The sequence below is a fragment of the Rahnella sp. BCC 1045 genome (assembly GCF_019049615.1).
Lineage (GTDB): Bacteria > Pseudomonadota > Gammaproteobacteria > Enterobacterales > Enterobacteriaceae > Rahnella > Rahnella contaminans.
Map to the genome: position 1 here is coordinate 57,672 of NZ_JAFMOZ010000133.1, position 57,671 is coordinate 115,342.

Sequence of the window (57,671 nt, forward strand, 5' to 3'; positions counted from 1 at the left end):
CGATCAGGCTGTGCTGGAGTTTGTGCTTCCGCTGGCGCACCCGCAACCGCTGGCGGGTAAACCGATGCAGTTCTCGACCTTCGATCCCTCCTATTTTGTGGATATGACGTATAAAGACAATACCGCGCTGCATCTGCCGCCTGAGCTGGAAAAACGCTGCACGCTGGCGTTGTTTACGCCAAAACCCAATGCCTCGCTGCAAAACTATGCGCTGTCTCTGGATAAGGCTGATGCGCCGCCGGAAGATATGGATCTTGGTCAGCAATTTGCTCAGAAGGTCACACTCGAATGTCATTAATTTCAGCGCCATCGAAAACTTTTTCCTGGCGGGATTTATGGCCGCTGGCGGTATTTCTGATCCTGCTGACGGGCGGGGCGTTTGCTCTGTTTCATTACTGGCCGCGAATTCTGCTCAGCAGCATTATCTGGCAGCGCGAACTGCATCAGGAACTGGCCGGGCTTTTGCGGCAGGTGAAAGAAAATCCGTTACAGGCAGGCATGACGCTCGCAGGTTTCAGTCTGATTTATGGCGTGATCCACGCCATCGGGCCGGGGCACGGAAAAATCGTTATCACGACCTATCTGGCGACGCATCCGTCACGCCTGAAAAACAGCCTGAAACTGACGTTTGCCTCGGCGATCGTTCAGGGACTGGTGGCGATTTTGCTGGTCAGTGTGGTGCTTGGTGTTTTACAGCTTTCTTCGCGTCAGCTGCATCAGAGCAGCTTCTGGATGGAGCGGGGCAGTTTCATTCTGGTGATTCTTCTCGGATTATTGCTGTGCTGGCGGGCGCTTAAAAGGGTCTGGCAGACGATAAAAAGTTTGCAGCCAGCACCGGCCATGCGTATCCACAGCCTTTCTCTGCTGGACACTCAGCCGCACGTTCATGACGAGCACTGTGGCTGCGGGCATCAGCATGTCCCGAGCGATCAGCAGCTTCAGGCGGGCGGCGATTTACGTACGCAAATCGCGATTGTGCTGGCGATGGGGCTGCGTCCGTGCTCCGGCGCGATCATGGTTCTGCTGTTCTCCAAAGTGATCGGCGTTTACAGCTGGGGCGTGATTTCTGCCATCACGATGGCTATCGGCACGTCGCTGACCGTGTCGCTCGTCGGCGTACTGGTATTTTACAGCCGTTCGCTGGCGGTGAAGCTGAGCGCAACGCGCACCCCTGCGGCCTGGCAGCGGATCACCTGGTCGCTGCTGGCGCTCACCGGCGGGATTGTGTTGCTGGTGGCAGGGATTTTACTCTTCAGCACCGGCGGCGGAGACGTTTCGCCGATCACCGGCGGTCCCTTCAGGGGATAACTTTCGCCGCAGAAATCGCAGGCATAAAAAAACGGACGCCCGATGGACGTCCGTTTTTTTTGGATCTTACGATCCGAAACCGGCGAAATTAACGCTTCAGCGCTTCGCTCAGTTCATCACGCATGGTCATCAGAATACCTTTAACGACGCGTGGGTTACCGGCAACGATGTTACCGGAAGAGAAATGGTTATGGCCGCCAACGAAGTCAGTCACAACGCCGCCTGATTCACGAACCAGCAGCTCGCCACCGGCGAAATCCCAAGGTTTCAGGGCGATTTCGAAGAAACCGTCAACGCGGCCAGCAGCTACGTAAGCCAGATCCAACGCAGCAGAACCGGTGCGACGGAAATCAGCACATTCGGTGAACAGTTTGCCCACGACGTTCATGTAGCTTTTTGCGTGTTGTTTGGCTTTGAACGGGAAACCGGTCGCCAGAATGGTGCCGTCGAGATCTTTCGCGTTAGTGCCGCGCAGACGGTAACCGTTCAGCTGTGCGCCCTGACCGCGGGTCGCGGTGAACAGTTCGTTACGCATTGGATCGTAAACTACCGCGACTTCAGTGCGGCCTTTGATGCGCACGGCGATAGAAACAGCGAAATGTGGGAAGCGTTTAACGAAGTTGGTGGTGCCATCCAGCGGGTCGATAATCCATTGTACGTCTTTGTCTTCGCCTTCCAGTTCGCCACACTCTTCACTGATGATGGTGTGTTTTGGATAGGATTTGCGAATGACATCGATAATCATGTGCTCTGCATCGCGGTCTACATTGGTAACAAAATCGTTGGTACCTTTTTGGGTAGATTCTACAGAGTCTGGCGTTTCGTAATGTTTGGCAATCAGGTTACCGGCCTTGCGCGCAGCGCGCACGGCGATGGTGAGCATCGGATGCATGGATATCTTCCAACTAGGATGTTAAAGAACGGGAATACGGGAAACGGCGCGCAGTATAGCAGGGGTTCTGAAAATTAACTACCGTTGTGTTAGGCTGTTGTGATTTTCCGTCTGGTAAGAGTTCCTATGCTGCCCAATATCCGCATTGTATTAGTAGAAACGTCCCACACTGGCAATATGGGCTCTACTGCCCGCGCCATGAAAACCATGGGTTTATCAAGTCTTTACCTGGTTAATCCGCTGGTAAAACCTGACTCTCAGGCTATCTCTTTGTCTGCCGGTGCCAGCGATGTGATCGGCAACGCCACCATCGTTGATACCCTGGACGAAGCTCTTTCCGGTTGTAGTCTGGTTATCGGTACCAGTGCGCGTTCCCGCACACTGCCGTGGCCGATGCTTGAGCCGCGTGAATGTGGTGAGCACAGTGCCAAAGCGGCACAAACCGCGCCGGTTGCGCTGGTCTTCGGGCGCGAACGCGTCGGGCTGACTAATGAAGAGCTGCAAAAATGTAACTACCACGTCTGTATTCCGGCGAATCCTGAATACAGCTCGCTGAATCTGGCGATGGCCGTGCAGATTATTGCGTATGAAGTGCGCGTGGCTCATCTGGCGTTACTCGAAGCCGCAAAACCGCAGGTAGAATACGAAGAATCGCCGTATCCGCTGGTCGACGATCTGGAGCGTTTTTATCAGCATCTGGAACAGACACTTCTGGAAACCGGCTTCATTCGCCAGGCTCATCCAGGGCAGGTGATGAGCAAATTACGCCGTTTATTCACCCGTGCGCGACCTGAATCTCAGGAGTTAAACATCCTGCGCGGCATTCTGACGTCGATTGAAAAGACTCATAACAACAAAGAATAAGCCTGTTTTTGGGGTTATTAAGGCGACTTTTTGTTATGTGAATCATTGTGTTGCGGTGCCATTACTTTTGGAGGCAAAAACGCCTGTTTTTCCTCAGTGTAATACTTGAGTAAATTACTCGGTTAAATAGTTGACTGATTTACTCGGGAATGTCAGACTCATTTGCATCAACCGCATTCGTGCGTTTTTAAAAGACATTTAAAACAGGTAACCATGCTATGAGACTGACATCCAAAGGCCGTTATGCCGTGACCGCTATGCTCGACGTTGCACTGCATTCACAGGAAGGACCAGTACCCCTGGCTGATATTTCTGAGCGTCAGGGTATTTCTCTTTCTTATCTGGAGCAGTTGTTCTCGCGTTTACGTAAAAATGGTTTGGTTGCCAGTGTTCGTGGTCCGGGCGGTGGTTATCTGCTGGGTAAAGATTCCGGTGATATCGCCGTTGGCGCGGTGATTACTGCCGTTGACGAATCTGTCGATGCGACCCGTTGTCAGGGTAAAGAAGGATGCCAGAACGGCGAACGTTGCCTGACGCACACATTGTGGCGTGATCTGAGCGAGCGCATCAGCGGTTTCCTCAACAACATCACACTGGCAGAGCTGGTCAACAACCAGGAAATCCTGGAAGTGGCCGACCGTCAGAACGGTGAAATCCGTCGTCAGCCAAATGGCCGTCAGATGGAGACGATCAACGTAAATCTCAGAGCGTAATCTCTTCATTTACATTTGATCGATAGTTATAAAAGCCCGTGGGAATTCACATTTCCGCGGGCTTTTGCATTTTCAGACGCCAATACTTACCGTTTAGTGCCCGCAAAACGTCATTTCCCTTTTAAGAATTCGTGAAGCCGTTTTAAACTGGGTGTCGTTTTTTTAATTCTTTCGTTCGCAACAGAACGCGCAGTCCGGAGCTTGCCTGCCATGAAATTACCTATTTATCTCGATTACTCTGCCACTACGCCGGTTGATCCGCGCGTCGCTGAGAAAATGATGCAGTGTCTGACACTGGACGGTACTTTCGGTAATCCGGCTTCCCGTTCTCACCGTTTTGGCTGGCAGGCAGAAGAGGCGGTGGATGTGGCGCGCAACCAGATTGCCGAGCTGATCAATGCCGATCCGCGTGAAATCGTATTCACTTCTGGTGCGACAGAATCCGATAATCTGGCGATCAAAGGTGCCGCGCACGCGCAACGCGAAAAAGGCAAACACATTATTACCAGCCAGACTGAGCATAAAGCGGTGCTTGATACCTGCTATCAGCTGGAAACTGAAGGTTTTGACGTTACGTATCTGGCACCCCAGGCTGACGGTTTTATCGCGCCGGTGGCGATCGAAGCCGCGATGCGTCCGGATACGATCCTGGTATCTATCATGCAGGTGAATAACGAAATCGGCGTGGTGCAGGATATCGCGACCATTGGCGAACTGTGCCGCAGCCGTGGCGTGTTGTTCCACGTGGATGCGACCCAGAGTGTGGGGAAAATTAATATAGATCTCAGCGAGTTGCCGGTCGATTTGATGTCGTTTTCCGCGCACAAGATTTATGGCCCGAAAGGCATCGGCGCGTTGTATGTGCGTCGCAAACCGAAAGTCCGCATCGAAGCACAAATCCACGGCGGCGGTCATGAGCGCGGTATGCGTTCAGGTACATTGCCGGTACATCAGATTGTCGGAATGGGCGAAGCGTATCGTATCGCAAAAGAAGAAATGGCCGCTGAAGTGGTGCGTCTGACCGCACTGCGCGATCGCCTGTGGAAAGGTATTCAGCAGCTTGATCAGGTGTTTCTCAATGGCGCACCGGAACATGCTGCGCCAAATATTCTCAACGTCAGTTTTGCCGATGTTGAAGGTGAATCCCTGATTATGGCGCTTAAGGATCTGGCGGTGTCGTCTGGCTCAGCCTGTACGTCCGCCAGCCTTGAACCCTCTTACGTGCTGCGCGCGCTGGGACTAAGCGAAGAGCTGGCACACGGCTCAATCCGTTTTTCTCTCGGGCGCTGGACGACGGAAGAAGAAATTGATTATGCGGTTGCGCTGGTGGTGAAATCAGTCCGCCGCCTGCGTGAATTGCCCCCTGTTTATACGAAATGAAGTGCCACCCGCTGAAAGGGTGATTTGCCTGTCATTGATAAAGAATATTCATTGAAGATAAAAACAATCAGGAGTCCTGTTATGAGTTCCGAAGTAACGACCAATGAAGCGATGTCCGTTTTCCTTTCGTCTGAGCCCGCTGATGCACGCTGGGGCGAAAAGGCAATCCTGAGCACGGATTCCGCCGGTATGACCATTCATCTGAAAGACGGTGACGCGCTGACCGCAATTTCACGTGCTGCACGCCGCATCGACGGTCAGGGCGTGAAAAACGTCAGACTGGCGGGTGAGGGCTGGGATCTGGAAAACAGCTGGGCATTCTGGCAGGGCTTTCGTGGTCCGAAAGGCACCCGCAATGTTGAATGGGCCGAATTGTCTGAAGATGACGCGAACACGCTGAAACAACGCCTCAAAATCATCGACTGGGTACGTAATACGATTAATACCCCGGCGGAAGATTTATCTCCTGAACAACTGGCCACCCGCGCCGTAGATTTAATGTGTGAGTTTGGCAACGAGAAAGTCAGCTACCGCATCACCAAAGGCGACGATCTGCGCCAGCAAAGTTATATGGGTATCCACACTGTGGGCCGTGGCTCTGACCGTCCGCCGGTCCTGCTGGCACTGGATTACAACCCGAGCGGTGACGCGGATGCCCCGGTGTATGCCTGTCTGGTCGGCAAAGGGATTACCTTCGACACCGGTGGTTACAGCCTGAAACCGAGCGCTTCCATGGATTCCATGAAAGCCGATATGGGCGGTGCCGCCACCCTGACTGGCGCACTGGCACTGGCGGCGGCAAATGGCCTGAACAAACGTGTAAAACTGTATCTTTGCTGTGCGGATAATATGGTCAGCGGTAACGCACTGAAACTTGGCGATATTATCCGTTACCGTAATGGCAAAACTGTTGAAGTCATGAACACTGATGCCGAAGGCCGTCTGGTGCTGGCCGATGGCCTGATCGACGCGTCTGCGCAAAACCCGGAACTGATTATTGATGCGGCAACGCTGACCGGCGCGGCTAAAACGGCGCTGGGTAACGATTACCATGCGCTGTTCAGCTTTGACGATGCACTGGCAGGCGAACTGCTGGAAAGCGCGAAAGCTGAACACGAACCGTTCTGGCGTCTGCCGCTGGAAGAGTTCCACCGTTCACATCTGCCGTCTAACTTTGCCGAGCTGAACAACATTGCCGGCCCTGCGCACACTGCGGGCGCGAGCACGGCGGCAGCCTTCCTGTCTCATTTCGTGACTGAATATAAGAAAGGCTGGCTGCACATCGACTGTTCTGCCACTTACCGTAAAAGCGCGGCGGATCTGTGGTCTGCCGGTGCAACCGGTCTGGGTGTGCGTACCGTAGCGAACTTATTGTTAGCCAAAGCGAAGTAAGTTTCAGAAAGTAATGAATGCATGATGCACAACGGGGCGCTTAACGGCGCCCCGTTTTATACGATTAGCGGAGTTAAGAATCATGAGTGTCCCACACGATCATCTTCCTGCTGGCGCAGCGGCGACTGACGGTGAAAACGAGCTGGAGCGCCTGCTTCGTCTGTCGGTGACCGCACCGGCCTGGCGTCCGGCGTTTTACCAAACCTTGCTGGAATCTACCGTTTTTGTGCTGGGCGATGCAGGGCAGGATGAGGCTGAAAAGCAGGGCAGTGTGGCGATCACCGCTGGCAGTGAACTGAATATTTTGCACTGGGAGAAGCAGGACGGCAGTTCGATCATTCCTTTCTTCTCGTCAGTTGATGTGCTTGAAAAAGCCAGCGCGGGCGAAAGCCCCGACGAGCAGGCGTTTGTTGCGTTGCCTGCCCGTGTGTTATTTGAAATGACGCAGGGCGATGAGCTATTTCTGAATCCTAAATCCGAATACGGAAAGGAATTCACGCCAAACGAAGTCACGCTGCTGCTGAGCAACGGCGGATTGCATGCGCCGTCAGAGCTGGTGCTGGACAAAGAGAGTCAGTTACTGATTGGTCAGCCGGAAGAATATCCTTCAGCAATGATTGATGCGCTAACGACGCTGTTTACCCAGAAAAAACCGGTGCGCCGTGCATTTATGGCGCTCATCCACGATAAAGCGGTGGACGACCAGCCGAACCTGCTGATTGGTTTGGAAGCGGATGGTGACGAGCAGGAAATCGATGCGCTGATCCGTGAGGCGGGCAATGTGGCGAGTGAAACCTCTCCCGACGATCGTCCGGTGGATTTCTGCATAGTTTCTGAAAAGGAACGCGGTATCAGCCATTATCTGATCAGCCACACCCAGCCTTTTTATCAGCGCAAGTGGGGAAGCTGGTTACGGAACATTATTCCGTCGTCGGGCCAGGCATAAATTTGCGGATAAAGCAGGGCAGAGCACCGTTTTGCCCCCGTTTTGTTTAAGGGAAATGGGCGGTTTGGGTGCGATAGTGAATCAATGACACATTTTTTTAATTAAATGTTGTGATTCGGGTAGGCAATCTTAACTTCGCTCCCTATAATCACCGCCATTTTACGGCAGGTATAACATTAAATTAACCGGCCCTACCTATAAAAGTCAGACAGAGGTTTTTTCATGACTATCGAACGTACTTTCTCCATCATCAAGCCAAACTCCGTAGCTAACAACGACATCGGCGCTATCTACGCACGTTTCGAACGCGCGGGTTTCACCATCATCGCGTCTAAAATGCTGAAACTGACTAAAGAACAAGCTGAAGGCTTCTACGCAGAACACAAAGGGCGTCCTTTCTTCGACGGTCTGGTTGAGTTCATGACCTCTGGCCCGATCATGGTTCAGGTTCTGGAAGGCGAAAACGCTGTTCAGCGTAACCGTGACATCATGGGCGCAACGAACCCGGATAACGCTCTGGCAGGTACCCTGCGTGCAGACTTCGCTGACAGCTTCACAGCTAATGCGGTTCACGGTTCTGACGCTGTAGAATCTGCACAACGCGAAATCGCTTACTTCTTCACCGAAAGCGAAATCTGCCCGCGTTAAGATTTTTGGGCAAGCTTCGCTGGAAGATGTGCCGCAAATTCGCAAGAATTTTGTAACAGTCACTTTCCAAACATGGCAACTTTGCCCTAAAATTTGTACAATGTTGCGCCCCGAATGAGCCAGCCTCTTCGGGGCGCAATTTATTTGCAGGCCGCCAGTTTCCGAAAAAGTGCCGGCTCTGCACTTCCAATACGCCATAACGTGTAACAACGAGGCCATTTTTCATCATGTTAGAATCAAACACGCCCGAGCATATCTTGTCTGAGAACACTCCCTTATCCGCAGAAGCCGTGAACACTGTTGTGCCGCCTGCTGCCGCAAAAATTAACCTTCTGGATCTGAACCGCAAACAAATGCGTGAGTTTTTTATCAACATGGGCGAAAAACCGTTCCGTGCTGATCAGGTCATGAAGTGGATGTACCATTATTGCAGCGATGATTTCGAGCAAATGACCGATATCAATAAGCCACTGCGTGAAAAACTGGCCCGCGTTGCAGAAATTCGTGCGCCTGAAGTGGCGTCCGAACAACGTTCCACTGACGGCACCATCAAGTGGGCCATTCAGGTAGGCGGGCAGTTGGTCGAAACCGTGTATATCCCGGACGGCGACCGTGCGACGCTTTGCGTTTCTTCTCAGGTAGGTTGTGCGCTGGAATGTACTTTCTGCTCAACCGCCCAGCAGGGCTTTAACCGTAACCTGCGCGTGTCCGAGATTATCGGCCAGGTATGGCGTGCGGCAAAAATTATCGGTGCCGCAAAAGTGGCCGGTACGCGACCTATCACCAACGTGGTGATGATGGGCATGGGCGAGCCTTTGCTGAACCTGAACAACGTGGTTCCGGCAATGGAAATCATGCTCGACGATTTCGGGTTTGGTCTGTCAAAACGTCGCGTTACGCTCTCCACCTCAGGTGTTGTGCCTGCGCTGGATAAACTCGGCGATATGATTGACGTGGCTCTGGCCATTTCTCTGCACGCGCCAAATGACGCCATCCGCGACGAAATCGTCCCGATTAACCGCAAATACAATATCGATACTTTCCTTGCCGCTGTTGAGCGTTATATCGGTAAATCCAACGCCAATCAGGGCCGCGTGACCATCGAATACGTCATGCTCGACCATATCAACGATGGTACTGAACATGCGCATGAGCTGGCAGAACGTCTGAAAAATACGCCTTGCAAGATTAACCTCATCCCATGGAACCCCTTCCCGGGCGCACCCTATGGCCGCAGCTCCAACAGCCGTATTGACCGTTTCTCGAAAGTGCTGATGGATTACGGTTTCACGGTGATAGTACGTAAAACCCGTGGCGACGACATTGATGCCGCGTGCGGGCAGCTGGCGGGTGACGTAATCGACCGTACTAAACGTACGTTGAAGAAAAAAATGGCAGGCGAGCAGCAGATTTCCGTAAAAGCCGTGTAGTCGCCATAAGCCGTAAGGTGTACGAGGGGGCACTGTGCAGTGCGGGTAAGCCCCCCGTTTTGTTGTCGATGGCAAGATAAAGGGAATTAAGCATGACAATGAATGGCAGTGTGAAGTTGCTGATTGTAGCGGGAATTTCTGTTGCGCTGCTGGCGGGTTGTTCCGGTACGCCGAAAGAAACGCAACAGGCCACGGGCGCAGCGCAAACGCGTCTGGAGCTGGGGATGGAATATCTTTCTCAGGGCAATATGGACGCGGCGAAGCAAAATTTACAGAAAGCCGTGGATGGCGCGCCGGATGATTATCGCACTCAGCTCGGAATGGCGCTTTACGAGCAAAAAAACGGCGATCAGAATGCTGCGCAAAGCCGCTACCAGCAAGCGCTGAAGCTGGCACCGCAAAATGGCACTGTGATGAATAATTACGGTGCGTTTTTGTGTAGTTTAGGGCAGTATGTACCCGCACAACAGCAGTTTAGCGCCGCAGCTAATGCACCTGATTACGGTCAGGTAGCTGACAGCCTGGAAAATGCAGGCTACTGTTTTCTGAAGGCCAATCAGAATGAGGAAGCGCGAGTGTTACTAAGCCGGGCATTAAAAGTTGATCCCGATAAAGGCGCACCCTTGCTGACTGAGGCAACCAAAGAATTTGGGGAAGGGAACCGCGCTCAGGCGAAACTATTACTGGATGTATATCAACATGTTCTGCCAGCCACTGCTGAAAGTATCATGTTACAAATTCGATTCGCTGCGTTAGCGGGCAATCCGGATAGCGTTCAACGCTACGGTAAGCAGCTTGCGCGTAGTTATCCACAATCTAAACAGTACCAGCAGTTCTTAGCTAATGAATACTGAAGCCTCCCAAGAAAATAATGCAAAACTGACCACAGGCGAACGTCTGCGTCAGGCTCGTGAACAGTTAGGTCTCAGTCATCAGGCCGTTGCAGAACGCCTGTGTCTGAAAGTCTCAACTATTCGCCAAATCGAAGAAGAAACGACGCCGGCCGATCTTGCGCCGACTTTCCTGCGTGGTTATCTGCGCTCTTACGCCAAGCTGGTGCACGTTCCTGAAGAGGAACTGTTAGGTCTGATTGGTAAACAAGCTCCCATTAAAGTGCCGAAAGTTGCTTCAATGCAGGGTTTTTCCCTGGGTAAGTCCCGCAAAAAACGCGATGGCTGGCTGATGGGCTTTACCTGGCTTGTAGTGTTTGTGGTGATCGGCCTGACCGGTGCGTGGTGGTGGCAAAATCATCAGGCGCAGCAGCAAGAAATCGCCACCATGGCTGACCAGTCTTCTGCGCAACTGAATCAGGATAATGGTCAGGGTCAAGCGGTTCCTCTGGGTGATAACGCGAACTCTGCGCCGACCACAGAAGATACGTCTTCTGCGCAGGCGACCGAGCCGCAGCCACAAAACAGTATTCCGCTGAATACCACACCGGCTCCTGCTACCGCCGCAGGCACTACACCGGCTGTAACGGGTTCACAGGAACCGGCAGCGGTTTCTACCAGCCAGCCAGCAACAACGGCTGAGAATGGTCTGCCTACGGGTGACGCACAAACTGCTGCGGCAGCAGGTGCAGATCCACAAGCGGTTGCTTTGACTTTTAAGGCTGACTGCTGGTTACAAATCGATGACGCATCAGGTAAAACCCTGTTCAGCGGCATTAAAAAAGGCGGCGAGTCACTCAGCGTTAAGGGCACTGCGCCGTATAAGCTGAAAATCGGTGCTCCGGGTGCGGTGGATATCCAATTCCAGGGCAAACCGGTTGATTTAAGTCGTTTTGTAAAATCAAGCCGTGTTGCACGCCTGACCTTAGCTGCCGAGTAATCGGCAGTTTGTCAGACGCTTGTAACGATGGAGAGTGAAGTAATGCATAACCAAGCACCCATTACCCGTCGCAAATCAACCCGGATTTATGTCGGCAAGGTGCCTGTAGGTGACGGCGCGCCGATTGCAGTGCAATCGATGACCAACACCCGCACCACAGACGTAGCGGCGACAGTCGCACAAATCAAATCACTGGAACGCGTGGGTGTCGATATTGTCCGCGTTTCTGTGCCTACAATGGATGCCGCTGAGGCGTTCAAACTTATCAAGCAGCAGGTTAATGTCCCGCTGGTCGCTGATATCCATTTTGATTACCGCATCGCGCTGCAAGTAGCAGAATACGGCGTGGATTGCCTGCGTATTAACCCGGGCAATATCGGTAACGAATCCCGCATCCGCTCCGTAGTGGATTGCGCCCGCGACAAAAATATTCCTATCCGTATCGGTGTGAACGGCGGCTCTCTGGAAAAAGATATCCAGGAAAAGTACGGCGAACCTACTCCGCAAGCGCTGCTGGAATCTGCGATGCGTCACGTCGATATTCTCGATCGCCTCAACTTTGATCAGTTTAAAGTCAGCGTGAAAGCGTCCGACGTTTTTCTGGCCGTTGAGTCTTACCGCCTGCTGGCCAAACAAATTGTTCAGCCATTGCACCTTGGGATTACGGAGGCGGGCGGTCTACGCGCCGGTTCTGTCAAGTCGGCTATCGGGCTGGGTTTACTGCTGTCAGAAGGTATCGGCGACACGCTGCGTATCTCACTGGCGGCCGATCCTGTCGAAGAAGTGAAAGTCGGTTTTGATATCCTGAAGTCATTGCGTATCCGTTCCCGTGGGATCAACTTCATTGCCTGCCCGACCTGTTCACGTCAGGAATTTGATGTCATCGGTACGGTGAATGCGCTGGAACAGCGTCTGGAAGATCTCATTACGCCAATGGATGTTTCGATCATCGGTTGCGTGGTGAATGGCCCGGGAGAAGCGCTGGTCTCCACAATCGGTGTTACGGGTGGTCATAATAAAAGCGGTTTCTACGAAGATGGTGTTCGTCAGAGAGAGCGTTTTGACAACACAGATATGATCGACCAGTTAGAAGCAAAAATTCGCGCCAAAGCGGCGATTATGGATGAGAGTAAACGTATCGTTATCAATCATCTTGAAAAGTAACATCGGTTGCGGGCGTCTGCGGACGCCTGCATTATATTGAACCCGGTAGGGGATAGTGTCTGCGCGTTGAACCGCAGGGCACAAAACCCCTATAATCGGGTTCATTTTTTATAAAACGATAGAGAACTGACGTGGCAAAGAATATCCAGGCCATTCGCGGCATGAACGACTATCTGCCTGAAGACACGGCATTATGGCAGCGTATCGAAGGTACGTTGAAACAAGTGCTCGGCGGTTACGGCTACAGTGAGATCCGTATGCCGATTGTAGAGCAGACCCCATTGTTTAAGCGCGCTATCGGTGAAGTGACCGATGTCGTGGAAAAAGAAATGTATACCTTTGAAGACCGCAACGGTGAAAGCCTGACGCTGCGTCCTGAAGGTACGGCTGGCTGCGTCCGTGCCGGCATCGAACATGGTCTGCTGTACAATCAGGAACAACGTCTGTGGTACATCGGCCCGATGTTCCGCTACGAGCGCCCGCAAAAAGGCCGCTATCGTCAGTTTAATCAGCTCGGTGTGGAAGTCTTTGGCCTGCAAGGCCCGGATGTTGATGCCGAACTGATCCTCCTGAGTGCCCGCTGGTGGCGTGCGCTGGGTATCGCTGAACACGTTACGCTTGAGCTGAACTCTATCGGCTCTCTGGAAGCCCGCGCCAATTATCGTGATGCGCTGGTGGCTTTCCTTGAGCAGCATAAAGACAAGCTGGATGAAGACTGTAAACGCCGCATGTACAGCAATCCGCTGCGCGTTCTGGACTCTAAAAATCCGGATATTCAGGCGTTATTAAATGATGCGCCGAAGCTCGGTGATTATCTTGATGATGAATCAAGAGAACACTTTGCAGGTCTGTGTGAACTTTTAGAGCAGTCTGGTATCCCATATACGGTTAATCAGCGACTTGTGCGCGGTCTGGATTATTACAACCGCACCGTGTTCGAGTGGGTAACCAGCAGCCTGGGGGCGCAGGGCACCGTGTGTGCTGGTGGCCGTTATGACGGGCTGGTAGAACAATTGGGTGGTCGTGCAACACCTGCCGTCGGTTTTGCTATGGGACTGGAGCGCCTGGTCTTACTGGTTCAGGCTGTAAATCCAGATTTCAAAGCACCTGCGACGGTAGATGCTTATGTGATTTCTTCTGGTGCGGGTACGCAAAGTGCGGCGATGCAACTGGCTGAAACGCTGCGTGATGCACTGCCTGAACTGAAAGTGATGACTAACTACGGTGGCGGTAACTTCAAAAAGCAATTTGCCCGTGCTGACAAATGGGGTGCTCGCATTGCCCTGGTGCTGGGTGAAGATGAAGTCGCAAACCTGCAGGTTGTTGTAAAAGATCTGCAAAGTGGAACGCAAGAAACGCTGGCGCAAAGCGAACTCGCCGCGCGTCTGGCTTCGATGTTGGGTTAAGGAGAAGGACACTGTGGAAGTCTATACCACTGAGAATGAACAGGTTGATGCTGTACGTCGCTTCTTTGCCGAGAACGGTAAAGCGCTGGCCATCGGCGTGGTTCTGGGGATTGCAGCCCTGAGTGGCTGGCGTTTCTGGCAGAGCCATCAGGACTCAGCCTTGACGGAAGCCTCTGCCTCTTTCCAGAAAGCTAATCAGTCGCTGACCGCGAATAGCGCTCAGGGTGTTGCTGACCTCGAAAAATTTGCGCAGAGCAATGACAACAATTACGGGGTGTTTGCTGCCCTGCAACTGGCCGATCATTTCGTGGAAGCGAAAGATTTCGCGAATGCTGAAAAGCAGCTGGCGCAGGCACAAGGCTTTGCAAAAGAAGATAATTTACATTCGCTGGTGAATTTACGTCTGGCTCGTGTCCAGATGCAGCAAGGCAAATTTGATGATGCACTCAAAACGTTAGACGGCGTGAAGGGTCAAGGCTGGGTGGCAATGCAGCAAGGCATCCGCGGTGATGTTCTGCTGGCAAAAGGCGATGCAAAAGGCGCTCGCGAAGCCTACAGCAAAGGAATTGATTCTAAACCCTCTCAAACGCTGCAAACCATGCTGCGTATGAAATTGAACAACTTAGCCAGCTAAGGGGAACCCCGATGCAATTGCGTAAAACACTCTTGGTAGGATGGGTTTCTGTTGCCCTGCTGAGTGGCTGTTCATTGTTTAACAGCGAAGAAGACGTTGTGAAAATGTCTCCGCTGCCAAAAGTTGAAAACCAGTTCACTCCGACGAAAGTCTGGAGCAAGTCTGTCGGCAATGGCGTAGGCGAATACTATTCCAACCTGCATCCTGCCTGGCAGGACAGCACCATCTATGCCGCCGACCGCTTTGGTGTGGTGAAAGCGCTGGATGCGGACAGCGGGAAGGAAAAATGGAGTGTTAACCTGTCTGAAAAAACCGGTTTCTTCTCCAGCAATATCTCGGCTCAGCTTTCCGGTGGCCTGACAGTTTCCGGTGATCATGTTTACGTCGGCAGCGAAAAAGCTGTGGTTTACGCATTGAACACGGCAGATGGTACCGTGGCATGGCAGACTAAAGTGGCGGGTGAAGCGTTATCCCGCCCGGTAGTCAGCGATGGTCTGGTTCTGGTTCACACTGGCAACGGTATGTTGCAGGGTCTGAGTGAGTCCGATGGTACAATCCAGTGGACCGCTAACCTTGATATGCCAACGCTCTCTCTGCGTGGTGAATCTGCGCCTGCGGTTGCGTTTGGTGCGGCTATCGTCGGCGGTGATAACGGTCGCGTAAGCGCCGTGCTGATGAAAGAAGGCCAGTTGATCTGGCAGCAACGTATTTCTCAGACTACCGGAACGACTGAAATCGATCGTCTTAGCGATGTGGATACTACGCCGGTTATCGTTGATGGCGTTGTGTATACGCTGGCTTATAACGGCAATCTGGTGGCGATGGATCTGCGTTCTGGTCAGATTGCGTGGAAACGTGATGTGGGTTCCGTGAATGACATCATCGTTGATGCTGGCCGTATTTATCTGGTCGATCAGGATGACCGCGTTATGGCCCTCGACACCCAGGGCGGCGTGAGCCTGTGGCGTCAAAGTGAATTGCTGCACCGTAACCTGACGGCACCTGTGCTGTATAATGGTTACCTTGTGGTCGGTGATTCCGAAGGTTATCTGCACTGGATCAACACCACGGATGGCCGTTTTGTTGCTCAGCAGAAAGTTGACAGCGATGGCTTCCTGAGTGCGCCGATTGTGGCAAGCGACAAGCTGGTTGTGCAGGCGAAAGGCGGCGAAGTTTACTCCTTTACACGCTGATATCGCGACCCGCGTCTGGCTTTGAGATCGCTTGATCCCGGCCTTTAAAACGGCTCCTGAATTGCTCAGGGGCCGTTTCGTATTCTGAAAATAGCGTAATGACTCATTGAGAATTACGGCGTAAGAAATTGAATTATAGCGGTTTGCCTGAATTTACAGGCGTGCCGTCTATTTGCGTTTAGCTCTATATATAAAAACTGAGGCTTCAAAATGATACCTGTCGTTGCGCTTGTTGGGCGCCCGAATGTGGGTAAATCCACTTTATTTAACCGTTTAACCAAGACGCGTGATGCGCTGGTTGCGGATTTCCCGGGGCTTACGCGTGACCGCAAGTATGGTCGTGCAGAAATTGAGGGTAATGAATTCATCATCGTTGATACCGGCGGTATCGACGGTACCGAAGATGGCGTTGAAACCCGTATGGCCGGGCAGTCACTGCTGGCAATCGAAGAAGCCGACATCGTCTTGTTCATGGTGGATGCGCGCGCGGGCCTGATGCCTGCCGATCAGGGCATTGCCCAGCATCTGCGCAGCCGTGAAAAAGCGACGTTCCTGGTCGCCAACAAAACTGACGGTTTAGACCCTGATAGCGCCACCGGCGATTTCTATTCCCTCGGTCTGGGCGAAGTATACGCGATTGCCGCTTCCCACGGCCGTGGTGTAGCACAACTGATTGAACACGTTCTGGTGCCGTTTGTTGGTGAAAAACCTGTAGAAGTTGAGCTGAGTGAAGAAGAAGCCAACGCCGCTTACTGGGCTGAACAGGAAGCAACCGGTGATGAAATCCCGGAAGACGAAGAAGATAATTTCGACCCGACAACATTGCCTATCAAACTGGCTATCGTCGGGCGTCCGAACGTAGGTAAGTCCACACTGACTAACCGCATTCTGGGTGAAGAGCGCGTCGTGGTTTACGACATGCCGGGCACCACGCGCGACAGTATTTATATTCCGATGGTGCGCGACGAACGCGAATACGTTCTTATCGACACCGCCGGTGTGCGCAAACGCGGTAAAGTTACTGAAACGGTTGAGAAATTCTCCGTTATCAAAACGCTGAAGGCGATTGAAGACGCGAACGTCGTGATGCTGGTTATTGATGCCCGTGACGGTATCTCCGATCAGGATTTGTCACTGCTGGGCTTCATCCTCAACAGCGGGCGTTCACTGCTGATTGTGGTGAACAAGTGGGATGGAATGAGCGAAGAAGCGCGTGCGCAGGTGAAAGACCAGTTGGATCTGCGCCTCGGTTTCGTTGACTTCGCGCGTATCCACTTCATCTCAGCCCTGCACGGCAGCGGCGTGGGTAACCTGTTCGAATCCGTGATTGAAGCGTACACCTGCGCAACTACGCGTGTGAGCACTTCCTTACTGACACGTATCATGCAAATGGCGGCAGACGATCACCAGCCACCGCTGGTCAATGGCCGTCGCGTTAAGCTGAAATATGCGCACGCGGGGGGGTATAACCCGCCAATCGTGGTAATTCACGGTAACCAGGTGAAAGATCTGGCTGATTCCTATAAACGCTATCTGATGAACTACTTCCGTCGCTCACTGAAAGTGATGGGTACGCCAATACGTATTCAGTTCAAAGAGGGTGAGAACCCGTTTGAAGGCAAGCGTAATACCCTGACGCCTAACCAGATGCGTAAGCGTAAGCGTCTGATGTCTCACCTGAAAAAAAGCAAATAATGATTTACGGGGTGCATGAAAATGCGCCCCATTTTTTTTATCTCTTTTTACCCTGCAAGGAGCTGGCTGGATGTTCTGGCAGACCTGGAGTTTTGCGTTTGGCGTTACTGTTCCGAATTTACTGATCTTACTGCTGGGCGTGATGCTGCGCCGCACAGGCCTGATGGACGACAATTTCAACGAGAAAGCCAGCCGGTTAGTGTTTAACATTGCGCTGCCTTGCCTGCTCTTTTTCAGCGTTGCGCAGGGGCACGACTCCTCCGGCTCAAACCTGCCGCTGGCGCTTTACGGCGGGATCGCCACCGTCGTTTCATTTTTACTGCTGGAGCTGGTCGCCCTTAAGCTGGTGAAAGATCCCCGCGAACGCGGCATCTTTGTGCAGGGAGGATTCCGCGCCAATACCGGTATCGCCGGTCTTGCGTACGCCTCGCTGGCATTTGGTAATGAAGGCATTGCCTTGGGATCGATGTATCTGGCGGTGACGGTGATTCTGTTCAACGTGCTGTCCGTTATTACGCTGACCCGCAGCCTGAAAGGCGGGCAGGGGAAACGGATCGGGATGAAGCCGATTTTGCATGGGATAGTGACTAACCCGCTGATTATTGGTCTGGTTCTTGGCCTGGCATTCCAGCACAGCCATTTGCCGATGCCGGCAACGATCGCCAGCACAGGTGATTTTATTTCCGGCATGGCGCTGCCGCTGGCGATGCTGTGCGCCGGTGCAAGCCTGGACTGGCGCGCGATGTTCCGCAGTTCTAACGTGGCGGCCTGGTCTTCGGCGTCGCGTGTTATTTTTGTCCCTGCGCTGATGACGTTCGGCGCATGGCTGTTCGGTTTTCGTGGTGCCGCGCTGGGCGTGATTTTTCTCTTTTCATGTACACCGACGGCGGCTGGTAGCTATGTGATGACGCGCGCGATGGGCGGTAACGCCACGCTGGCGGCCAATATTATCGCCCTCACAACGCTGGGATCATTTTTCACGACGGCGCTGGGGCTGTATTTACTGCGCACACTTGGCGTCATTTAGAGGAGATATACGATGGATGCGCTCTGTCCGGTCTGCGGTCAGCCGATGAGCTGGATAAGTGGTCACTTTCACTGTGACACCTGCCAGACAAGTTACACACAAACGGCGTTATGCCCGGATTGTCAGCAACCGTTGCAGGAACTGAAAGCCTGCGGCGCAGTCGATTACTTCTGCCAAAACGGGCATGGGATGATTTCTAAAAAACGGGTGATTTTTACCTGTTCACTTTATTCAGAAGAGTGATCGTCGGGCTGAGCCTGTTTCCATAAATCGACCAGTTCTTCAGGTGTCTCAGTTTCGGGAATAATGACCACCAGACTGGCGGAGTGCTCTGCTGACGTGTAATAAATTTCGAGACGGAAATAACGCTGGTCACCCCGACCAGCGTTTTCTTTTTCCTGAGCATAAGGCAGGGCTTTATTGATGAGCTGGCAAATTTCCCGCCGTTTGTCATCACTCATGCCTGAAAGCTCAACCCGTCGCGGTCCGCTGAGTTTGGGGATAAACGCGACCCCGCCCTCACGGTAGATTTCAATTACCGTATTACTTTCCAGCGAATCTAAAGGTTTCATTTACATCACTCCAACCTGCTCCCAGGCTTCACGAACCGCTTGCGCAACCGAATCGTCAAAGCGTTTGCCCGCATTTTTGACCGTCAGCTGTGCGAAGGCGACAAAGTCAGCATCTTTCGCCAGAGATTTATCGCAGACCGTGTCGTACCAGACATACCCCGCGCGCTCCCAGGCATTGCCTCCCAGTTTAGTGGCTGCCAGATAAAATGCGCGGTTAGGGATCCCTGAATTGATATGTACGCCGCCATTATCGTCGCGGGTATTCACATACCCTTTCATGTCGGCTGGCTGCGGGTCTTTACCGAGCAGCGGGTCATCGTAGGCCGTTCCCGGGTGTGACATTGAACGTAAGCCGGTGCCGTGAATGCCTTTTGCCAGCAGGCCTTCGCCGATAATCCAGTCGGCTTTATCTGCCGTCTGCTTCAGATGAAACTGCTTCACCAGCGAACCGAACACATCCGACAGGGATTCATTCAGCGCACCCGATTGCCCGTTATAATCCAGACCCGCCTCGCTTTCGGTCACGCCGTGGGAAAGTTCGTGACCCACAACGTCAATCGCAATGGTGAACCTGTTAAAAATCTCACCGTCGCCGTCGCCAAACACCATCTGCTGACCGTTCCAGAAAGCGTTCTGATAGCCTTTGTCGTAGTGAACGGTGCCCAGCAACGCCAGCCCTTTATTGTCCAGGGAATTACGCTGATACGCCTGCCAGAAGAAATCATAGGTTACACCGAGATAATCATAGGCTTCATCAACAGCCACATCGCCGTTACTGGCCTCACCTTCTTTACGTACCGATTCACCCGGCAGTTTTGTGGTGTTCTTAGCGTCATAAATATCACGCTCAACCTGACCCGCTTTGGCGGTCACAATCTTTTGGGGTTTCGCATAAGGCTGCGCCATTAACGTATTGACGTGGACGAGCGTTTGTTTCGCGCACCGGCGCTGAGGTTCTGAGCCGTGCTCGATAATACGGTTAAGCATATACGGAGGGATAACGCTGTTGTAACGCTTCGCTGAACTGTGATTCATCGTGAATCTCCTTATCAAGTGCCACCCGTGGGTGAAAGAAAGGCGTTCTGACTGCCTGATACTGAAAGGAGGCTAATGATTAGCCGTCTCCTGTCAGTATAGGACTGCGCTGCGTGATGTCCGTGAAAGATGAGATTTATCTGTCCGGCAGAGGGTCATACAAAAGATGCGGGCGTGGAGTCACGGCACGGCCGGTGGCTTTGCGCACCGAATTGCGCACCACCAGTTTTCCCTGCAAAAGCTGAGTGGTGTGAGGCGCATCCGGACGCAACATTCTGCGTTGCAGCAGGGCGATGGCTTCCGCGCCCAGTTCGTCACGCGGAACGTGAACGGCGGTCAGCGGGACATCGTGAATTTCGGCCAGATTAAATCCGTCGGTGCTGATGACGCTGATATCGCCGGGCACTGATAACCCTCTTTTCGCCAGCGCGGCTACCACGCCTGACGCCATAAAGTCGCCACCGGCCAAAATAGCGGTTGGCAACGGCTGTTCCGGTGGCAGTGAATCGAAGTATTCCAGCAGCGCCTGTTCACTTTCCTGTGCGCCAAATCCTGACGTATTCAGCAAATGCTGGCTGTCGCTGAACGTCTGATGATGGCGGGCGAACGCCTGTTTAATGCCGGTCAGGCGCAGCTCCATGGTATGACGGCGCAGACATTGCACTGTCACGATATGGGTATGACCCTGCGCGAACAGATAGTCGCAGGCGAAATCGCCCATCGTCTGGTGATCGGGGCTGACGCTGTCGTGACGCATATGCCGGTCATGGCAATTGACCAGCACACAGGGTTTTGCCATTTCTGCCGCCAGCTGATGAATATGCGGGTCGTCGATGCCGACCAGTAAAACGGCTTCAGTCAGCGGATCGGTCATTTTGGCGATGAAAAGTGCGGCGTCGGCGTTTTCTTCTTCCATCGGACAATAGCGGACACGCACTTCGTGACTGGCCGTAGACGCCAGAATGCCCTGGATCACTTTGTAGTAAAAAATATCACTGCGTACATCAAAGGCGCGGGCCGGGGCGAAAATGATGAGATTGTTGAGCATCAGCCTGCCGGTGGACAGTTCGTCAAAAACGCCCTGCGATTTGGCACATTTAAGCACAAGGTCACGGGCTTTGGTGCTGGTGTTATTTTTTCCTGCCAGAACACGCGAAACCGTGCTGATCGACAGCCCCGTCTGGTCGGCAATTTGCTGGATATTTAACTTTCCTTTCAAACTGTGATCTCCTTCAAAATCGCTCCTGCAAAATTTTTCACCCAGGAAGATGGCTACCCCATAAGCTTTTGCCAGCTCCCGTTTCGCCACGAAGTTATAGCGTGAAAGCTTTTGCAAAAAATCACGTTTCGCTCACAAATCCGTCTGCCTACTCTGCGGAAGTCCCTCAAATAACACATCATCTGCGGCAACGGCCGACGGATGGGAGAACAGGCATGACAATTCAAATCAACACCGAGACGGCCGCCGTGACAGGGCGTCGTAAAATAAAAGCGTTACGCTGGTGGATGCTGGCGCTGTTCCTCCTCGGCGTGACGGTTAACTACGTCACCCGAAATTCCCTGGGTTTACTGGCTGCTGAACTTAAAACCAGCCTGAACATGACGACCGAACAATATTCCTACATCGTGGCGGCGTTTCAGGCGGCCTATACGATATTCCAGCCGTTGTGCGGCTGGCTGATTGACGTCATCGGGCTGAAACTCGGCTTTCTGATTTGTGCGTCAATCTGGGCCGTAGTCTGTATGTTGCACGCGGGGGCGGGCAGCTGGATCCAGCTTGCTGTTTTGCGTTTCTTCATGGGGAGCGCCGAAGCGGCGGCCACACCAGCCAATGCGAAAGCGATTTCTGACTGGTTCCCGCGTAAGGAACGTCCAGTTGCGGCGGGCTGGGCGGGAGTCGGTTTCTCCATCGGGGCGATGCTGGCACCGCCAATTATTCTGGTGGCGCACATATCATTTGGCTGGCGTGGCGCCTTCTTGTTTTGCGGCGTGCTGTCGATGCTGTGGGTTCTGCTGTGGTGGAAATTCTACCATTCTCCGGAGACGCATCCGAACCTGAGTAAGGACGAACTGGCACTGATCCGTCAGGACAACGAACCCCAACAGGAACGCCTGCCTTTCATTAAATCCCTGAAAATTGTTTGTAAGAACAAGAAATTCTACGGTATCGCCATCCCGGCATTTCTGGCCGAACCGGCCTGGGCCGTCTTCAGTTTCTGGGTTCCGCTGTATCTGGCCAACGAACGCGGCATGGATTTAAAACACATCGTGATGTTTGCCTGGCTGCCGTTCCTGGCCGCCGATCTGGGCAGTATTGCCAGCGGTTATCTCACCACGCTGTACCGTAAAGTGTTTGGTTGCACCCGCATTAACTCGATTGTCGCAAGCTCTGTCACCGGCGCATTCATGATGCTTTCTCTGGCGCTGGTCGCAGTCACACAAAGTCCGTACGCCGCGATTGCGCTGATCTCCATCGGTGGTTTTGGTCATCAGGTCATTTCCTGCATGCTCAGTGCGGTTGTCGTTGAAACATTTGATAAAAGCCAGGTTGCGACCGTCAACGGAATGCGCGGTTCTTCCGCATGGATCGCCAGCTTCCTGTTCTCACTGCTGATTGGCGCAGTGGCTGATTCGATAGGTTTTAATCCGCTGTTTATCGCTATGGGATTCTTTGATTTGATTGGCGCAGTCTTCCTGATTGCCCTGATCGCAGAACGCCGCAATCCGGCAAAAAGGGAGAGTGTATGAAAACGTTGAAACACTGGGAGCTTGCCGGGCAGGATAACGCAGGCGTGGATCTGCGGGTCGAAGGTAAGCATCTGTTTTGTCTGCGGGTGCTTGAAGAGGGGCTGATTCGCGTCTTTATTCAGCGCAACGGCGAACTGGCGCTGGACAGAACCTGGAGCATCGCGCCACAAAACGATGTGCCGTGGGAAGGGCGTGACCGCCTGAGCAACGAAGGTTTTTCGCAGCCGGGCTACCAGCTGTCGCAAGATGAAGACTCGCTGACTTTAACCACTGAGGTGCTGCGCGTCACGGTTCATCAGCCGCTGTGGCTGGAGTGGGAATACAAAAATGACACTGGCGCGTGGCTGCCGCTGGTGAAAGACCGTAAAACCGGCGCATATATGCTCGGTGTTAAAAACGAAGCGTCGGCGCATTATCAGCTACGCGAAGCGCAGGATGGCGTTTACGGGCTGGGCGAAAAAGCCGGTGATCTCAACCGCAGCGGCCGCCGTTTTGAAATGCGCAATCTGGATGCGATGGGCTACAACGCCGCCAGCACTGATCCGCTGTACAAACATATTCCATTTACGATGACCCGCCGGAATGACGTCAGTTTTGGTCTGTTCTACGACAATCTCAGCAATGTCTGGCTGGATCTGGGAAATGAGCTGGATAACTACCATTTGCCATATCGCCGTTTCAGCGCGGAAGCGGGCGATCTGGACTACTACCTGTTTATCGGGCCGACGTCGCTGGACGTCACCAAGAAACTGGTGAAGCTGACCGGTAAAACCACGTTTGGCCCGAAATGGAGCCTCGGTTACAGCGGCTCGACGATGTATTACACCGACGCACCGGATGCCCAGCAACAGCTGATGAAATTCATCACGCTGTGCCAGCAGCATGAAATACCGTGCGATTCCTTCCAGCTTTCATCGGGTTACACGTCGATTGGCAACAAACGTTACGTGTTCAACTGGAACTACGACAAAGTGCCTGAGCCGGAAGTGATGTCGAAAGCGTTTCTCGACGCGGGTATTCGTCTGGCCGCCAACATCAAACCTTGCTTATTGCAGGATCACCCGCAGTACGGGCAGGTGGCGGAGCAGGGCTTGTTCATTCGCGATAGCGAAAGCAACGTGCCTGAGCGCTCGGTTTTCTGGGATGACGAAGGATCGCATCTCGATTTTACACATCCGTCCGCCGTGCGCTGGTGGCAAAAAGGCGTGACGCAGCAGTTACTGGAAAAAGGCATCGGCTCGACCTGGAACGACAACAACGAATACGAAGTCTGGGACAGCGACGCGCGCTGCCACGGTTTCGGCAAATCGATCGCCATCAAACACATCCGCCCGGTTATGCCATTGCTGATGATGCGTGCGTCATTTGAAGCGCAGCAAAACTTTGCGCCGGAAACCCGTCCGTACCTTATTTCGCGTTCCGGCTGTGCGGGCATGCAGCGTTATGTGCAGACGTGGAGCGGCGATAACCGCACTAACTGGCAGACGCTGCGCTACAACACACGGATGGGCATCGGGATGAGTTTGTCCGGTTTGTACAATGTCGGGCACGACGTCGGCGGGTTCTCCGGCGATAAACCGCAAGCCGAGCTGTTTGTCCGCTGGGTACAAAACGGCGTGATGCATCCGCGCTTCACTATTCACTCATGGAATGACGATAACACCGTGAATGAGCCGTGGATGTATCCGCAGGTGACGCCACTGATCCGCGATGCAATCCGCCTGCGTTACCGTCTGTTGCCGTATTTCTACACGTTGCTGTGGCAGGCGCATGCGGAAGACGAACCGATGCTGCGTCCGACGTTCCTCGATCACGAGCATGATAAAAATACATTCGCTGAAACCGATGATTTCCTGATGGGGCGCGACTTGCTGGTCGCCAGCGTTGTCGAAGAAGGCCAGCGCGAACGCCGCGTTTATTTGCCGGATAACGGTATCGGCTGGTGTGATTTCTATACTGGCGAATGGTTTGCCGGTGGTCAGACAATCACGCGCGATGCGCCGCTGGATCGCCTGCCGCTGCTGGTGCGCGCCGGTGCTGCGCTGCCGCAATCTTCCCGTCTGGCGCACGTTGACGCCAGCCGCGATATGTTGCGTGAATTGCATGTTTATCCGGCCGCAGGCCAGGCGAAATCGAGCGGTTTGTTGTTTGAGGATGATGGCGAAAGCCATCGCTGGGAGCAAAATCATGCGCTGTGGGTGAACTGGGAAATTACCAGTAACGCGCAACGTATTGATCTCACGCTGACTCAGCGTGGCGATTTCAAACCCGCCTGGAAAACCCTGAGTATCGTGCTGCCGGAAAGCGAAGTGCGTGAGCTTTGGGTAAATGGCGTGAAGACAAATAGCTATAATCTGTAAGCTTTTCAAACGCCTCCCCTTGCGTTAAGGGGGAGGTTTCAAATCTGATACTTATTTAACCGCACGTTTCCGCGCTTTCTTCTCCAGCACAATCGATTTCACTTCACTTTCAATCCAGCCATCGGCCAGACGTGTTTTCAGCGTATCGCCCGGAGCGGTCTGCGTAGTTTTCTTCAGAAGCGCACCCTGTGGCGTAGTGGTTACGCTATAGCCGCGGGCAAGGGTCGCCAGCGGACTGACGCTTTCAAGTTGCGTGCAGGCGGTGCCAAAACGCTGACGACTTTCCGCCAGCTGCGATGACATCGCCTGTTGCAGCCGGTATTGCAGCTGCTGAACCCGTTGCTGGGCGCGGTGAATTCGGGGCTGGGGTTGTTGCTGATTCAGACGCTGTTGCAGCCTGTCAGTACGGCGCAGCATCTGGCGCAGCTGGTTTTGCATCGCTTCATCCAGACGGCGGCGCAGTTTGAACAGCGCGGTTTGCTGTCGCGCGAGACGTAAATGCGGATGCTGCTGTTGGAGGCGGTGATTCAGGCGCGAAAAACGCTGCGCCAGTTGTGCGAGATAATAATCCATCGCCATTTCAAGACGCTGCTGTTGTGACTGAATCTGGCGCAGCAACTCCAGCTGATTGCGGCTGATCAACTCTGCGGCGGCCGACGGCGTCGGGGCGCGTAAATCTGCCACAAAATCGGCAATTGTTACGTCAGTTTCATGGCCGACGGCGCTGACGATGGGAATGCGGCTGGCGAAAATCGCCCGCGCCACGCGCTCATCGTTAAAGCTCCACAAATCTTCCAGCGAACCGCCACCACGCCCGACAATCAGTACATCGACTTCTTCGCGGGCATTGGCGAGCGCAATGGCGCGGACAATTTGTCCCGGCGCATCTGCACCCTGAACGGAGGTCGGATAGATAATGACGGGCAGGGAAGGATCACGGCGTTTGAGCACGTTCAGCACATCGTGCAGCGCGGCACCGCTGGCCGAAGTAATGACCCCGACACATTTCGCAGGCGAGGGCAGCGGCTGTTTGAACTGCGCATCGAACAACCCTTCGGCGGCCAGCTGCTGTTTCAGTAAATCGAATTTCTGCTGCAATAAACCGTCACCTGCTTCCTGCATACTCTCGGCAATCAGCTGATAATCGCCGCGTGGTTCATACAACGTAATGGTCGCGCGGACCAGAACCTGCTGACCGTTTTGCGGACGAAACGTGGTGCGTCGATTGGAATTGCGGAACATCGCGCATTTGACCTGAGCACGGTCATCTTTGAGCGTAAAATACCAGTGGCCGGAGGATGGCTGGGAGAAGTTTGAAATCTCACCGGAGAGCCATACCTGACCCATTTCGTTTTCCAGCAACTGTCGGACCGTCTGATTCAGGCGGCTTACGGTAAAAATAGGAGGCGAAGAAGGTAGTGGCATGTGATCCAGATCAAATTCAAAAACAGAGACTTAATCGACTGATACTACATACCCTAAAAAGGTAATCAAGAAGTTTTTTCAAATAGTGCTGGTCGGGATGCGCACTCACCTGTATACTCCCGCTGCAATATTTTATCTTTTCCGCATCCACCTTGGTGAGATATTGCCCATGCTACGTATCGCAAAAGAAGCACTAACGTTCGACGACGTTCTCCTTGTTCCAGCTCACTCCACAGTTCTGCCCAATACTGCCGACCTCGGTACTCAACTGACCGCTAAAATCCGTCTGAATATCCCTATGCTGTCCGCAGCAATGGATACCGTGACTGAAGCGAATCTGGCGATTGCTCTGGCGCAGGAAGGCGGCCTTGGTTTCATTCACAAGAACATGTCTATTGAGCGTCAGGCGGAAGAAGTCCGTCGCGTGAAGAAGCATGAAAGCGGCGTTGTTGCTGACCCTAAAACGGTGACTCCGGCGACCACTTTACGTCAGGTTAAAGAACTCACTGAAATTAACGGTTTTGCCGGTTACCCGGTTGTGACCGAAGAAAACGAACTGGTCGGTATTATTACCGGTCGTGACGTGCGCTTCGTGACCGATCTGGAACAGCCTGTGACCGCAGTAATGACGCCGAAAGAACGTCTGGTTACCGTGAAAGAAGGCGAAGCCCGTGAAGTCGTCCTGCAAAAAATGCACGAAAAACGCGTAGAGAAAGCGCTGGTTGTTGACGCGCAATTCCATCTGCTCGGTATGATCACCGTAAAAGACTTCCAGAAAGCCGAACGTAAACCAAACGCCTGTAAAGATGAGCAGGGCAGCCTGCGCGTCGGTGCTGCGGTTGGCGCAGGCGCTGGCAACGAAGAGCGTATCGATGCGCTGGTTGCGGCCGGTGTTGACGTTCTGCTGATCGACTCCTCACACGGCCATTCTGAAGGCGTTCTGGAACGTATCCGCGCCACCCGTGCAAAATACCCGGATCTGCAAATCATCGGCGGTAACGTCGCGACGGGCGCAGGTGCTTTGGCACTGGCTAAAGCTGGCGTGAGCGCGGTTAAAGTCGGTATCGGCCCTGGTTCAATCTGTACCACCCGTATCGTCACCGGCGTCGGTGTTCCGCAAATCACTGCCGTTTCTGACGCGGTTGAAGCGCTGGAAGGCACCGGTATTCCGGTTATCGCTGATGGCGGTATCCGCTTCTCCGGCGATATCGCAAAAGCTATCGCTGCCGGCGCAAGCTGCGTGATGGTCGGCGGTATGCTGGCTGGTACCGAAGAATCTCCTGGCGAAATCGAACTGTATCAGGGGCGTTCATACAAATCTTACCGCGGTATGGGATCCCTGGGCGCGATGTCCAAAGGCTCTTCTGACCGTTACTTCCAGACTGATAACGCCGCTGACAAACTGGTTCCGGAAGGCATCGAAGGTCGCGTCGCGTATAAAGGCCGTCTGAAAGAAATCATCCATCAGCAAATGGGCGGTCTGCGCTCCTGTATGGGGCTGACCGGTTGTGCTACCATCGACGACCTGCGCACCAAGGCTGAGTTTGTCCGCATCAGCGGTGCAGGGATCCAGGAAAGCCACGTGCACGACGTGACGATTACCAAAGAGTCACCGAACTACCGCATGGGTTCTTAATCCCATAGTCGCTGCTGCGCGTCGGCGAGCCGGCGTTGGAAGCTGGCTCAAAATGCTCGTTTACGTCATGTAAACTGCGCTTTTTCGCCAGCTTCCGCCTTGCCTCACCTTAGCTTGCGAGCGCCTGGATCGAGTCACTACAAATTTATACCCAGCCCGATATTTCCGGGCTGATTAATATTCCGTTTTAACGCTTTTATTGCTTTCTGGAAAACGCCCCCTCATGAGCGAAAATATTCACAAGCACCGTATCCTGATCCTCGATTTCGGCTCCCAGTACACCCAACTTGTTGCGCGCCGCGTGCGTGAACTGGGTGTCTATTGCGAACTCTGGGCCTGGGACGTAACCGAAGCCCAAATCCGCGAATTCAACCCGAACGGGATCATCCTGTCCGGCGGCCCGGAAAGTACCACCGAGCATGACAGCCCGCGCGCCCCTGATTACGTCTTTGAAGCCGGCGTACCGGTTCTGGGCGTCTGCTACGGCATGCAAACCATGGCAATGCAGTTAGGCGGCCATGTTGAAGGTTCAAACGAGCGCGAATTTGGTTATGCGCAGGTTGAAGTTCAGACTGAAAGCGCGCTGATCCGCGACATTCAGGATGCCCTGAGCGAAAACAATAAACCGCTGCTCGACGTCTGGATGAGCCATGGCGATAAAGTCACCGCAATCCCGTCTGATTTCGTGACCGTTGCCAGCACCGAGACGTGCCCGTTTGCCATTATGGCCAACGAAGAAAAACGCTTCTACGGTGTGCAGTTCCACCCGGAAGTGACGCACACCCGTCAGGGCCTGCGACTGCTCGAGCGCTTCGTGATGGATATCTGCGAGTGTGAAGCTCTGTGGACGCCAGCGAAAATTATCGAAGACGCCGTTGAACGTCTGCGCGTGCAGATTGGCGACGACCACGTGATCCTCGGCCTGTCCGGCGGCGTTGACTCCTCCGTCACCGCGATGTTGCTGCACCGCGCCATTGGCGACCGTCTGACCTGCGTGTTCGTGGATAACGGCCTGCTGCGTCTTAACGAAGCGGATCAGGTGCTGGAAATGTTCGGTGACCGTTTCGGTCTGAACATCGTTCACGTTGCTGCGGAAGACCGTTTCCTGTCTGCGCTGGCCGGTGTTGATGAACCTGAAGCCAAACGTAAAATTATCGGTCGCGTGTTCGTTGAAGTCTTCGACGAAGAAGCCTGTAAGCAGGATGAAGTGAAATGGCTGGCGCAGGGCACCATCTACCCTGACGTTATTGAATCTGCCGCTTCTGCCACCGGTAAAGCACACGTCATCAAATCGCACCACAACGTGGGCGGTCTGCCGAAAGAAATGAAACTGGGTCTGGTTGAGCCGTTGAAAGAGCTGTTCAAAGACGAAGTGCGTAAAATCGGTCTGGAACTCGGCCTGCCGTACGACATGCTTTACCGTCACCCGTTCCCGGGCCCGGGCTTAGGTGTTCGCGTACTGGGCGAAGTGAAGAAAGAGTACTGTGACCTGTTGCGTCGCGCCGATGCTATCTTCATCGAAGAACTGCACAAAGCCGACCTGTACAACAAAGTCAGCCAGGCGTTTACCGTCTTCCTGCCAGTCCGTTCCGTTGGCGTGATGGGCGATGGCCGTAAATACGACTGGGTGGTTTCCCTGCGTGCAGTAGAAACCATCGACTTCATGACCGCGCACTGGGCGCATCTGCCGTACGATTTCCTCGGCCGTTGCTCTAACCGCATCATCAACGAAGTTAACGGCATTTCCCGCGTGGTTTATGACATCTCCGGTAAACCACCGGCGACGATTGAGTGGGAATAAGTTTTAGAGAAATCTAAAATTTAGCGCAACAAAAACGCCAGCAGGATCGCAAGATCGGCTGGCGTTTTTTTATGTCTGAAACTCTCAGAATGTTATTTCAAATGCGCCGCAAACCCGCTTTTCTCCGGCGTGATTTCAGCTTTAAGCGTCAGTGAAGGAATATCATAGTCGCCGCCATTTTGCTGACGGAAGGCGATTGGTGTTGTGGTTTCCAGCGTATCCAGCCGGGTCGCCAGTTCATCGCAAAGCTGATGAAAGCGTGCTTCATCTGTGCGGCCGGTGCGGTAGAACACCAGCGGCGGGAGCACGGTAAAGCCCGGATAATGCAGGATCCCATGATGGATGGGGAACAGTAAATCGTCTATGGAACCGTTGATACCTCGTGCACTGTAATGTGGTTCCCAGCCGCCGGTAGTGACCATCAGCATGGCGCGTTTACCGGCCATTTTACCTTCTCCGTAACGGTCCCCCCAGTGTGTGTCGGAATGCTCACCGACGCCGTAAGCAAATCCATAGGCATAAACGCGTTCCACCCACCCTTTCATAATCGCCGGCATTGAGAACCACCACAGCGGAAACTGAAAAATCACCGAATCCGCCCACATTAACTTTTCCTGCTCGGCGGAGATGTCCGGACTTTGCGTCCCGTTTTTGAATGCCCGCTGTGAATCCTGCGAAGGATTGAAAGGCGTGTCCGTCGAAGGCGATGTGTTGTCAGCGGCGTCCAGCGGAGCTTTCCATTGCATGGTGTACAGGTCAGAAATCTGCACGCTATGACCGGCGGCCTCCAGGTGTTTTACTGCGAAATCTTTCAGCGAACCGTTCAGAGATTTTGGTTCCGGATGGGCGTAGACGATTAAAATATTCATGGCGAACTCTCCGTTAAGTGATGAAAGCAGAGTAGGCCGCCGTCAGGTATAGTTAAAATGAATTTAAAATATACCAGGTATAGTTATGAATAATTTCGGACGTCTCGATCTCAACTTGTTGCTCACGCTGGATGTCCTGCTGGCGGAGCACAATGTCACGCGGGCGGCGCAGCGGCTGAACCTTTCGCAACCTTCAATCAGTGTTCAGCTGGCTAAATTACGTGAGTTTTTTGACGATCCGTTACTGCTGCCGGGCCCGCGCGGCATGCATCCGACAGCGCGGGCTGATGAGTTACGGGAACCTCTGCAACAGGCGCTGGCTGCTCTGGCGTCTGCGGTTTCTGCCGGTGACGTTTTCGATCCGTCGAAGGCAGAGAATACCTGGAATCTGGGCGCGGCGGATTATGGCGAATCCACCGTTGTATTGCCTGTGCTCCAGGCATTCCGCGCTGTTGCGCCCGGAACAAAACTGGCGATTTTTGAGACATCACCGGTGCGGATTATGCGGAAAATGCAGCGAGGAGAACTGGATCTGGCATTTCATACGGGGGAAGCGGTGCTCAAGGATTTACACAGCACGTTATTGTTTTCCGAACGTTATGTGCTGGTCGGCAGGAAAGGACATCCGCAGCTCGCGAAGCCCGTCACTATGCCGGTGTTTTGCTCGCTTGAACATGTGATCGTTTCGCCTGATGGTGGTGGATTTCAGGGCATAACCGACAGCTCGCTGGCAGAAACCGGATTATCGCGGCGCGTGGTGCTCTCCGTGCCGCATTTCCTGTTTGTCATTCAGGTTCTGCTGACCACCGATTTAGTCTCCATGCTTCCCGAGCGTCTGGTGCGTGGCAACCCCGCATTGCACCTTACCGAACCGCCCGTGAAAGTTCCCGGTTTTGAGATGCACATGTACTGGCACGAACGCTCGCACCGCGACCCGGCGCATATCTGGTTAAGGGAATTCATGAGCAGTGCGGTGTGAAGAAAGCGGCATAAAGAAAATAAAAAAGGCAGCCCTCTGGCTGCCAGGAAAAAGATGTTCAACGCACAGCTTTAGTCGTGAACCGCCTGAATCAACGTGTCGTTAATCCATTGATTGACACTTTTACCTGATACTTCTGCGGCGACATTGATTGCTGCATGGACTTCCGGCTGTATACGCAGGCTTATTTTCCCGCTGGCCGGACGCTGAGGTTCGCGACCTTGCTCTGAACAATAGCTCAGGTAATCCTCCACGGCGTCTTCGAAAGCAAGCCTAAGGTCCGTGACATTATCAGCGTGAAAACCGATGACATCCTGAATTCCGGCTATACGACCGACGAGACATTTGTCTTCATCGCTGTATTCAATTTTTGCAGCATACCCCTGATAGGTCATAGTACTCATGGTTTTACTCCTATAGCCTCAAGGAATGTTTTGGCATCACGCACCTGATAAATTTTTGCTTCTTTCTCCGGGTGCGGTCGATGAAAAGAGGCAACAACATTATTGATTTCAAAACGAACCCGCGACCCTTTTCCTTCACTGACTTTGGCACCTAAGGCGATAAACAAAACTTCCATTTTTCTCCATTCCACCGCTGAAGATGTAGGCAAGGAAAAAATGAGATGTAATGTTTTCAGGTGTCCGCTATTAAGCATGTTCATGATTAGTCGATCCTTCGATAATGGCTGAGTCGCCAGAACATGAAAATGATATCATTATTTGATATCAAAAAGTATTCTTATCAATAAAAAAGGCAGCCCTCTGGCTGCCTCTCAAAAATGCTGACTAACGCGCCTGACTTAGTTTGACTGGAACAATTTGGTGTCGGTCGCCAGGCCATCGACGACAACTTTCAGATCATTGGCGGTCACTTTCTGGGTGTCGTTGGAGACTTGTTTACCAAACCCTTTACGGACAACTTTCATGACCGGTTTACCGGTGCTCGCGTCGATCAGCTCGCCTTCAAAGAATACTTCGGTATCGCGGGTACGGTGTCCGCTGGCGGTTTCAGCCCCGGCAATCACCAGTGCCACCGGGATCACTTCATAGAATTGCAGGCCTTCCGCTGATGTATTCACACCGGTAATCGCACCTTTGAAAATCAAAGTGCGCGGACCTGCATGATCGGTCAGTTGCAGGCGTTCTCCCATGGCCGGTTTCAGGCGGCTGTTGGCGTAATCCAGCACACCCTGCAGCGTTTCTTTACTGATTTGTGGAGTCGGTTGTGGTTCCGGATAGAATTTGATCGGCTCATACATCAGGTAAGAATAATTTGACGCTTTAAAGGAAGGATCAATCCAGCGCAGCACAGGTGTGCCTGATGCAGTTTTGGTTTCTTTAAGGTTGGAGTAATCGCCGAGGAAGCCAGAGAATTTTTCGCTCTGGGTTACATGGCTGGTACAGCCTGCAAGGAACAGGGCGCCGGTCACCAGTGCGGCCTGCATCAGTTTTATTTTTTTCATTCGTACCCTCGGAAATTTTAAGGAAGACAGAGTATGTATAGCACCGCTGTGGAATTTAACCTCTTAACTACAAAGAAAAATTGATGTTAGTCAGGATCGCGAAAAAATGGCCATGCGCACAAATGATTAATGATCCAATTATTTGCAAGGTGAATGAAATAGATAATACTCACCTTTCGGACTTTCGCCGGTAGAGATAATGATCCAGCCTTTTGACAGATAAAAACCAACTGAATTTGTACTCTTTACCAGACATTTTAGAGAGCCTCTGCGGGTAAAGGTGGTCTCGGCGGCGTGCAACAAAGCCGAGCCTGCACCGGTCCCCTGAAACTGCGGATCGATAAACAGGTTATGCAGGAAATTCTCCTGTGTAAAAACAGAGGCAAATCCCAGCAGATGCCCGTCCCGTTCAGCGACCAGAATCTTTTCGCCGATGACCGCACGGTCAAAATCTTCCAGCTGAAAATCGTCTTCCAGCCATGTCCAGGTCTGTTTGCGTGAAGCCAGGTACAGCGTGCGCAAAAAGGGGCGATCGGCTTCTTCGTAAGGGCGTATGTTAAGTGGGGATGTCAAAGAGTGAATTCCTTTGAAAATATGAGGGCAGAGAACGTTCACTTCACTGAGCCATACTGCCAGCGACTTTGCGGGAGTTCAATTTGGTTTATGGTACACGTGTGATTTAATCAACAAAAAATTGATATTTCAACATTCGGTTGATATTGTGTTTGCATCTAATGCAATCGCGGACTACAACACCCATGCCCAAAATTCCACCAGACGCCACAGCCGAAAGAGCACTCGTTCTGAAAACGCTCTTCGCCTCCGTGGAGGCTCTTGAGGCGGCCATCGGCAACAATACCGAAATCGTAGTTCATGACCTGGCAAATCCGTCGTCTTCCGTGCTGAAAATTGCCAATGGTCACGTTTCTGGCCGGGCGGTAGGGGATTCCATGTTCAGCGGCCCGGACGGTGATTTAGGATTCGCCGGTCTTCTCAACGCCCGGAATACGGCTTCTCCATCCTCAGAACCGCTGGTTATTGCGGATTACACAACAGTGACCGCGAAAGGAACAAAACTGAAAAGCGCCACGACGGTTTATCGCGACGCGGAGGGCGTCGCATTTGCCAGCCTGTGTATCAACGTTGATCTCAGTGAAGTTGAAATTGCGCATGCGGCGCTCGGGCGCCTGCTCAGACAGTATTCTTCAGAAAATACGCCGCAAAATTCCCAAACCGATCTCGGGTCCATGATGGAAGAAATCATTGATTCTTCCCTGTCTCAGTCGGGGCGAGCGGGTAAACCGATGAATAAAAAAGAGAAACTCGAAGCCGTCAGAGTTATGCAGGATCGCGGGATGTTTATCGTCAAAGGCGGCGTTGAAAAGGCGGCCAGCAAACTGGGCGTTACCCGCTACACCATCTACAACTATCTGGATGAAATTAAGAAATCCGGTGGCGATGAATAGTGGTCACTTATAGTGAGGAGTCTGAAATGGAAATATCAATTTATCAGGTCGATGCATTTGCATCGCAAAGTTTTAGTGGAAATCCGGCGGCCGTTTGCCCGTTGCCTCACTGGCTGGATGACAGCGTTTTAAGCAATATTGCCCGTGAAAATAATCTTTCCGAAACGGCTTTCTTCGTCAAAAACGGTGACCATTATGAGCTGCGCTGGTTCACGCCGGGCACCGAAGTGGATTTATGCGGTCATGCCAAGCTGGCGGCGGCGTGGGTGATAAGCCAGGCGCTGGGCGATAAATCCGCATCGCTGCGGTTTTCTACCCGCAGCGGAGATTTATGGGTGACCTGCCAGGATGAGGTTTTCCACATGGATTTCCCGCTGAAATCTCCGGTGTCTTTCACGCTGCCAGACGGACTCACTCAGGCACTTGGGCTGACAGCACCGATCACCGCGGTGCTTAAAACCGATGATATTATCATTGTGATTGAAGATGCTGCCGCACTGGAAGCCCTCGCGCCGGATTTCGCAGCGCTCAATGCTTTTGATACCCGTGGCGTGGTGGTCACCGCTGCGGGCGATAATTTTGATTTTGTCTCCCGCTGGTTCGGGCCTCGCGTGGCGGTGAATGAAGATCCGGTAACCGGTTCAGCCCACACCTCGCTGGCACCGTATTGGTCGAAACGTCTGAATAAAACGCAGATGAACGCCCGGCAGGGCGGTGCGCGTAAAGGCGAACTGCAATGTGAAATGAGCGGAAATGATCGGGTGATTATCAGCGGCAAAGCGGCGCTGTATATGCGAGGTACTATTTATCTTAATTAAAATCTATCGCTTAAGTCCTCTCAATTAATTTATTTCCAATAGCTAAGTTGTTTATATGACAGAGAAAAACAAACCGGTGGATCCCCGTGATTCACGGATAGTTTATATCACGCTGGCGGCTGTCTTAATTTTCTACGGCATGTTGCTGATATCAAACTTCTGATTTTACGTCTGAATCGAGGAATTCATTATGCTCACAGGGACCTTACCTTTTCCCAAAGTCCGTAAAAGCGGCAATCTTTATTTTGTTTCCGGCGAAGTACCGATTACCGCGGAAGGCACAACGCCCGCCGGAATTGAAGCGCAGACCCATTTGGTATTTTCGAAAATAGCCGGATCGCTTAAAGAATATAACCTGACACTCGATGATGCTGTTTCCGTGAATGTTTACCTGACCGATAAGAAAGATTTCAAAGCCTTTAACGAGGCGTATGTAAAACATTTCAACGCGCCATATCCTGCCCGGACAACAGTTTGCGTGGAACTTCTGGTCGATGTTTTACTGGAAATTAACCTTATTGCGTCGGCGGCGAAATAACACGCTGTACGAAAAATCCTGATTGACCTTCTCAGGCTCGCCACCAATAATGCTTCCTTGACTCGGGGTGCCGCTCTTGCAAAAGAACGGCTGAGATTTTACCCGTATTACCTGATCTGGATTATGCCAGCGTAGGGAAGTCAGGTATCTCTCCCGATACCGCCTTCTTTAGCGCCGGTGGGGAGAACTATGAATACCCGACCTTCCGTGTTTCCCGGCGCAACATCCGCCGCTTCTTTACGACAACTTCGTGCCTCCGCGCCGCTGGTTCACTGCCTGACCAATGACGTGGTGCAATCCTTTACGGCCAATGTTCTGCTGGCGCTCGGTGCCTCACCGGCAATGGTGACTGACCCGGCCGAAGCCGCGCAGTTCAGCGCGGTGGCCGATGCCTTACTGGTGAATGTCGGCACGCTGACCCGTCCTCATGCTGAGGCGATGCTGGCAGCGATTCACGCAGCAAATCAGGCCGGAAAACCCTGGGTGCTGGATCCGGTTGCCGTCGGCGGCCTGAGCTGGCGCACGGAGTTTTGCCTTGAACTCATCAAACTTACACCCGCCGCCATCCGCGGAAACGCCTCTGAAATCCGTGCGCTTAGCGGCCTGAGTGCGTCCGGGCGTGGCGTAGACAGCGGCGATGATTCGCTGTCTGCCTTACCGGCTGCACAGCAACTGGCGCTGGAAACCGGCGCGGTGGTGGCTGTCACCGGTGAAACTGATTACGTCACCGACGGCGAACGCAGCTGGTCTGTTCCCGGCGGACATCTGATGATGACCCGCATCGTCGGCACCGGCTGTTCGTTATCAGCGGTTGTTGCGGCGTTTGCCGCATTGCCCGGCAAACGTCTGGATAACGTTGCCGCGGCATGTCGCGTCATGTCTTGTGCCGGTGAGCGTGCCTGCGCAGTGGTGAAAGGGCCGGGCAGCTTCACGCCAGAGTTTCTCGATAACCTGTATTTGATGCGCGAAGAGTGGCTGAACGGGGAAAAAATCGGATGAGAAGAGTCAATGCCCTGACCATAGCAGGTACTGACCCGAGCGGCGGCGCGGGGATCCAGGCAGATCTCAAAACCTTCTCGGCGCTCGGCGCGTATGGCACGAGCGTTATCACGGCGCTGGTGGCGCAAAATACCCGTGGCGTGCAGTCTGTTTACAACATTGAGCCGGATTTCGTGGCCGCGCAGCTCGATTCCGTACTCAGCGACGTGCGAATCGACAGCACTAAAATCGGCATGCTGGCGAACAGCCAGATTGTTGAAGCGGTCGCTGAAAGGCTTAAGTATTATCAGCCGCCTTTTGTGGTGCTTGATACCGTCATGCTGGCGAAAAGTGGCGATCCGCTGCTGTTGCCGGAGGCCGTTGATGCCGTGCGCCGTTTGCTGATTCCGCAGGTTTCAATTATTACCCCCAATCTGCCGGAAGCCGCTGCGTTACTGGAATGCCCGGTGGCGCTGACTGAAGCAGAAATGCGTGAACAGGGCGAAGCGTTACTGGCGATGGGATGTGAGGCGGTGCTGATGAAAGGCGGTCATCTGAGTGATGAAGAAAGCCCGGACTGGTTGTTTATGACCGGTTCACGCGAGCGGTTTACCGCACCGCGCGTGAATACCCGGCACACGCACGGAACGGGGTGTACATTATCGGCCGCGCTGGCGGCACTGCGACCGCGGCATAACAACTGGGCCGATACCGTACGCGAAGCAAAAGATTATCTCCAGCAGGCACTGATGCAGGCCGACTCACTGGAAGTCGGCCACGGCATCGGGCCTGTGCATCATTTCCACCGCTGGTGGTAAACCGCTCAGGCGCGGCGCTGGGTTTCGCTCAGCGCCTCTTCTGCCTGGTGATACATCGTCAGCGCCTGTTGCAGATGCACGGCGTCAAACGGGTTTAGCGGGTAGAATTTCGCTTCTTTGCGCGGTCGCAGCATTACACGGATCTTCGTGGCTGAAACACGCTCAAACCGGTAGCTGGCAATATCCTGATTTTCCTCATCTTTCCACGACAGTAACAGCGCCGCGTGCTCACCGGTACGACGCCCGATAAACTGTTCGTGCAGCCACAATCCTTCGCATTCACCGTCTTTTTGCAGTTTTTTGCCGCTGAACCACGCGGATTCTGCCTGCATCAGCAGCGACTGTGGCGTGATTTCTTCACGCAGCTTGCGCCACAGTGGCTGGTTATTCTCCATCTGCCAGCAAGCCATGCCGAGATAATCATTCAGCTCACGCCAGTCGCTTTCCAGCTGCTCTTTCAGCTCAGGTTCCTGAATATGCATAAACTGTTGCAGACCGGTAGCCTGTTCACCCAGCTTGTTGTAAGCAATTACGGTCATGGTACGTGGCTTGCGGCGAAACGTAATCCACAACAGGAATTTGGGAATGCGGAAGGTAATGGCCTGAATGGTCAGTTTATAGCGGTTGCCGCGTGACATGACAATTCCGTTAGACGTCCCGCGTTTGTCCTGATAATTCCTCACCAGTACCACACTGTTCTGACCCATCCAGCCCGTGACGTAGTGCTCTTTTTCGCTTTCAGCCACGTCCAGATCGCGCACGACCTGGCTGATTTTCTCGACATCGAGCTGCGATAAGGACAGCGACTGATCTGCGCTGTAGTAGCTTTTTTTCAGGGGGGATGCAGAAGGCATAAAAGTATCCACGATATTGATGTGGTTTACAGCTTACACCAAGTTGTCATACAAATTTTGGGGCTACGCCGCAAAACGGGCATCTTTTTCGGATTACGTTAGCCATGATGACGAAATTTTCCGAGGCGTCTCGTATTACACCGTCTGAATACAAGGAAAAGTTTATGGGTAAGCCCGTTCAGTTAACACCACGCGAGCTAGAGCTGGTGGATATGCGCGTTGGCTATTTGAGATATTGTGGAGAGAACTACAGCAGTCTGGATGACGATAAACTTGGCGCATTTGGTCCGCCGGAAGCCTTCTACCATCCGCAGAAGGACTGGACCAAACTTCCCTGAAACGCGTTGTACCCCGCCCGTTGGCATTGCGCTAAAACGCGGGGAAAACTGTTTTGCCAGATCTATTCCGCATCAAACCAGTCGCTGTTTTGCTCAGCAATGGGCGTGATGGTGGAAATCATCTCCTGCAAATGGATGCGGATGGCTTTTTCGGCCGCGTCCGGATCGTGCGCTTTCAGTCCGTCAAAAATGGCGTAGTGCTGCGCGATGAGATTTTCCGGCGGCGACACTTTACTGAGCGTCAGAAACCGTACGCGATCCATCGTGGCTTTAATGTGCTCGACGGTTTCCCACGCCAGGCGGCAGTCAATAATCTGCGCGATGGTGCGGTGAAATTCATCGTCGAGTAACAGGAATTCCTGTGTTTGCTGGCTTTTTGCCGCCAGCGTCTGCCGTTCAAGATTGTGCTCCAGCAGCGCGAGATCTTTATCCGTCGCGACCATGGCGGCGCGGCGGACGACGGCGGTTTCAACGGCTTCACGAATAAAACGGCCGTCGGCCACCCGTTTGGAAGAAATTTTCATCACGTAAGTGCCGCGCTGTGGCAGAACTTGTACCAGCCCGGCTTCAGCCAGTTTAATAAAGGCTTCGCGAACCGGCTGGCGGGAAACATTAAAACGCGTGGAAATTTCTTTCTCCGACAGGAACGCCCCCGGTGCGATGGCACAGGTGACAATGTCCTGACGCAAAGTGCGGTAAATCTGCTGATTTACCGGCACATTACTGAGAAATTCAAAGGAGTCTGTCATGGGCAAAATTTGTCTTCAGAATCAGGAGAAGATAATACTAACATGAGTTTTCTCAGGATTTTGAGATTGTTAGCGCAAGGTTTTATCAAATTATTGGGAATTAATATGCTCGCGGCAATAGAGTTTTTTATAGGCCGCTGGCGTAATCCCCAGCAGCTTGCGAAAAACCCGACGAAAATAGGCCACGTCGTTAAACCCTGTCTGCCGGGCAACATCCGCAACATTGCCGGTATTACTTAGCAGTAGTTTTTCGGCCGCCGCAACCCGGTGTTTATGCAACGCATCCGTCAGCGTCATCTGAAATGTCAGGCGGAAAACCCGCCCGAGATAATCAGCGTTGCAGTGTAATCGGTCTGCCAGCTCAGAGGCCCCGAGCGGCAGATGATACTGGGTGGTAATCAGCTCACGTGCCTTGTACGCCAGCGCGACACCCGGACCGCCGGGTTCCAGATTTTCAGGCCAGGCGCGGGAGACTTCCTGCAACAATAAAATCAGAAACAGCTCCAGCGAATTTCCGCCGCGCTCCTGCTCATATAAAAATAATCTGAACAGGGTTAACAATGTTTCGGTGTCTCTGACCTTACAGTGTTGTGGAATATCCAGCTGTAAAGAGGGATTAATTTGCTGTGATTTAATTATTGTCGTATTTTTCACAATATCAAAGTGCAGCCAATAAAACTTTAACTCAGGATCAAACGTCGTCACGCCTTTATGTTCCCTGCCGGGAAATAACAGTAAACTTTCTCCTTCATGTAAATCAAAACGGGTATTTTCTTCCTGAAGGGAAAGTGTGCCACGCACAACGTAAATCAGCTCGTGCGAACTGAGTTGCCGGGTCGGATGTGTCCCCATTCCGCGGGAAATAAACAAACCGCCATTCTGAACTTTAACCGGATAATTAACGGAAAATGAAAGCATTTCAGGCACTCATCGGGCAGGTCATGCCTGACATTAGCACAGCGGACGCGCTCTGCCAGCAGGCAGACTGGAGGGTTTGATCTGCTTCACAGATTCTGTCTGTGAGTCGGAATTGTCCCGTTTAACTACTTTATCCTCCTCTTGTTGGTTTGAGAGCCCTGTGCCAGATTGAAGGCGTACCTTATTTATCTCCCGACTGATATTCAATTTCAGCCTTATTTAACACGTTCCTGAAGCTTATAAATAACGATATAAAAGCGAGGAAAATACAATGCCAACCGATTCTATAAATACCGGCTCATCGCCGGTACGAGGCACTGATGCCATTGTGTCTGCAAACACCAAACTTTCGGTCAGTGAGAAAATTGGCTATGGATTAGGTGATGCCGGAGGCACGATAATTACCTGTCTCATTGGCAGTTTTCTCACCTTTTTCTATACCGACGTATTCGGGCTGACGCCTGCTATTGTCGGCACACTGTTTATTTCACTGCGCGTCATTGATGCAATTTCCGATCCGTTAATGGGGGTTCTGGCCGACCGGACGCAAAGCCGCTGGGGCCGTTTTCGCCCGTGGCAGTTGTGGATTGCGCTGCCGATCGGCGTGGTCGGTTTTCTGACGTTTACGGTGCCGGGTTTCAGTGGTGACGCCAAAATTGCCTATGCGTTTTTCACCTATTTTCTGTTATCCATTTCTTACACCGCGATTAACGTGCCGTATTGCGCTCTGATCAACACCATGACGACGGATCACCGCGAGGTGATGTCCTGTCAGTCCTGGCGCTTTGTCTTGTGCGGTGTGGCTGGTTTTCTGGTGTCGGTCGGATTGCCGTGGCTGGTGCAGGTGCTGGGAAAAGGCAATGCGGCGGTGGGTTATCAGCAGGGCGTAGGTTTGCTGTGTGCGGTTGCCGTGGTGATGTTCCTGTGGTGCTTCTTTGCCGTGCGGGAACGCCTGCCGCTGGCGCTGCTCGGGCAGTTCAGCGTCCGTGAGCACATTCGCGGAATGCTGAAAAATGACCAGCTTTTGCTGGTATTGCTGATGTCTTTCCTGCTGATCAACGTGTTCAATCTGCGCGGCGGCGGTTATATGTACTTCATCACGTACGTGCTGAAAGGCGGCGCAGGTTACGCCTCGATGTTCTTCGGTATGGTGACGCTGGCGTCGATTCTCGGGGCGGTGATCGTCAATCAACTGACAAAGTTCATCGACAGCGTGCGTCTCTACATGCTGACCAATCTGGTGCTGGCGGTGTTTTCCCTGCTGTTGTGGTTCGTGCCAGTGGGCGAACAGTGGCAGACCCTCTGGCTGGGCATCATTTTCGTCCATTGCGTCATTCTTGGCTTTACGCTGCCGCTGCACTTTTCACTGATGGCGTTTGCCGACGACTACGGCCACTGGAAAAACGGCATCCGTTCTTCCGGCATGAACTTCGCCTTCAACCTTTTCTTCATCAAACTTGCGTGGGCATCCAGCGCCGGGATCATCAGCCTGGTCTTCGTGCTGGTTTCTTATCAGGCCGGTGCAGATCACCAGACCGCAGCCTCGCTCGGCGGTATCACACTTCTCGAAACCCTGCTGCCTGCGGCAATGCATTTGCTGCTGGCGGGCACTCTGATTTTCTGCAAGCTCAACAACACATTGCTGACGCGCATGTCGCGTGAGCTGGCGGCCAAAATTTAAATGACAATAACGATTCAGGAGGTTGTATGTCTTTTTCTCCGGTTGATTCTTTAGAAGTGCCTTTGCACAAGGTGAATATTTCCGATGCGTTCTGGCTGGAATACCAGCGTCTGGTTAAAGATGTGGTCGTGCCGTATCAGTGGAAAGCGTTGAACGATGAAGTGGCGGATGCGGAGCCGAGCCACGCCATTGAAAATTTCCGTATCGCGGCAGGGCAGAGCGATGGCGAATTTTATGGGATGGTTTTTCAGGACAGCGATGTCGCTAAATGGCTGGAAGCCGTGGGCTATTTGCTGGCGAAAACGCCGGATCCGGAGCTTGAAGAAACCGCTGACCGCGTCATTGAGCTGGTCGGTGCGGTGCAGCAACCGGACGGTTATCTGAATACCTATTTCACGGTTAAGGAGCCGCAGCAGCGCTGGACAAATCTGGCGGAATGTCACGAGCTTTACTGCGCCGGACATCTGATTGAAGCAGGCGTCGCCTACGCGCAGGCCACCGGAAAAACGCGTTTGCTGGAAATCGTGTGTAAGCTTGCCGACCATATTGGTGACATTTTCGGGCCGGGCGAGAAGCAGCTGCACGGCTATCCCGGTCACCCGGAAATCGAGCTGGCATTGATGCGTTTATACGAAGAAACCGGCGAAACGCGCTATCTCGAAATCACGCGTTATTTCGTCGAACAGCGCGGTGTACAGCCGCATTTCTACGATATCGAGTATGAAAAACGCGGCAGAACGTCGCACTGGAATACCTACGGTCCGGCGTGGATGGTGAAGGATAAAGCCTACAGCCAGGCACATTTGCCGGTGGCATTGCAGACCACGGCTATCGGGCATGCCGTGCGGTTTGTGTATTTATACGCTGGCGTCGCGCATCTGGCGCGGCTGAGTCAGGATCAGGAAAAACGCGAAGTCTGTCAGCGCTTATGGGAAAACATGACGCAGCGGCAGATGTACATCACCGGTTCTATCGGCTCGCAAAGCAGCGGCGAAGCGTTTTCATCGGATTATGATTTGCCTAACGATACGGCGTATACCGAAACCTGCGCGTCGATTGGCCTGATGATGTTTGCCAACCGCATGTTGCAGCTCGACGCCGACAGCCGTTATGGCGATGTCATGGAGCGCGCGCTTTACAACACGGTGCTTGCCGGCATGGCGCTCGATGGCAAACATTTCTTCTACGTCAATCCACTGGAAGTCCACCCGAAAAGCATTCCCTTCAACCATATTTATGACCATGTAAAACCGGTCCGTCAGCGCTGGTTTGGCTGCGCCTGTTGCCCGCCCAATATTGCGCGGCTGCTGGCGTCTCTCGGTCATTACATATACACCCAGCGACCGGACGGCGTGGACATCAATCTCTACGTCGGCAGCGATGTCGAAGCCATGATTGGCGGTAAGCCGCTGCGCCTCAAGCAATCCGGCGGCTATCCGTGGGCTGAAAATGTGCTGATTGAAGTCGATACCGGTGAACCGCTCGACGCCACGCTGGCGCTGCGTTTACCCGACTGGTGCGCCAGCCCGCAGGTGACGCTTAACGGCAAGCCGCTGGACGTCGCCGCCCGCACTTCGCGTGGATATTTGCGTCTGACGCAGGAATGGCAAAAAGGGGATCGCATTGAAATGACGTTACCGATGCCGGTCACGCGTGTGAAAGGCAATGCGCTGTTGCGGCATGTCGCCGGGAAAGTCGCGGTGCAGCGCGGGCCGCTGGTTTACTGCCTCGAACAGGCCGACAACGGCAGTGAATTGCATAACATCTGTTTGCCGCAACATGCGCAGTTCCGCCTGATTGCGGGCAGCGGAATATTTGCCGGTAAAACGCTTTTACAAACGCAGGGTAAGCGAAGGACATCAAACCACGCAGAGCAGCAACCACTTTACCGTTTCAACCCGGCCACTGAAGAGGCGGTGCCGCAAACCATGACGTTCGTGCCGTACTTTACCTGGGCAAACCGCGGAGAAGGGGAGATGCGCGTCTGGGTTGATGAGGCGTAACCCGACATCCTTCGGGCTGCCGTTTCGGGCAGCCCGAAGTGATCCGTGCGGGATTACTGTTTCCAGCTGTGGTATTCACTCTTTCTTCTGCCGGGCGCGGTTTCCGGCAGCAGGGCAAGGCCGATCACTGAGATGGCGCCGAGAACAATCATGTATATCGCCAGCCCGTGATAATCGCCGCCGGTCATTTGCAGGATTTTTACCGCCACCAGCCCGAGAATTCCGCTGCCGATGAGTGATCCGATCTGCCAGATTAACGCAATGCCACTGCAACGGATCCGCGTCGGGAACAGTTCAGGGAAATATGAGGCCTGCGGGGCGTAACACATGCTGTGGCCGAAAGTCAGCGCGAGGATCATGGCAATCTGTGTTATCCAGAACGTGTCCATTTTCAGGGCCAGAAAGAAGGGAATGATTCCCACCGCCAGCAGCACCGCGCCGGCCATATACACCGGCTTACGGCCAATATGATCGGAGAGTTTGCCCATCATCGGGATGGCGAATATCTCCAGAATGACGGCTACAATCATGGTTTGCAGCAGGATACTTTCGCTCAGATGATTGGCCTTACCGAATGCCAGCACAATGACCGTGAACATGGCGAATGCGCAGGCTTCGATCAGTTTGGCGCACACGCCTTTGACGATGATCCCCGGATACAATTTGATGACTTCCACGACCGGACGCGATTCCACCGCTTTGGTTTTACGAATTTCAGTAAACACTGGCGATTCATCAATCCGCAGACGGATGAACAGCCCGACGATCACCAGCAGCAGGCTGAGCAGGAAGGGAATACGCCAGCCCCAGTCAAGCATTTGTGCGGCAGATAACTGCGACGTCAGCAGCGCAAATAAGGCCGACGGCAGAAGAAAGCCCAGCGGTGCGCCGATTTGTACCCAGCTGGCAAAAAAGCCCCGGCGTCCCGGCGGGGAATATTCGGCAGTCATCAGCACGGCGCCTGCTTGTTCTCCGCCCACGCCAAACCCCTGCAATACGCGGATTAAAATCAGCAGAACCGGTGCCCAGAACCCGATTTTTTCGTAAGTCGGCAGCAGGCCGATGCAGAAAGTCCCTAAACCGACAATCAGAATAGTGATCACCAGCGCTTTTTTGCGTCCGACTTTGTCGCCAATATGGCCGAAAACAATGCCACCTAACGGACGGGCAAGAAACCCGACGGCGTACGTGGCGAAAGCGGCCAGCGTGCTGATCAGCGGGTCGTGGCTCGGGAAAAACAGCTGACCGAAAAACAGAACGGCCGCCGTGCCGTAGGCAAAAAAGTCGTAATATTCGGCAGCGGTGCCGATAGCGGAAGCGGCTGCGACGCGTCTTAATAATCCACGCTGTTCTTTTTCGGCAGCTTCAGAGAGAGGCTGCGATGAAATCTGTGACATGGTGAAATACTCCGGATAAACAGCAACAGTGTCGGCAAAATGCCGCGCCTTTTAGTCACGCGCGGCATTTTCATTCAGAACGTTAGCCGTGGGATAATTTAGTGGCTGGTGAATGCTTTGGGGCTTTAATCACAAAGAACACCAGAATCGCGCCGAGTGCGGCGACGCCGCCTGCGAGAATAAAGGCGCTGTCGAAATGACCGGTGTTTTGCACAATAAAGCCTGTTACGACCGGCCCGACGATACCTGAAACGCTGCCGACCAGATGGATAAAGCCGCTGGTGCCGCCAACGCGGGATTTATGTACGACGTCCTGAATAATCGCCCAGTAAATTGCGCCGGTGGTATACAGGAAGAAAATAGAAACAGACATCAGTACCACGGCCGGAACCACGCTGGTGACGATACCGGCCAGTGCGACGCAAATAGCGGCGGCAGACAGGCTGAAGACCAGAATAATTTTGCGCGACAGCAGTAAGCGGCCGGTAATATTGAAAATCTTATCGGAGATATAACCGCCCAGCGCCAGACCGACGAATCCGACAATCCACGGGATCACGGTAGTCAGGCTCATTTCTTTAATATTCAGGCCGTGTGCCTGAACCAGATAAGACGGGAACCAGCTGAGGAAGAAGAACAAAATATAGTTGTAGCAGAAGAAGGCAAACGCCGTGACCAGAATAATTGGCTGGCGTAAATAATATCCCAGACCATGCGCGGCGTGCGCCAGATCGTCTTCTTCGCTGATATTTTCATTCTTCATCTCATCGACTAAACGTAATTCTTCCGGCGAGACGCGTTTACTTTTCAGCGGATTATCCGCCACGGTAAAGAACCAGATTGCCATCCACACAATCCCGATGGCGGCAATCACCATAAAGGCCGGACGCCAGCCAAAAGACAGCGCAAGATAGCCGACGATCGGCCCGGCAACGGCGCCGCCCAGAGGCGAACCGGCGCTGAGAAGCCCTACCGCGGTGGCGGCTTTTTTCTTCGGGAACCAGCCGTTAATCATCTTATTGGCGGAAGCGCAGATCGGGCCTTCGGCCATACCGAATAATACCCGCAATATCAGCATGGAATAAAAGCCGGTGGCGATGGCAGTCATTCCGCAAAATAGAGACCACAGCCCGACGGCTAATCCCATCACGACCGTTGGCCCGAATTTATCGACGGCCAGACCACCAATGAAATTGAATATGGCATAACCAAAGAAGAAACTGCCGAATATTATCCCGAACTGCTCAGGATTAATGGTCAGTTCTTTTTCTATCATCGGTACCGTAATAGACAGCGCTACACGGTCGAGATAGTTGATCATATAAACCATGAACAGCAGGAATACGATGATCCAGCGTAGGTTCTTAAACATAGGTAAGGTGCTCCACTTGGTGTTGTTTTAATAGTGTTGCGTTCTTTGTAGGTAGAATATGAGGTACGGTTTGCGGAAAGATTTAAAAATCCTCCCGCAGTTTCAAACAATTAAAATAAAAACGGTCTTCAGAACGTCAGCAGAACTTTGCAGCAGGAACGCTGATCTTTTTCAAACAGCGTCAGTGCAGCTTCCACATCTCCGGCGGGCATCCAGTGCGTCACCAGTTTTTCAGGCGTGATTTTTCCCTGTTCCATCCATTCAATCACCTGCGGGAACCTGTGACTGTTCAGGCGCGAAGAGAACAGCGAAATCTCTTTGCTGGTAATACTTTGCTGCGTGATGGTGCTCGGCTCGCCAGAGAAGCCCATCATGCCGATACGCGCGGCCGGTGAAGCCAGCAAAATGGCTTCCTGCAAAATCGCCGGATGGCAGGCAGCATCAACGATAATCGTCGGGCGCACGCCTTCAGCGGACAGCACCTCAGCCACATTGCGTTCGCTGTTATTGATGGTCCAGTCGGCACCGCTGTCGAGTGCCATATGCAGACGTTCTTCAATGCGATCGGTGACGATCACATTCTTAACGCCGTACACACCTTTCAGCACCTGAATCACCGTCAGCCCCATCGGGCCTGCGCCGTACACCAGCGCGGTATCCTGCGGAGTCGGTTTCAAAAATGCCGTGATATTGGCGGCAATGGTGAAAGGTTCGACCATGCTGGCGAGTTTGTCAGGAATGGACGCCGGGACGTTATAGGCGTTTTTCGCCGGGGCGCAGGCGTAATCGCTGAAACCGCCGTCGCGGTGAACGCCGATCACCTGCAACTCGTTGCAGACATTAGGCCGCCCGACGGAGCACGGATAGCAATGTCCGCAGCTTACCACCGGGTCAATGACCACACGTTCGCCGATGCGTGCCGTATCGACGCCTTCACCGACGCTGTCAATATGGCCGAAGAACTCATGGCCGATAACGCGCGGGTATTTCGCGAACGGATTGTGGCCGTGATAAATGTGGACATCGGAGCCGCAAATGCCTGCGTAACTCACCCGAACTCGTACCTCGCCGGCGGCAGGTACCGGCAAAGCACGTTGCTCGATGACTAATTTTCCCGGCTCTTGTATAACGACGCTGTTCATTTTTCGTTCCCTCACCAGTTCCACAAAGTGCCGTCTTCAAGACGGGCCACCGGCAGATAGGCCGGTTCATACGGATATTTCGCGGCGAGTTTTTCGTCAAACTCAATGCCCAACCCGGGTTTTTCGCCAGGATGCATGTAGCCGTTATCGAAGGTCCAGTTATGCGGAAACACTTCCAGCATCTGTTCGGAATAGCCCATGTATTCCTGCACGCCAAAGTTCGGTACCCACAGATCGAAGTGCAGGGCAGCCGCCATGCAGACTGGCGAGAGGTCAGACGGGCCGTGCGAACCGGTACGCACCTGATAAAGCGACGCGAAATCGGCGATGCGGCGCATCCCAGTGATGCCGCCCGCGTGGGTCAGCGTGGTACGGATATAGTCGATCAGCTGTTCTTCAATCAGCTGTTTGCAATCCCAGATACTGTTGAAGACTTCGCCGACGGCAATGGGTGTGACCGTGTGCTGGCGGATCAGGCGGAAACATTCCTGATTCTCGGCAGGCGTCGGATCTTCCATCCAGAACAGGCGATATTCTTCGATGCTTTTGCCAAAACGCGCGGCTTCGATGGGCGTCAGGCGGTGATGCATGTCGTGCAGCAGATGTTCGTCAAAACCGAATTTGTTGCGCACGGCTTCAAAGAGTTTTGGCGTGAAATCGAGGTATTTTTCCGTGGACCACAGCTGCTCTTCCGGCCAGTTACCTTTGGTGGCGGGCTCGTACGCCAGACCTTTGCCTTTCGCCATGCCGTAAGTAGTTTTCATACCCGGCACGCCGCACTGGGCGCGGATCGCCTTAAAGCCCAGCTCTTTGTGTTTGGCATAATCATCGAGCACTTCGTCGATGGAATGACCGGTGGTGTGGCAGTAAACCATCACGCCGGTGCGGGATGCGCCGCCGAGCAACTGATACAACGGCATATTGGCGGCTTTTGCTTTAATATCCCACAGCGCCATATCGACCGCCGAAATGGCCGACATCGTGACCGGACCGCGACGCCAGTACGCGCCTTTGTAGAAGAACTGCCAGATGTCTTCAATCTGATGCGCGTCGCGCCCGATAAGCTGCGGGCAAACGTGATCTTTCAGATAAGATGCGACCGGCAGCTCCCGGCCGTTCAGGGTGGCATCGCCGATACCGGTCAGACCGCTGTCGGTAGTGATTTTTAACGTCACAAAGTTGCGACCCGGGCAAGTGACAAAGACTTCAGCATTCACGATTTTCATCGGTTACGACCTTTTGCAGTAAATGTTAGATGCATTTTCTTTGGTTATAAATACGCCTTAAGCCAACTACCATACAAGTATGTAAATTTGTTTTTGCCGGAGGCGATCACATTTTGAGCGGAGATTTATGCGGAAAAACTCCGCCAGGCAGAAATGAAAACGCCTGCAACAGGCAGGCGTTTCAGAGGGTGAGCAGGAAAAGACTATTCGGCCAGCCTCATCACTTCATCCCAGACGGCATCGTCGACGGGTATACCAAGACGGCGGTTTTGTTCGCGGTTTAACGCCGCCGTCTGGCCGGGATAGCGTACATCGCGGTTGTTTTCGGCGGGCTCTGACTGATTCACGTAATCCGCCACGCTGTCGGCCATGTGTTCGGTGAATTGCGTACCGCCAAGCTGCACCGGGTCGAAGACCATGAAAATCTGGCTCGCACCGGTGCAACTGCCTTCGCCAATTTTATCGATTTCATTGGTCGGTGAACCGGCGGAGAGCAGTGCGGCCATGGCGTCGAGCACAATCGCCAGTCCGGAACCTTTCCAGTAACCGGCGGGCAAAATACGCATGGAAGCCTCTATCGGGCCGGGATCGTCAGTGAGATTTCCCTGGCTGTCATAGCCGCCGGGATACGGCAATTTTTCATTTTTGAGCCGCGTCACCTGCAACTTGCCGTAGGAATATTGCGACATCGCCATATCCAGCACGATCGGGCCTTTGGCTCTCGGTACCGCCATCACAAACGGGTTATTGCCGATGCGGGTATTTTTGCCGCCCCAGGCGGGCATGCACGATTCGGTGTTCGTCCAGCAAATAGCAGCCAGCCCGCGTGTGGCGGCGTGCCAGCCATAACTTCCGCCGCGCATCCAGTGGCTGCTGTTTTTCATTGCCACAATCCCGACGCCGTATTCTCCTGCCATTTCGGCGGCTTTTTCGACGGCAAACAGTGCATTGGTGATGCCGATCCCACGGTTGCCGTTATAAATGGCAATGGCGCCAAGCGATTTTTCCTGCACGGGTTTGGCGTGAATATTGATCCAGCCTTTCTGAACGTAATCGACAAAGCGTGCCACCCGGTTCAGGCCGTGCGAAGCAATGCCGTCGCAGCTTGATTCGGTGTGGATCCGCGCACACGTCCGCGCGCTTTCTTCATCCAGCCCCGCTTTGAGCAAGGCGCGCTGGATGGTTTCTTGCATCAGGCTGAATTCAATTCTTTGCATTATCGGCTCCGGTAGAAAGTTCAGGTGAGGTCAGCGGGGAATAGTCTTCTGTCTGGCTAAGAATATTGTTATTACCCCAACATTTTTCGTAAGGCCAGCCGGTCAGTTGCTCGGCGATTAAACGGGTTTCCGGTGCCACATCATATTTACTGCCACCGGCTTTCAGCCGTTCAATTTCATTGACCAGCAGGGAATGGTTATGGCGGGTAAGGCGAAACTTCATGGAGCTGTAAAGGCCAATCAGCAGAAAGACCACCGAACCAGTGCCAAATACCAGCGTAATTCCGTACACCGCTTCCGCGGGTTGTGTCGCGCTTTTCGGCGTAAATCCGTAATGTTGTAATAACAGGCCTACGGTAAATAACGCCACGGCCTGAACGGCTTTACGCACAAAAGTCATCACGCCGGCGAAAATACCTTCTCGGCGTTTCCCTGTCAGCATTTCATCGACATCAGGAATAAAACTGTAGATATTCCAGCAGACATAACTGGTCCCGGAACGTCCGACGCCCATTAAAATAACGGAGAGATAAATCAGTGCCATATTAAAAGGCAGTTGCAGCAGATGAATAGATAAAAATAACCCGACGCTCGCCAGCATAAAGAGTTGTGCAATCCGATACGCTGAGCCGTTACCTAATTTCATACACAGGAAAATAAATAAGGCCACGCAGATAAACTGAATCAGTGTCATAAGCGTCATCGCATTGGACGCCGTTACGGCATTTTGCCCGAGGACAAAAATAATGTAGTAAGCGAGAACGGCACCGAGGACATCCAGCGCGACATAACCGCCCAGATACATCCCGACGTGCTGGCGAAAAGTCCGCACTTTCATGGTGGAAACCAGGGATTTAAACAGGTGCTTCATGTCACGGCGGAAAGACAATTTCGGCGTGGCCACATCAACGGGGATCGGGCGTTCCCAGGTGTAGAAATAGAGCAGCAGGATCACCACGGCGAACAGCACGCCAAATATCACGCCCATAATCAGAAATGATGAAGACGAATCTTCTCCGAGATACGCAATAATTCGTCCCGGAAGCCAGGCGGCTAATATTGCAGCGCCGGTTGAAAAGAACATTCTGACGCCGGTGAGTTTGGTGCGCATTTTAAAACTGGAGGTCATTTCAGCCGCCAGCGTTTCATAAGGCACAATCGCCAGCGTGTAAGCTGCGTAAAATAAAATATACGTCAGCAGGTAATACCAGAATCCCATGCCGCTGATCCACATAATAATGTAGGTCACCATAATCAGCGGAGCGCCAAATAAGAAGAAGAACCCGCGGCGGCCATACTTTTTACCCAGAGGATTACGGTAAAAATTATCGGTCACATATCCCATCAGCGGATCGAAAAATGCATCCAGCAACCGGGCAGAAGCAATAACAGCACCGGCCTCCGCCGGGCTTAATCCGGCGTAGGTGGTATAGAAAAACATAATCCATAAACCTAATACCGCAAAACAACCACCGCCGAAGAAATCTCCTCCGCCATAGGCCAGCATATTTTTGAGTGATATCGGTCTTTCTTTATGATGATTAATCATAATACCCCTGTGTTCCGTATTATTTTTGGCGATATCGGATAAGTAAGAGTCGTGAAAACAAACTTATTGGGATGCCGCAGACGTTCAGGAATAAAAAATCCGTTGGCGTCAGCAGAATAAAACTAGGCAACTGGCATCTACCATACAAGTATGTGGATCAGGATTTATCGGAAGGGATCACAAAAATAAACGCAAATTTCCTCTGTACTGTAAGGCAGATCACAGTACAGAGAATGAGCAGTCAGGGCAGGGGAAATTCGGGGAATTAGCCGAGTAACTCGCAGTTTGGCGGCAGACGGCACTGAATCGCGTTGGGAAGAACTTCGATGCGGAACCGTTTTCCGGTCAGCGGCTCGCCGTCGAGATTGAACGTCATGTCGTGCGGCGCGTTGATTTCCAGCCACGGCAGACTGGCGGAAACGATGTTCTTATTCTCTTCGTTGTTGATCAGGCTGCGCAGGAAAGAGGGCAACAGCTCTTCGGAGGTCAGCAAACGCAGCTGCAACAGACCGTCGTTAATCAGCGCGTCCGGGCAAATTTGCTGCCCGCCACCGGCCTGGCGGCCATTGCCGATACCGATGACCAGCGCGTCGCCCTGCCAGCTGAAATCCGGCCCTTTGATTTCGCAGCTGTCCGCTTTCAGCGTATCAAGACGTAAAAGTCCGTGAATAAAATAGGAAACGCCGCCCAGTGCGGCTTTCAGTTTTTCCGGCGTTTCGGTGGTGATCCGCGTGCCAAATCCGCCGGTCGCCATGTTAATAAAGAAGTGCTGGTCGTTTACTTTCGCCAGATCGATATCCACGACGCGGCCTTTCACCGCCAGCTGAAGCGCCTGTTCCGGTGAGAGCGGAATATTACAGCCTGTCGCGAAATCATTGGCCGTGCCCAGCGGGATAATACCGAGTGCCGGAGCATCTGCGCCAAGCTGGGCCAGCGCGCCCGCGACTTCGTTGATCGTGCCATCACCGCCACCGGCAATCACCGTCTCGCAGCCCAGCTCTACGGCTTCTGCCACATAGCGCGCAGCGTCTCCGTATTCCCAGGTGACGCGCACGCTGAGTTTCACGCCTTCTTCACGCAGCGCACCGACGGCTTCCCGCAGTTCTTCATTCCCTGCCCCTTTTCCGTTTAAGATCAGCAGTGCAGCGCCCGTGTCCTTCATATCATCTCCTTATCATTCATAGGCTTTAACAATAGATGATAAAGACCGTATTTGGCTATCGGATTAATCACTTAATAATTTAATCGCCTGTTAAATAATTTCGGTTAAATTAATTCAAAAAATGGCGTATTTATCGGGCGGGAGTTAATTAAAGTGAAGGGAAAGTAAAACGTTATTCTTCTCAATAACAGGAAAAAAGAAAGAGATTGAATACAAAAAGAAAAGCCAGCTCAAGGGAGATTGAGCTGGCCAAGGAGGTGGTTCCTAGTGTAGTCCGGTGCATTATTTTGCATTCGAAGTAAATTGCGAATGCATATTAGCCAACTTAAATTAAAAGAGTTGTGACCGGATTCTTATTTTCACTAAAAGCCTTATTTCAGGTGCGGATTGCGTGTATCCGTTTCTTCCAGATTTCGCAGCAGAATGGCGAATTCCAGGCTGATGTCTTCCGGCAGGGCGACATACACAATATGCCCGTTACCCGGCGCGACTTCCGTCGGCTGGCCTTTCTTGTTGCGCAACGCTTCAAGCTTGAACTGAATATTACCCTGTGGCGTCATCATTTCCACGCTATCGCCAACGCTGAATTTATTTTTCACGTCGATTTCAGCCCAACCGTCCACGCGGTTGCCGGTGAATTCGCCGACAAATTGCTGACGGTCGCTGACGGAAAAACCGTATTCGTAGTTTTGCTGCGCGTCATGGGTATGGCGGCGCAGGAAACCTTCGGTATAGCCGCGATGCGCCAGCCCTTCGAGGGTGGAAAGCAGCGTCGGGTCGAAAGGTTTTCCGGAAACGGCGTCGTCGATGGCGCGGCGGTAAACCTGTGCGGTACGCGCGCAGTAATAAAATGACTTGGTGCGGCCTTCAATTTTCAGGGAATGCACACCCATTTTGGTTAGCGCTTCAACATGCTGAATGGCGCGCAAGTCTTTGGAATTCATGATGTACGTGCCGTGTTCATCTTCGAATGCACTCATGTATTCGCCGGGACGCATGGCTTCTTCGAGCATAAACACTTTATCCGTCGGCTGACCGATGCCGAGCGTCGGTTCCGGCGCGTCGACCTGCTGAACCGGGATCGGTTCGTACTGATGCACGATATTGCCGATGGCGTCTTCTTTGCCTTCCTGAACTTTATATTCCCAGCGGCAGGCGTTGGTACAGGTTCCCTGATTCGGATCGCGTTTGTTGATGTAACCGGAGAGCAGGCAGCGGCCGGAATACGCCATGCACAGCGCGCCGTGGACGAAAATCTCGATTTCCATGTCCGGCACCTGCGTGCGGATTTCCGCAATCTCTTCCAGCGACAACTCGCGGGACAAAATCACGCGCGTCAGCCCCATTTGCTTCCAGAACTTCACCGTCGCCCAGTTCACCGCGTTTGCCTGTACCGACAGATGAATATCCATCTGCGGGAAAGCTTCACGAACCATCATGATCAGGCCCGGATCGGACATGATCAGCGCGTCCGGCCCCATGTCGATGACCGGCTGTAAATCGCGGATGAAGGTTTTAAGTTTGGCGTTATGCGGCGCGATATTCACCACGACATAGAATTTTTTACCGAGAGCATGGGCTTCGTTAATGCCGATTTCCAGATTCTGGTGGTTAAATTCGTTATTGCGCACACGCAGGCTGTAGCGCGGCTGTCCGGCGTAAACGGCATCCGCGCCATAGGCGAACGCGTAACGCATATTTTTCAGGGAGCCGGCAGGGGAAAGCAGTTCCGGAACAAAAGAATCGGGGGTAAACATAGTCAATCTCAGTCTGATCACAGGTCAGGGCCGTCCCGGATGCGGGGCGACGAAAGGTCAGAATTGTAACGTCTGAGTTGATCAAAAGCAGCCGGTTAGTGTGGGTATTTCAGCTTTTATGGGGTCAGATCAATTTTTGAATCGGGAGGTTGCAGCGCAGAATGCCGCAACCTCCGCAAAGGAGGAATCAGGCAGTTTGCTGGGTGAGATCGCGGATATCGGCCGTTGGCCCGTTTTTCACAACCGACAGGATGCCTTTTTTCGCGGCGCTTTCCGTGGTGTACATTTCACTCACGCCGATAACCTGGTGGTTTTTCGCTTTCAGCACAAAATAAAATTGCCCGTCTTTTGACGGTTTCACTTCGTATTGAGCCTCATGCGGCGCGTTAGCCTGCACCGACGAAATGCCATTTTCCGCCGACGCTTTGCTGGCATACATCTCGCTGGTGAGAATAATCTCTCCGTTCCCGGCCTTCAGGTTAAAGTGAAACTGTCCATTCTTCGCTTTTTTCAGATCATAGTGACCGTTAGCCATAAAGGTAATCTCCAGTAGAAGGGTTTTTTCCAGAGATAAGTGTAGTTAAGGGAAACTTTTTCGCGGGGAAAGGGAGTATTTAAGACATTAAATGTGAACTGGCCGACAGACTTTCAGTAACTTTACAAATCTGCGCTGCCGGCCTTTCAGGTATTCAATCCTGCGCGTTACACCAGATGGCAGGGCTCTGCTTCCCAGCGATAACCCACACCGTAGACGGCGCGGATAAACGCCTTCTCGCCGTCCAGCGATTCGAGTTTCCGCCGCAGGTTTTTGATGTGGCTGTCAATGGTGCGATCCGTTACCACGCGGTAATCGTCATACAGGTTATTAAGCAGGATTTCACGGGTGAAGACATAGCCGGGCTTGACCGACAGCGTTTTCAGCAGACGAAATTCCGCTGGCGTCAGCTCAAGTTCATGCCCCTGGAACGTCGCCTGAAAACGGGCTTCATCAATATGCAGGCCGGTCTCTTTGGTCACATGTTCGTCAGGACGCACGCAGCGGCGCAGGATCACTTTCACGCGCGCAACCACTTCACGCGGGCTGTAAGGTTTGCAGATGTAATCATCGGCACCAATTTCCAGCCCGAGCAGGCGGTCGATTTCTTCTGTTTTTGCCGTGACCATCATGATTGGCACATCGGAAAACTGACGGATATCACGGCAGATGGATAAGCCGCTGCTCCCCGGCAACATCAGATCCAGCAGGATCAGCGCCGGGGGATTGGTTTTCACCTGCGCGATCACTTCGTGGCCGTCGGGCAACCATTGTGTCGCGTAACCCGCCGCTTCGAGATAGTCGATCAGCAGTTGGGCAAGTTTCGGTTCATCTTCCACGATCAGAATTTTTAACGGCGCAGGGCCGGACAATACAGAGTCGTTCATTCAGTTTCTCGGGCCATGTGGAATGGAAAGCGGCAGGACAATCGTTATGCGAACGCCACCCGCCGGAGAGTGGCTGGCGCTTATCTGCCCACCGTGCGCTTCGACAATATTCTGGCAAATTGCCAGACCTAAACCAGAACCACCGCTGGCGCGATTGCGCGAGCCCTCGGTGCGATAAAAACGCTCGAAGATTCGTACCAGCTGTTCATCACTGATGCCTGGTGCGCTGTCCTGGAAATTCAGATGCAGCGATTTATCACGGATTTCGCCGAGAATTTCCAGGCCGCCGTTGGGGTCAGTATAGCGCAGGCTGTTTTCCAGCAAATTATTGAAGAGCTGCGACAGACGCTGCGGGTCCCCAAAGACTTCGGCGCTTTCCGGCAGATGGCTGGTCAGGGTTAGCTGTTTACTGTGGAAGCGGTCGCGTGAACCGGCTTCCGCCAGCTGAATCAGATGCACCACGTCCGTTTCGACTTTGCGGTACGCCAGCGCACCGGCATCCGACAGCGAAAGCTGGTGCAAGTCATCCACCAGTTTCGTGAGGATCGAGACTTCAGATTGCAGGGATTCCAGCGAGCCCATCGTCATTTTGCGCACGCCGTCCTGCATCGCTTCCAGCTCGCCGCGCAATACCGCCAGCGGCGTGCGCAGTTCGTGGGAAATATCAGCCATAAAGGCGCGGCGCATCTGCTCGTTTTTTTCCAGCGTCATCGCCAGCTGGTTAAAGTCCTGCGCCAGTTTGCCCAGTTCGTCTTCGCTGTCGACTTCAACGCGCGTGCTGAAATCCCCGGCGGCCAGCTGATGCGTGCCGTTGACCAGACGCTTAACCGGCGCGAGCATTCCCCGCGAAAGTA

General features: G+C 53.1%; 55 protein-coding genes and 1 riboswitch (2 of these 56 cut by a window edge). Of the genes, 31 read left to right on the top strand and 24 right to left on the bottom strand.

Going from position 1 to position 57,671, the window contains the following annotated elements; translation table 11 throughout:
- On the top strand, nt 1-298 hold the 3' portion of the coding sequence (locus tag J1782_RS16525; protein WP_254303103.1) for a DUF1007 family protein. 281 nt of this gene lie to the left of the window's left edge; only the last 298 of its 579 coding nucleotides appear in the window; its start codon lies off the left edge, out of view; it ends in the stop codon at nt 296-298.
- A complete protein-coding gene (locus J1782_RS16530) occupies nt 289-1,308 on the top strand; it encodes a nickel/cobalt transporter (protein WP_217153533.1) in 1,020 nt (339 codons plus the stop codon). The genes J1782_RS16525 and J1782_RS16530 overlap by 10 nt, the downstream gene beginning before the upstream one ends.
- An 88-nt stretch (nt 1,309-1,396) precedes the next feature.
- On the opposite strand, the gene suhB is transcribed toward J1782_RS16530, so the two are convergent.
- Complete coding sequence (gene suhB, locus J1782_RS16535; RefSeq protein WP_104921062.1) at nt 1,397-2,200, bottom strand: inositol-1-monophosphatase; 804 nt, start codon at nt 2,198-2,200, stop codon at nt 1,397-1,399.
- Between the two features lie 126 nt (nt 2,201-2,326).
- Between suhB and trmJ the strand changes: the two genes are divergently transcribed.
- From trmJ to J1782_RS16615, 16 genes are all read left to right on the top strand, one after another.
- Nucleotides 2,327-3,064: a tRNA (cytosine(32)/uridine(32)-2'-O)-methyltransferase TrmJ gene (gene trmJ, locus J1782_RS16540; protein WP_152324579.1), complete on the top strand. Its 738-nt coding sequence runs from the start codon at nt 2,327-2,329 to the stop codon at nt 3,062-3,064.
- A 218-nt stretch (nt 3,065-3,282) separates the two neighbouring features.
- Nucleotides 3,283-3,777 carry a Fe-S cluster assembly transcriptional regulator IscR gene (gene iscR / locus J1782_RS16545; RefSeq protein WP_101076364.1) on the top strand — a complete coding sequence of 165 codons (495 nt, stop codon included), beginning with the start codon at nt 3,283-3,285 and terminating at the stop codon, nt 3,775-3,777.
- A 210-nt stretch (nt 3,778-3,987) separates the two neighbouring features.
- Nucleotides 3,988-5,157, top strand: a complete 1,170-nt coding sequence (locus J1782_RS16550) for an IscS subfamily cysteine desulfurase (RefSeq protein ID WP_165058501.1) — start codon at nt 3,988-3,990, stop codon at nt 5,155-5,157.
- An 81-nt stretch (nt 5,158-5,238) separates the two neighbouring features.
- Nucleotides 5,239-6,549: an aminopeptidase PepB gene (gene pepB, locus J1782_RS16555; protein WP_165058499.1), complete on the top strand. Its 1,311-nt coding sequence runs from the start codon at nt 5,239-5,241 to the stop codon at nt 6,547-6,549.
- Between the two features lie 82 nt (nt 6,550-6,631).
- Nucleotides 6,632-7,495 (top strand): enhanced serine sensitivity protein SseB, encoded by an 864-nt coding sequence (gene sseB / locus J1782_RS16560; protein ID WP_152324577.1) that lies wholly within the window; start codon nt 6,632-6,634, stop codon nt 7,493-7,495.
- A gap of 222 nt (nt 7,496-7,717) precedes the next feature.
- Nucleotides 7,718-8,143 (top strand): nucleoside-diphosphate kinase, encoded by a 426-nt coding sequence (ndk, locus tag J1782_RS16565; RefSeq protein WP_013574367.1) that lies wholly within the window; start codon nt 7,718-7,720, stop codon nt 8,141-8,143.
- A 227-nt stretch (nt 8,144-8,370) separates the two neighbouring features.
- Entirely contained in the window at nt 8,371-9,573 is a 1,203-nt protein-coding gene (locus tag J1782_RS16570) for a bifunctional tRNA (adenosine(37)-C2)-methyltransferase TrmG/ribosomal RNA large subunit methyltransferase RlmN (RefSeq protein WP_152324576.1), read from the top strand.
- Nucleotides 9,574-9,665: 92 nt separating this feature from the next.
- The gene (pilW, locus tag J1782_RS16575; RefSeq protein WP_165058497.1) at nt 9,666-10,427 is read left to right on the top strand and encodes a type IV pilus biogenesis/stability protein PilW; all 762 of its coding nucleotides are present in this window, start codon (nt 9,666-9,668) and stop codon (nt 10,425-10,427) included.
- Nucleotides 10,417-11,403, top strand: a complete 987-nt coding sequence (rodZ, locus tag J1782_RS16580; protein WP_217153534.1) for a cytoskeleton protein RodZ — start codon at nt 10,417-10,419, stop codon at nt 11,401-11,403. Before pilW ends, rodZ begins: the two co-directional genes overlap by 11 nt.
- A gap of 42 nt (nt 11,404-11,445) precedes the next feature.
- Nucleotides 11,446-12,567, top strand: coding sequence for a flavodoxin-dependent (E)-4-hydroxy-3-methylbut-2-enyl-diphosphate synthase (ispG, locus tag J1782_RS16585; RefSeq protein WP_104921069.1), 1,122 nt, complete (start codon nt 11,446-11,448; stop codon nt 12,565-12,567).
- 131 nt (nt 12,568-12,698) lie between these two features.
- The gene (hisS, locus tag J1782_RS16590; RefSeq protein WP_165058496.1) at nt 12,699-13,973 is read left to right on the top strand and encodes a histidine--tRNA ligase; all 1,275 of its coding nucleotides are present in this window, start codon (nt 12,699-12,701) and stop codon (nt 13,971-13,973) included.
- 13 nt (nt 13,974-13,986) lie between these two features.
- Entirely contained in the window at nt 13,987-14,607 is a 621-nt protein-coding gene (locus J1782_RS16595; RefSeq protein ID WP_217153535.1) for a YfgM family protein, read from the top strand.
- A gap of 11 nt (nt 14,608-14,618) precedes the next feature.
- Nucleotides 14,619-15,800 carry an outer membrane protein assembly factor BamB gene (bamB, locus tag J1782_RS16600; protein WP_152324570.1) on the top strand — a complete coding sequence of 394 codons (1,182 nt, stop codon included), beginning with the start codon at nt 14,619-14,621 and terminating at the stop codon, nt 15,798-15,800.
- A 210-nt stretch (nt 15,801-16,010) separates the two neighbouring features.
- Nucleotides 16,011-17,495 carry a ribosome biogenesis GTPase Der gene (gene der / locus J1782_RS16605; RefSeq protein ID WP_152324569.1) on the top strand — a complete coding sequence of 495 codons (1,485 nt, stop codon included), beginning with the start codon at nt 16,011-16,013 and terminating at the stop codon, nt 17,493-17,495.
- A 70-nt stretch (nt 17,496-17,565) separates the two neighbouring features.
- Nucleotides 17,566-18,522: an AEC family transporter gene (locus J1782_RS16610; RefSeq protein WP_217153536.1), complete on the top strand. Its 957-nt coding sequence runs from the start codon at nt 17,566-17,568 to the stop codon at nt 18,520-18,522.
- 12 nt (nt 18,523-18,534) lie between these two features.
- Nucleotides 18,535-18,765: a zinc ribbon domain-containing protein gene (locus J1782_RS16615; protein ID WP_152324567.1), complete on the top strand. Its 231-nt coding sequence runs from the start codon at nt 18,535-18,537 to the stop codon at nt 18,763-18,765.
- Here J1782_RS16615 and J1782_RS16620 read toward each other — a convergent pair.
- The 3 genes from J1782_RS16620 to J1782_RS16630 all read right to left on the bottom strand — a co-directional run bounded on the left by J1782_RS16620 (nt 18,750) and on the right by J1782_RS16630 (nt 21,348).
- Nucleotides 18,750-19,094 (bottom strand): protealysin inhibitor emfourin, encoded by a 345-nt coding sequence (locus J1782_RS16620; protein WP_165058490.1) that lies wholly within the window; start codon nt 19,092-19,094, stop codon nt 18,750-18,752. The genes J1782_RS16615 and J1782_RS16620 overlap by 16 nt on opposite strands.
- Nucleotides 19,095-20,129, bottom strand: coding sequence for a M4 family metallopeptidase (locus J1782_RS16625; protein WP_165058488.1), 1,035 nt, complete (start codon nt 20,127-20,129; stop codon nt 19,095-19,097). It abuts the gene before it with no gap.
- A gap of 136 nt (nt 20,130-20,265) precedes the next feature.
- On the bottom strand, nt 20,266-21,348 hold the full coding sequence (locus tag J1782_RS16630) for a LacI family DNA-binding transcriptional regulator (protein ID WP_217153537.1): 1,083 nt from the start codon (nt 21,346-21,348) through the stop codon (nt 20,266-20,268).
- A gap of 215 nt (nt 21,349-21,563) precedes the next feature.
- Here J1782_RS16630 and J1782_RS16635 point away from each other — a divergent pair, with 215 nt between their 5' ends.
- Nucleotides 21,564-22,877, top strand: a complete 1,314-nt coding sequence (locus J1782_RS16635; protein WP_152324563.1) for an MFS transporter — start codon at nt 21,564-21,566, stop codon at nt 22,875-22,877.
- Nucleotides 22,874-25,237, top strand: a complete 2,364-nt coding sequence (locus J1782_RS16640; RefSeq protein WP_217153538.1) for a TIM-barrel domain-containing protein — start codon at nt 22,874-22,876, stop codon at nt 25,235-25,237. The genes J1782_RS16635 and J1782_RS16640 overlap by 4 nt, the downstream gene beginning before the upstream one ends.
- 51 nt (nt 25,238-25,288) lie before the next feature.
- On the opposite strand, the gene xseA is transcribed toward J1782_RS16640, so the two are convergent.
- Nucleotides 25,289-26,662: an exodeoxyribonuclease VII large subunit gene (gene xseA / locus J1782_RS16645; protein ID WP_152324561.1), complete on the bottom strand. Its 1,374-nt coding sequence runs from the start codon at nt 26,660-26,662 to the stop codon at nt 25,289-25,291.
- A gap of 169 nt (nt 26,663-26,831) precedes the next feature.
- Between xseA and guaB the strand changes: the two genes are divergently transcribed.
- Both guaB and guaA read left to right on the top strand, forming a co-directional pair.
- Entirely contained in the window at nt 26,832-28,298 is a 1,467-nt protein-coding gene (gene guaB / locus J1782_RS16650) for an IMP dehydrogenase (RefSeq protein ID WP_152324560.1), read from the top strand.
- Nucleotides 28,299-28,521: 223 nt separating this feature from the next.
- A complete protein-coding gene (guaA, locus tag J1782_RS16655) occupies nt 28,522-30,099 on the top strand; it encodes a glutamine-hydrolyzing GMP synthase (RefSeq protein WP_152324559.1) in 1,578 nt (525 codons plus the stop codon).
- 92 nt (nt 30,100-30,191) lie between these two features.
- Here guaA and J1782_RS16660 read toward each other — a convergent pair whose 3' ends face one another.
- Nucleotides 30,192-30,968, bottom strand: coding sequence for an NAD(P)H-dependent oxidoreductase (locus J1782_RS16660; RefSeq protein ID WP_217153539.1), 777 nt, complete (start codon nt 30,966-30,968; stop codon nt 30,192-30,194).
- A gap of 85 nt (nt 30,969-31,053) precedes the next feature.
- On the opposite strand from J1782_RS16660, the gene J1782_RS16665 reads away from it, so the two are divergent.
- Complete coding sequence (locus J1782_RS16665; RefSeq protein ID WP_208950503.1) at nt 31,054-31,947, top strand: LysR family transcriptional regulator; 894 nt, start codon at nt 31,054-31,056, stop codon at nt 31,945-31,947.
- A gap of 71 nt (nt 31,948-32,018) precedes the next feature.
- Here J1782_RS16665 and J1782_RS16670 read toward each other — a convergent pair whose 3' ends face one another.
- From J1782_RS16670 to J1782_RS16685, 4 genes are all read right to left on the bottom strand, one after another.
- Nucleotides 32,019-32,351, bottom strand: a complete 333-nt coding sequence (locus J1782_RS16670; RefSeq protein WP_165058477.1) for a type II toxin-antitoxin system HicB family antitoxin — start codon at nt 32,349-32,351, stop codon at nt 32,019-32,021.
- Nucleotides 32,348-32,611: a type II toxin-antitoxin system HicA family toxin gene (locus tag J1782_RS16675; RefSeq protein WP_152324555.1), complete on the bottom strand. Its 264-nt coding sequence runs from the start codon at nt 32,609-32,611 to the stop codon at nt 32,348-32,350. Before J1782_RS16675 ends, J1782_RS16670 begins: the two co-directional genes overlap by 4 nt.
- A 138-nt stretch (nt 32,612-32,749) precedes the next feature.
- Nucleotides 32,750-33,412, bottom strand: a complete 663-nt coding sequence (locus tag J1782_RS16680) for a DUF3313 domain-containing protein (RefSeq protein WP_165058475.1) — start codon at nt 33,410-33,412, stop codon at nt 32,750-32,752.
- Between the two features lie 138 nt (nt 33,413-33,550).
- Nucleotides 33,551-33,985 (bottom strand): GNAT family N-acetyltransferase, encoded by a 435-nt coding sequence (locus tag J1782_RS16685; protein ID WP_165058474.1) that lies wholly within the window; start codon nt 33,983-33,985, stop codon nt 33,551-33,553.
- 185 nt (nt 33,986-34,170) lie between these two features.
- Between J1782_RS16685 and J1782_RS16690 the strand changes: the two genes are divergently transcribed.
- From J1782_RS16690 to thiD, 5 genes are all read left to right on the top strand, one after another.
- On the top strand, nt 34,171-34,878 hold the full coding sequence (locus J1782_RS16690; RefSeq protein WP_254303098.1) for a transcriptional regulator: 708 nt from the start codon (nt 34,171-34,173) through the stop codon (nt 34,876-34,878).
- Between the two features lie 26 nt (nt 34,879-34,904).
- Nucleotides 34,905-35,696 carry a PhzF family phenazine biosynthesis protein gene (locus tag J1782_RS16695; protein ID WP_217153541.1) on the top strand — a complete coding sequence of 264 codons (792 nt, stop codon included), beginning with the start codon at nt 34,905-34,907 and terminating at the stop codon, nt 35,694-35,696.
- 190 nt (nt 35,697-35,886) lie between these two features.
- Nucleotides 35,887-36,234 carry a RidA family protein gene (locus tag J1782_RS16700; RefSeq protein WP_208950506.1) on the top strand — a complete coding sequence of 116 codons (348 nt, stop codon included), beginning with the start codon at nt 35,887-35,889 and terminating at the stop codon, nt 36,232-36,234.
- Nucleotides 36,235-36,287: 53 nt separating this feature from the next.
- Nucleotides 36,288-36,389, top strand: a riboswitch (TPP riboswitch).
- A 34-nt stretch (nt 36,390-36,423) separates the two neighbouring features.
- Entirely contained in the window at nt 36,424-37,233 is an 810-nt protein-coding gene (gene thiM, locus J1782_RS16705) for a hydroxyethylthiazole kinase (protein WP_217153542.1), read from the top strand.
- Nucleotides 37,230-38,030, top strand: a complete 801-nt coding sequence (gene thiD / locus J1782_RS16710; RefSeq protein WP_217153543.1) for a bifunctional hydroxymethylpyrimidine kinase/phosphomethylpyrimidine kinase — start codon at nt 37,230-37,232, stop codon at nt 38,028-38,030. The genes thiM and thiD overlap by 4 nt, the downstream gene beginning before the upstream one ends.
- A gap of 5 nt (nt 38,031-38,035) precedes the next feature.
- Here thiD and J1782_RS16715 read toward each other — a convergent pair whose 3' ends face one another.
- Nucleotides 38,036-38,884 carry a hypothetical protein gene (locus J1782_RS16715; protein WP_152324547.1) on the bottom strand — a complete coding sequence of 283 codons (849 nt, stop codon included), beginning with the start codon at nt 38,882-38,884 and terminating at the stop codon, nt 38,036-38,038.
- 104 nt (nt 38,885-38,988) lie between these two features.
- On the opposite strand from J1782_RS16715, the gene J1782_RS16720 reads away from it, so the two are divergent.
- Nucleotides 38,989-39,222: a hypothetical protein gene (locus J1782_RS16720; protein WP_217153544.1), complete on the top strand. Its 234-nt coding sequence runs from the start codon at nt 38,989-38,991 to the stop codon at nt 39,220-39,222.
- A gap of 62 nt (nt 39,223-39,284) precedes the next feature.
- On the opposite strand, the gene J1782_RS16725 is transcribed toward J1782_RS16720, so the two are convergent.
- Both J1782_RS16725 and J1782_RS16730 read right to left on the bottom strand, forming a co-directional pair.
- Nucleotides 39,285-39,971 carry a GntR family transcriptional regulator gene (locus tag J1782_RS16725; RefSeq protein WP_013574394.1) on the bottom strand — a complete coding sequence of 229 codons (687 nt, stop codon included), beginning with the start codon at nt 39,969-39,971 and terminating at the stop codon, nt 39,285-39,287.
- Between the two features lie 90 nt (nt 39,972-40,061).
- Nucleotides 40,062-40,889, bottom strand: coding sequence for an AraC family transcriptional regulator (locus tag J1782_RS16730; RefSeq protein ID WP_193333083.1), 828 nt, complete (start codon nt 40,887-40,889; stop codon nt 40,062-40,064).
- Between the two features lie 271 nt (nt 40,890-41,160).
- Here J1782_RS16730 and J1782_RS16735 point away from each other — a divergent pair, with 271 nt between their 5' ends.
- Nucleotides 41,161-42,570: an MFS transporter gene (locus J1782_RS16735; protein WP_217153545.1), complete on the top strand. Its 1,410-nt coding sequence runs from the start codon at nt 41,161-41,163 to the stop codon at nt 42,568-42,570.
- Between the two features lie 26 nt (nt 42,571-42,596).
- Complete coding sequence (locus J1782_RS16740) at nt 42,597-44,573, top strand: glycoside hydrolase family 127 protein (protein ID WP_217153546.1); 1,977 nt, start codon at nt 42,597-42,599, stop codon at nt 44,571-44,573.
- A gap of 53 nt (nt 44,574-44,626) precedes the next feature.
- Here the strand turns inward: J1782_RS16740 and J1782_RS16745 are convergent, their stop codons facing one another.
- The 11 genes from J1782_RS16745 to baeS all read right to left on the bottom strand — a co-directional run.
- Nucleotides 44,627-45,970 carry an MFS transporter gene (locus tag J1782_RS16745; protein ID WP_152324543.1) on the bottom strand — a complete coding sequence of 448 codons (1,344 nt, stop codon included), beginning with the start codon at nt 45,968-45,970 and terminating at the stop codon, nt 44,627-44,629.
- An 82-nt stretch (nt 45,971-46,052) separates the two neighbouring features.
- Nucleotides 46,053-47,342, bottom strand: a complete 1,290-nt coding sequence (locus J1782_RS16750) for an MFS transporter (RefSeq protein ID WP_165058456.1) — start codon at nt 47,340-47,342, stop codon at nt 46,053-46,055.
- A 128-nt stretch (nt 47,343-47,470) separates the two neighbouring features.
- On the bottom strand, nt 47,471-48,484 hold the full coding sequence (locus J1782_RS16755; RefSeq protein ID WP_152324541.1) for a Zn-dependent oxidoreductase: 1,014 nt from the start codon (nt 48,482-48,484) through the stop codon (nt 47,471-47,473).
- 11 nt (nt 48,485-48,495) lie between these two features.
- Nucleotides 48,496-49,710 carry a starvation-sensing protein RspA gene (gene rspA / locus J1782_RS16760; RefSeq protein WP_152324540.1) on the bottom strand — a complete coding sequence of 405 codons (1,215 nt, stop codon included), beginning with the start codon at nt 49,708-49,710 and terminating at the stop codon, nt 48,496-48,498.
- 203 nt (nt 49,711-49,913) lie between these two features.
- Nucleotides 49,914-50,927: a 3-dehydro-L-gulonate 2-dehydrogenase gene (gene yiaK, locus J1782_RS16765; protein ID WP_217153547.1), complete on the bottom strand. Its 1,014-nt coding sequence runs from the start codon at nt 50,925-50,927 to the stop codon at nt 49,914-49,916.
- Nucleotides 50,914-52,476, bottom strand: coding sequence for an MFS transporter (locus J1782_RS16770; protein WP_152324538.1), 1,563 nt, complete (start codon nt 52,474-52,476; stop codon nt 50,914-50,916). The genes yiaK and J1782_RS16770 overlap by 14 nt, the downstream gene beginning before the upstream one ends.
- 265 nt (nt 52,477-52,741) lie before the next feature.
- Nucleotides 52,742-53,638, bottom strand: coding sequence for a lipid kinase YegS (gene yegS, locus J1782_RS16775; protein WP_152324537.1), 897 nt, complete (start codon nt 53,636-53,638; stop codon nt 52,742-52,744).
- 371 nt (nt 53,639-54,009) lie between these two features.
- Nucleotides 54,010-55,395, bottom strand: coding sequence for a tRNA 5-hydroxyuridine modification protein YegQ (gene yegQ / locus J1782_RS16780; protein ID WP_152324536.1), 1,386 nt, complete (start codon nt 55,393-55,395; stop codon nt 54,010-54,012).
- Between the two features lie 187 nt (nt 55,396-55,582).
- Nucleotides 55,583-55,930 (bottom strand): YegP family protein, encoded by a 348-nt coding sequence (locus tag J1782_RS16785; RefSeq protein WP_152324535.1) that lies wholly within the window; start codon nt 55,928-55,930, stop codon nt 55,583-55,585.
- Nucleotides 55,931-56,097: 167 nt separating this feature from the next.
- Complete coding sequence (gene baeR / locus J1782_RS16790) at nt 56,098-56,817, bottom strand: two-component system response regulator BaeR (RefSeq protein ID WP_152324534.1); 720 nt, start codon at nt 56,815-56,817, stop codon at nt 56,098-56,100.
- Nucleotides 56,818-57,671, bottom strand: the 3' portion of a protein-coding gene (gene baeS, locus J1782_RS16795) for a two-component system sensor histidine kinase BaeS (RefSeq protein ID WP_152324533.1). It continues 532 nt past the right edge of the window; only the last 854 of its 1,386 coding nucleotides appear in the window; its start codon lies off the right edge, out of view; it ends in the stop codon at nt 56,818-56,820.

Coding starts and splice junctions, on each gene's coding strand:
- J1782_RS16530 (WP_217153533.1), top strand. CDS start 289: ATGTCATTAATTTCAGCGCCATCGAAAACTTTTTCCTGGCGGGATTTA.
- suhB (WP_104921062.1), bottom strand. CDS start 2,200: ATGCATCCGATGCTCACCATCGCCGTGCGCGCTGCGCGCAAGGCCGGT.
- trmJ (WP_152324579.1), top strand. CDS start 2,327: ATGCTGCCCAATATCCGCATTGTATTAGTAGAAACGTCCCACACTGGC.
- iscR (WP_101076364.1), top strand. CDS start 3,283: ATGAGACTGACATCCAAAGGCCGTTATGCCGTGACCGCTATGCTCGAC.
- J1782_RS16550 (WP_165058501.1), top strand. CDS start 3,988: ATGAAATTACCTATTTATCTCGATTACTCTGCCACTACGCCGGTTGAT.
- pepB (WP_165058499.1), top strand. CDS start 5,239: ATGAGTTCCGAAGTAACGACCAATGAAGCGATGTCCGTTTTCCTTTCG.
- sseB (WP_152324577.1), top strand. CDS start 6,632: ATGAGTGTCCCACACGATCATCTTCCTGCTGGCGCAGCGGCGACTGAC.
- ndk (WP_013574367.1), top strand. CDS start 7,718: ATGACTATCGAACGTACTTTCTCCATCATCAAGCCAAACTCCGTAGCT.
- J1782_RS16570 (WP_152324576.1), top strand. CDS start 8,371: ATGTTAGAATCAAACACGCCCGAGCATATCTTGTCTGAGAACACTCCC.
- pilW (WP_165058497.1), top strand. CDS start 9,666: ATGACAATGAATGGCAGTGTGAAGTTGCTGATTGTAGCGGGAATTTCT.
- rodZ (WP_217153534.1), top strand. CDS start 10,417: ATGAATACTGAAGCCTCCCAAGAAAATAATGCAAAACTGACCACAGGC.
- ispG (WP_104921069.1), top strand. CDS start 11,446: ATGCATAACCAAGCACCCATTACCCGTCGCAAATCAACCCGGATTTAT.
- bamB (WP_152324570.1), top strand. CDS start 14,619: ATGCAATTGCGTAAAACACTCTTGGTAGGATGGGTTTCTGTTGCCCTG.
- der (WP_152324569.1), top strand. CDS start 16,011: ATGATACCTGTCGTTGCGCTTGTTGGGCGCCCGAATGTGGGTAAATCC.
- J1782_RS16610 (WP_217153536.1), top strand. CDS start 17,566: ATGTTCTGGCAGACCTGGAGTTTTGCGTTTGGCGTTACTGTTCCGAAT.
- J1782_RS16615 (WP_152324567.1), top strand. CDS start 18,535: ATGGATGCGCTCTGTCCGGTCTGCGGTCAGCCGATGAGCTGGATAAGT.
- J1782_RS16620 (WP_165058490.1), bottom strand. CDS start 19,094: ATGAAACCTTTAGATTCGCTGGAAAGTAATACGGTAATTGAAATCTAC.
- J1782_RS16625 (WP_165058488.1), bottom strand. CDS start 20,129: ATGAATCACAGTTCAGCGAAGCGTTACAACAGCGTTATCCCTCCGTAT.
- J1782_RS16635 (WP_152324563.1), top strand. CDS start 21,564: ATGACAATTCAAATCAACACCGAGACGGCCGCCGTGACAGGGCGTCGT.
- J1782_RS16640 (WP_217153538.1), top strand. CDS start 22,874: ATGAAAACGTTGAAACACTGGGAGCTTGCCGGGCAGGATAACGCAGGC.
- xseA (WP_152324561.1), bottom strand. CDS start 26,662: ATGCCACTACCTTCTTCGCCTCCTATTTTTACCGTAAGCCGCCTGAAT.
- guaB (WP_152324560.1), top strand. CDS start 26,832: ATGCTACGTATCGCAAAAGAAGCACTAACGTTCGACGACGTTCTCCTT.
- guaA (WP_152324559.1), top strand. CDS start 28,522: ATGAGCGAAAATATTCACAAGCACCGTATCCTGATCCTCGATTTCGGC.
- J1782_RS16660 (WP_217153539.1), bottom strand. CDS start 30,968: ATGAATATTTTAATCGTCTACGCCCATCCGGAACCAAAATCTCTGAAC.
- J1782_RS16665 (WP_208950503.1), top strand. CDS start 31,054: ATGAATAATTTCGGACGTCTCGATCTCAACTTGTTGCTCACGCTGGAT.
- J1782_RS16670 (WP_165058477.1), bottom strand. CDS start 32,351: ATGAGTACTATGACCTATCAGGGGTATGCTGCAAAAATTGAATACAGC.
- J1782_RS16675 (WP_152324555.1), bottom strand. CDS start 32,611: ATGAACATGCTTAATAGCGGACACCTGAAAACATTACATCTCATTTTT.
- J1782_RS16680 (WP_165058475.1), bottom strand. CDS start 33,412: ATGAAAAAAATAAAACTGATGCAGGCCGCACTGGTGACCGGCGCCCTG.
- J1782_RS16690 (WP_254303098.1), top strand. CDS start 34,171: ATGCCCAAAATTCCACCAGACGCCACAGCCGAAAGAGCACTCGTTCTG.
- J1782_RS16695 (WP_217153541.1), top strand. CDS start 34,905: ATGGAAATATCAATTTATCAGGTCGATGCATTTGCATCGCAAAGTTTT.
- J1782_RS16700 (WP_208950506.1), top strand. CDS start 35,887: ATGCTCACAGGGACCTTACCTTTTCCCAAAGTCCGTAAAAGCGGCAAT.
- thiM (WP_217153542.1), top strand. CDS start 36,424: ATGAATACCCGACCTTCCGTGTTTCCCGGCGCAACATCCGCCGCTTCT.
- thiD (WP_217153543.1), top strand. CDS start 37,230: ATGAGAAGAGTCAATGCCCTGACCATAGCAGGTACTGACCCGAGCGGC.
- J1782_RS16715 (WP_152324547.1), bottom strand. CDS start 38,884: ATGCCTTCTGCATCCCCCCTGAAAAAAAGCTACTACAGCGCAGATCAG.
- J1782_RS16720 (WP_217153544.1), top strand. CDS start 38,989: ATGATGACGAAATTTTCCGAGGCGTCTCGTATTACACCGTCTGAATAC.
- J1782_RS16725 (WP_013574394.1), bottom strand. CDS start 39,971: ATGACAGACTCCTTTGAATTTCTCAGTAATGTGCCGGTAAATCAGCAG.
- J1782_RS16730 (WP_193333083.1), bottom strand. CDS start 40,889: ATGCTTTCATTTTCCGTTAATTATCCGGTTAAAGTTCAGAATGGCGGT.
- J1782_RS16735 (WP_217153545.1), top strand. CDS start 41,161: ATGCCAACCGATTCTATAAATACCGGCTCATCGCCGGTACGAGGCACT.
- J1782_RS16740 (WP_217153546.1), top strand. CDS start 42,597: ATGTCTTTTTCTCCGGTTGATTCTTTAGAAGTGCCTTTGCACAAGGTG.
- J1782_RS16745 (WP_152324543.1), bottom strand. CDS start 45,970: ATGTCACAGATTTCATCGCAGCCTCTCTCTGAAGCTGCCGAAAAAGAA.
- J1782_RS16750 (WP_165058456.1), bottom strand. CDS start 47,342: ATGTTTAAGAACCTACGCTGGATCATCGTATTCCTGCTGTTCATGGTT.
- J1782_RS16755 (WP_152324541.1), bottom strand. CDS start 48,484: ATGAACAGCGTCGTTATACAAGAGCCGGGAAAATTAGTCATCGAGCAA.
- rspA (WP_152324540.1), bottom strand. CDS start 49,710: ATGAAAATCGTGAATGCTGAAGTCTTTGTCACTTGCCCGGGTCGCAAC.
- yiaK (WP_217153547.1), bottom strand. CDS start 50,927: ATGCAAAGAATTGAATTCAGCCTGATGCAAGAAACCATCCAGCGCGCC.
- J1782_RS16770 (WP_152324538.1), bottom strand. CDS start 52,476: ATGATTAATCATCATAAAGAAAGACCGATATCACTCAAAAATATGCTG.
- yegS (WP_152324537.1), bottom strand. CDS start 53,638: ATGAAGGACACGGGCGCTGCACTGCTGATCTTAAACGGAAAAGGGGCA.
- yegQ (WP_152324536.1), bottom strand. CDS start 55,395: ATGTTTACCCCCGATTCTTTTGTTCCGGAACTGCTTTCCCCTGCCGGC.
- J1782_RS16785 (WP_152324535.1), bottom strand. CDS start 55,930: ATGGCTAACGGTCACTATGATCTGAAAAAAGCGAAGAATGGACAGTTT.
- baeR (WP_152324534.1), bottom strand. CDS start 56,817: ATGAACGACTCTGTATTGTCCGGCCCTGCGCCGTTAAAAATTCTGATC.